Raw genomic sequence first — 57671 nt, 5'->3', positions numbered from 1 at the left:
AAGGAGCGTAAAATTAAATGAGCTTGAAGGAAATGTATGTTTTATAAATGAAGATTTAAAAAATATAGATTATCTAAAGACACTTGATAAGTTTGATGCAGTGACAGTAAATCCACCTTATAAACTAAACAATTCAGGAATTATAAATCCAAATGATAAGCTTGCTATAGCTAGGCATGAAATATTATGTAATTTAGAAGATGTGATTTCAGCAGCAAGAATTTTATTAAAGGATAATGGAAGACTCTTTATGATACATAGACCTGAAAGATTAGCGGATATTTTTATTTTAATGAGAAAATATAAAATAGAACCTAAAAGAGTAAAAATGATTCATCCTAAGGTAGGAAAAGCTCCTAATATTGTATTGATTGAAGGGCAAAGAGATGGGGGAGCCTATTTGAAGTGGGAAGCACCATTGTATGTCTATGATGAAGATGGAAAATATACTAAAGAAATAGATTCAATATATTGGAGGTCATGATATGGAAAATGGAAAGTTGTATTTAGTACCAACTCCTATTGGAAACTTAAAAGATATAACATTGAGGGCTCTAGAAGCTTTAAGAGATGTTGATATTATAGCGGCTGAAGATACAAGACAAACGTTGAAATTATTAAATCATTTTGAGATAAAAAAACCATTAATAAGTTATCACAAATTTAATGAGCAAATAAAAAGTGATAAAATTATAGATTTACTAATGGAAGGTAATAATGTTGCTTTAGTTTCAGATGCTGGAACACCCGGAATATCAGATCCAGGAAGTGTTATTGTTGGACGTTGCATAGAAAAAAAGATAAATTTCGAAGTACTTCCAGGAGCGACAGCTATAACTACGGCATTAGTTTATTCTGGATTAGACACAACTAAATTTTTATTCAGGGGTTTCTTACCAAGAGAAAATAAAGAACGTAAGATAGTCACAAATGACTTATTGCAAAGTCAGGAAACTATTATCTTTTACGAAGCACCGCATAGACTGATAGATACGCTTGAATTCTTATTAGATACATTTGGAGATAGAAAAATTGCAGCATGCAGAGAATTAACTAAGATTTATCAACAAATACACAGGGGAACTTTAAAAGAAGTAATTCAGTATTTTCAGGAGAATAAACCAAGAGGAGAATTTGTTCTTGTTCTAGAAGGAAAAAGACTTGAAGAGATAAAGGAAGAGCAAAGGGAAGAGTGGATTCATTTATCTATTGAAGAGCATATAGTTAAATATATTAATGGTGGTGCGAGTAAGAAAGAGGCAATAAAGCTTGTAGCCAAGGAAAGAGAATTACCTAAAAGTGAAGTATATAAATTCTCAACTAATATATAATTAAGTTAAGAAAATAGACTATCTCAAATTAACTCTTGAGATAGTCTATTATTTATTGATTATATAATTAATTATATAATAGGAAATTAGAATATATCAAATACTATCTGTTTGTTTTAATTTCGTCTAAACATTTAGTACAGATATTCTTGCCTTTATAGTTAATTACGTCTCTTGCATCTCCACAGAAGATACAAGCTGGTTCGTATTTCTTTAAGATTATTTGCTCTCCGTCTACATAAATTTCTAATGCATCTTTTTCAGCAATATCTAATGTTCTTCTAAGTTCTATAGGAATAACTATTCTTCCTAATTCATCTACTCTTCTAACTACACCTGTTGATTTCATAAAAAATTCCTCCTAATTCCATGATTCGACATTCTACTATGATATATTACCAAGTATGTAATATAAAGTCAATGTATATTTTTAAATATTTATAAGAAATTACAAATTTCAACTTTAATAAACATCTTATATAAAATATACTACCATATTTTAGAAAAGTCAAGAGGGTTTATTTGTAAAATTATCATATTAATCCAAATTAATAAATTTGAGGAATCTAGATGTACCAATGGTTAGAGAAATGTATATGAATTATATTCATGATTATATAATAGTGAATTTACAAATAAAGTAATATAAGGCATATGTCCGCTTTTTTTGTAGAAATGCAAATACTATAAATAATAATGTCGATTGATTACATAAATTAGATATTTTTTATCAATACTATATTTAAAAAAAATTAGATATGTCGTATAATACTATTATTATACTAAGAGTATAAACTAGTAGAAAAATTTTTATATTACAATGTTTATAATAACTTGTAACAAGTTCATGATTACTATATAATATATAATATAGATTGAGAAAGAATAGGTGCATGATAATGGCAGGAAAATTTGATTCAGATTATATAAAAGAATTGGCTAAAGAAATGTCTAAAAGTACTTCCGTTTCATATGAAGATATTCCTAAATATGATTTGTTTTTATCCCAAGTAATCGATTATTTAAACGATAAGTTTGTTGATGAGAAGTTTACTAACAATATAGTTCAAAATTATACTAAAAGCGAAGTTATAACTAAGCCGGAAGATGGCAAAAAAAGAGGATATACAAAAATGCATTTAGTACAATTAGTACTGCTTAGCCATATGAGGCCCTTATTAACGACGGAAGAAATAAAGAAAGTTTTTCGGCTTGCATTTAATGAAATCAATGACAGAAGCGATGATATACTGTCATGGGAAGAGACATATAAAACTTTCACACAAATACAAAAGGAAAGTTTAGATAACTATTTAGATACGTTTATATCAAATGATGATAAATTAGAAGAGATAATAAAGAATTTTGAATTGAAAGATAATGATAAGGAAAGAATTAAAATTTTCCTATTAGTTCTTTCTTTAATAGCAGAAGCAAGTGTTATTAAAAAGTTAGTTCAAAAAATAGTTAAAGAGTATGAAGAAGAATAAATTATATGAGATAAAATATTTACAATAGCAATAAACTAAAAAACACTTACTTAATTAGAACTTGAATTTTGTTAGGCTAATTAAGTAAGTGTTTTATGACTATGTTTATGATTTAATATGGAAAATGTGATTTTAACTATAGTGAGGAATTAATTTATGGATAAAATTCTTATACGAGAGTCTGTGAGAAATTTAGTAGAATTTTGCTTGAAAAAAGGTGATATAGATAATAGGTTTTCTGGAAGTGCTAGGGCAGTAGAGGGAGTAAGAGCACATCAAAAGCTTCAGGAAGATAACGGAAGGATTTATGAGAACTATGAAAAGGAAGTATATTTAACTCATGAGTTTGAGACGAATAAAAGCTTGATCTATATTGAAGGAAGAGCAGATGGAATTATAACGGAAAGAGATAAAGTTATAATTGAAGAAATAAAATCAACTTATAAGAATTTTGCATACATTGATGATTTGAATGAGGTACATTGGGCTCAGGCAAAGGTGTATGCTTTTATTTATGGAAATCAAAATAATCTTGAAGAAATTTATGTGCGATTATCCTACATGCAGTTAGAAACGAATGAGGTTAAGAGTTTTGAAAAAAGATTTACTATAGGAGAATTAGAAGAATTTATATCTGATTTATTAAGAGAATATGAGAGATTTAGTGTTTTAATATTTAAATGGAAAAACATTAGAGATGAAACTATAAAAGTACTAAATTTTCCTTTTGAAAAATACAGAGAAGGTCAAAGGAAACTTATTAATGTTTCATATCAAACTATAAAAGAGGGGGAAATATTATTTGTTCAGGCACCGACAGGCATAGGAAAAACTATATCAACCATATTCCCAGCTGTAAAGGCTATAAGCGAAGGAATTGGAGAAAAAATTATATATTTGACGGCAAAGACGATAAATAGGGAAGTTGCAGAAGAAACTTTTGAAAGATTGCGTCAAGAAGGATTGAAATTTAGGACTATCACAATTACGGCAAAAGAGAAAACATGTATTAATGATGATTTTGATTGCAATCCAGAGAAGTGCATATATGCCAAAGACTATTATGGTAAAGTAAAAAAAGTAATTACAAATGTTATCGAAAGGGAAGAAAGAATTTCCACGGAAATATTGAAGGAATATGCCGAAAAATATCAAGTATGCCCATTTGAGCTATCTTTAGATATAAGTACTTATTGTGATGGAATTATAGGTGATTATAATTACATCTTTGATCCAAGAGTATCTTTGAGTAGAGTTCTAGAAAGCAAAGGAAATATAGTTTTGGTGGATGAAGCACATAATTTAATTGATAGGTCAAGAAATATGTATTCCGCATCCTTATATAAAAGTCAAATTCTAAATTGCAAAAAGATAACTAAGGGTAAACTAAATAAACTACATTCCTTATTGGGAAAGATTAATGATTATTTCATTGATTTAAGAAATGAATGCGACCATAGAGAAGTGAAATCATTTTATGAAGAGGAACATCCTAAGGAATTGAGTAAGTATTTGCAGTTATACTTAAAAGAAAGTGAAGAAGTGCTAGTAAGAGGAAATAGATTTGATGGTTATGAAGATATATTGAAATTATATTTTGATATAAATGCTTTTACTTCTACGACACAGCTCTATGATGAAAATTATAGGACTTGTATAGAAAAGGATTCTCAAGAAATCAAGTTGACTTTATATTGTGTAAATCCAGCTAAGAATTTAAGAGAATACTTAGGAAAATGCTACTCGGTAATATTTTTTTCTGCAACTATATCACCAATAAAATACTATGTAAATATGCTGGGCGGAGATGATAATACATATAGGTTAAAGCTTCCATCTCCTTTCAATAAAGAAAACTTAAAAGTTCATATTAGTCCTATTAATATTAGATATTCATATAGAAAAAGGACCTTATCATCAGTGAAAGATAAAATTTGTGGCTTTATAAAGCAGCAAATTGGAAACTACATGATTTTTTCACCATCATATGCATATATGGAAGAGTTATATAGCCATATGGAGGAGCCGAAGCTAGAAGAATTTAATCTTATGAAACAGAAACCTAATATGACGGAGGAAGAAAAAAGTGAATTTTTAAGAAGATTTAAGAATAGCAATAATTTATTAATGTTTTGTGTGCTTGGAGGGATGTTTTCAGAAGGAATAGATTTGCCTGGTGATCAGTTAATTGGAAGCATAATAATTGGAGTAGGATATCCTATGGTAGATATGACAAATGAAGTTATAAAGGATTTTTATAAAGAAGATGGTTATGACTATGCGTATGTATTTCCAGGAATAAATAAAATTCAGCAGGCTGTAGGAAGAGTTATAAGAACTGAGACGGACAAAGGAAGAGTTCTGCTTATTGATGATAGATATATAAATAATAAATATAGTGTTCTTTTACCAAATGAGTGGTATCCTATAAATAAATATTAAATTACCTATAGTTTTATGAAATAAGCTACTAGATTGTATTGTGCATTGTGAATTAAAAATAAGTATGTTAAAATATTCATGGTAGTTTTATGAAATAGTATATCTACATATAATTTTAGTATTTACACTACAATTTAAAAAATATTTAGTTATTGATATCGTCAGCCAGAAGTTTGAATCGGAGATATATTGGTGATGATTAATAACATATTAAAGTAGAATTAAGGAGCGAGGATAATGAATATTCCATTAATTGATTTAAAAGCTCAATATAAGTCTATTGCTGAAGATTTAGATAGAGTAACTAAAGAAGTGCTTTCTTCTGCGAATTATATTATGGGCAAGAATGTAATTGAATTTGAGAGAGAATTTGCAGAATATATAGGAGTTAAACATGCGATATCAGTGGCGAATGGAACTGATGCATTGGTTATTGCATTAAAATCTTTAGGAATAGGGAATGGAGATGAAGTAATAACTTCGACATTTACTTATTTTGCTTCAGCTGAAGCTATTTCAGCAGTAGGTGCAACGCCTGTTTTTGTTGATGTTGAAAAAGAAACATTTAATATAGATCCAACTAAAATAGAAGAAAAAATTACAAATAAAACAAAGGCTATTATACCAGTTCATATATTTGGACAATGTGCTAAGATGGATGAAATAAATGAAATAGCTAAGAAGCACAATTTAAAGATCGTAGAGGATGCTGCTCAAGCATCAGGTTCTAAATATAAAGGAAAGATGGCGGGAACTTTAGGTGATGCAGCATGTTTCTCATTCTTCCCAACTAAGAATCTTTCGTGTGCTGGCGATGGCGGCATGATAGTGACAAATGATGATAATATAGCAACAATAGCAAAAGCTTTAAGAACACATGGAAGTGGAGAAACTGGACAAAAAGCTTATAATTTGCTAAATAATATAAATGATGAGATAGAGACGTCTAAAGATGGTGACGATACTGTATATAATGCTTTAAAATACTATAATTATTTAATCGGGTTCAACTCTAGGTTAGATGCTATTCAAGCAGCAATTCTAAGAGTAAAATTACCACATTTAGATGATTGGAATAGTAGAAGAAGAGAAGTAGCAAAAATATATAATGAAAAATTAAAAGATTCTAATGTAGTTGTACCTACTGTTGATGAAGAAAATGAAACTATATATCATCAATATGTGTTACAATGCGAAAATAGAGAAGATATGATAAATAAACTTAAAGAAAATGGCATAGCAACTGGAGTTTATTATCCAGTCCCACTACATTTACAAAAAGTATATAAAGATCTAGGATATAAAGAAGGGGATATGCCGGTTGCAGAATATTTATCACATAGAACATTTGCAATACCAGTTTATCCAGAATTAACAGAAAACGAAATAAATTATATAGTTGAAAATATAAAGGCATAATATTAATATTGTAATATGCAAATTCCTATATATTTTGAACTTGAAGTTTACTTAAGGAAAATATTGATAAGTGCGAGGATTAATTATGGATAAGAATTATTTTGTACATGAATCAAGTTACATTGATAACGACGTAGTGATAGGTGACGGAACGAAGATTTGGCACTTCTCTCATATAATGAGTAATTCTGTAATTGGAGAAAAGTGTAATATAGGTCAAAACGTTGTAATATCGCCTGGTGTAAAAATTGGAGATGGGGTAAAGATACAAAATAATGTGTCTGTATATACAGGAGTTATTTGCGAAGATTATGTATTCTTAGGACCGTCTTGTGTGTTTACTAATGTAGTAAATCCAAGAAGCTTTATTGAAAGAAAAAGCGAGTATAAAGAAACTATAATTGGAAAAGGGGCTTCTATAGGTGCTAATGTAACAATTGTATGCGGTCATAATATAGGGAAATATGCATTAGTAGGTGCTGGAGCAGTAGTTACTAAACACATACCTGATTATGCCTTAGTAGTGGGCAATCCGGCAAGTATAATAGGATATGTATGTGAATGTGGAGAAAAATTAAACTTTAAAGATGAGCATGCAACTTGTAAAGCTTGTGGGAAAAAATATAGCAAAGATAAAGAAAAAGTAGAATGTATAGATTAGAAAAACAGATTTTTATTTATTAACATTTCATTGTATAATTTGTTAATAAAACTTTTTAGTAAATTATGTTCTGTGGATAAAATTTTAGGCCGTAAATTACAGGAGGTATAAGATGTCATTATTAAAACAACAATTATTAGATAAAATAAATAATAAAACTGCAAAAGTTGGTGTGGTTGGTCTTGGATATGTTGGATTACCATTAGCTGTGGAAAAGGCTAATGCTGGTTATCAAACTATTGGATTTGATGTTCAAGATCAAAAGGTAAATATGGTTAATGAAGGAAAGAACTATATTGGGGATGTAGTGGATGAAAATTTAAAGAAGATAGTAGAAGAAAATACTTTAAGAGCTACTACTGACTTTAGTTTTGTTAAAGATGTAGACACTATTTGTATTTGCGTGCCTACTCCATTAGATTTATATAAGCAACCAGATTTATCATATGTTGTAGAGTCAACAAAAAGTGTTGCACAATATCTACATAAAGGTATGCTTGTTATTCTTGAAAGTACTACATATCCAGGAACAACAGAAGAAGTTCTTAAGCCAATACTAGAAGAAAGTGGACTTAAATGTGGAGAAGACTTTTTCTTAGCCTTTTCACCAGAAAGAGTTGATCCAGGTAATAAGGACTTTAATACTAAAAATACTCCTAAAGTTGTTGGCGGTTGTACACCTGATTGCACAGAAGTTGCAGCAGCATTATATAGAAACATATTAGAGGGAGATATCCATACTGTATCATCTCCAGCCGTAGCTGAAATGGAAAAAATATTGGAAAATACATTTAGAAATATAAATATTGGATTAGCTAATGAAATGGCTATTTTATGTAATAGAATGGGAATAGATGTATGGGAAGTTATAGATGCAGCTAAGACCAAGCCATATGGATTTATGCCATTTTATCCAGGTCCAGGCTTAGGTGGACATTGTATTCCTCTTGATCCATTTTACTTAGAGTGGAAAGCAAAAGAATATGATTATCATACAAGATTAATAGAAACTTCAGGAGAAATAAATGATTCTATGCCTGAATTTGTATTAGATAATGTAATGAAGATTTTGAACAAGAATAAAAAGGCATTAAATGGTGCGAAAGTTCTTTTATTAGGAGTTGCATATAAGAATGATATCGATGATTATAGAGAATCTCCAGCATTCAAGGTAATAGAACTATTAGAAAAGAATGGTGCTGACTTAATGGTAAATGATCCGTATTGTCCAATTTCTAAATATAAGGGTAAGGTTTATAATTCTGTTGATTGGAAAGAGGTTATAAACGAGTCTGATATAGTAATTATAACTACAAATCATAGTTGTTACGATTACGAATCAATTGTGTCTAGAGCTAAAGTTGTTTATGATACTAGAAATGCAACCAAAAATGTTGTTAATAATAGAGAGAAGATTTATAAATTATAAGTTTTTCACGGTGTATATAAGCTGATTCTATGTAAGAATGGTATATTGATTCTAATGAGTTACTATTAGTTAGAATATACTGTTTATAAAAAGAGCGCCTCCATAATTTTATGGAGGTGCTCTTTTATTTACATTTATTAATGGTACATATAATTTGTGAAAAGCGAATAAAATAAGTACTGCATAAAATAAATAGATTTTTAATTAATATAAATAGAAATTGGTGATTAAATGAAATATATAAAATTAAGTAGCAAAGTTAATTTAATTATACATCTTATAGTAAAAATTAAGAGGGACGATGTGTTTGCACTAGCATCTCAGTTAGCATATTATTTAATATTATCATTTTTCCCATTTATGTTATTTTTGATGACTTTGGCTGGATTTAGCAGCATAAGCTCTAAACAAATACTGGGACAATTAAATGTTATGCTTCCTAGGAGTGTATTGGAATTAACTCAGTCAACTGTTATAGAGATATTTGACAATCAATATACTGGATTGTTAGGAATATCTATATTGTTAACGCTATGGACAGCGTCATCTGCATTTAAGGCCATAATAAAAAGCATAAATAAGGCGTACAACTTTAAAGAAGAAAGGTCATTTATTAAACTTTCAATTATTTCTATGTTAGGAATATTAGCATTAGCTGTAACTATAATTCTAGCTTTAACAGCGTTAGTATTTGGAAATGTAATAGGCGATTATATTAAAAGTATCAATCCATTTTATGAAATAATATTGATTATTTGGAATATATTCAGATATACTTTTATATTAGCGATAATGATATCTATATTTATTTGCGTTTATAAATTTGCTCCTGCTAAAAAGTTGGTATGGAAAGAGGTAATCGCAGGGTCTATATTTAGCACAGTGGGCTGGGTGTTAGTGTCCTTTGTTTTTTCATTTTATATCGATAATTTTAATAATTATTCTAGGTTTTATGGAAGTCTTGGTGCAGTATTTATACTTATGACATGGTTATTTTTAATATCAATAATATTCATCTTAGGAGTAGAGATAAATTTTGTTACATCTGAGTTAAGAGGTAGAAATCGAATGATTAGAAACAGGTAGACAATGATATTAAATTTTATTATAAAGTTTAATTTTTTATTGAATAGAAATTACCGAAGTGGGTATAACTTTAGAAGAAAAATATTCAGGAGGTAAAAGATGAATAAGATAATATTATTAGGAAGATTAGTTAAAGACCCTGAACTTAGGCACACTGAAAATGGAGAAAAAATTTATACCAAGTTCACAATTGCTGTGCAACGAAATTTTAGATTACCTGATGGAATTAGAGAAGCAGATTTTATACCTATAAAAGTTTGGGGAAAAAAAGCTGAAGTTATAGTAAAATATATGAAAAAGGGAAGCCTTATTACTTTAAGCGGTAGATTAAGAACTGGTAGTTATGAGGATAAGGAGGGAAATAGAAAGTATATAGCAGAGGTTATAGCAGAAGATTTTAAATTTCTTGAGAATAAGAAAAGTCAAACTGAGGCGTTGTAAAAATATTAGCCTAGTTGATTTTAATAATATAAGCTATATGGATAGATAAGTATATAACTATAAATATACTTATTTATAGAAGAGGTTATCTAATTGTTAGATATTATCAATGCGTTTAGATAACCTTTGTGATAACATAAAAAGTATATTTTTACTTACAAATAAAAGTATACTTAAAATAAATATTCTTTTAATAAAATGCTTGATTATAAAAAACGCTGATGATATTAGTTTAATTTAATAGAACTAAAAATGAATACTAAAGTCATTAAAGTAAGATAAGTAGTATTTATATAGAAATGAAAAAAATGTTTTTTATATTGTAACAATAAATGAAAAATATTTGTAGAAAAAGTGTTGTATTTATGTGAATATGTGTTATAATAATATTGTAAACGATATCTATTATATATTTTTCAATTATGGTGAAACAAAAAAAGAGATTATGAGGTAAAAAAAGAGCTATTGGCTCTTTTTTTATTTCTTTATGATAATTAATAAGATTTTAATTGTAAATAAAAACCATATTGAGTTTTTAAAAAATATATACAGTGCATTATTCGTCTGATTTCGACAAAAGACTTTTTTTATATGAAAATTTAAAGAATGTATATGTTGTAAAAAATAAAGGAAGAAGTTTTATTGTCAATAAAAAAAATATAAATCTTGAAAAAGAGGACATGCTTTGACAATTTATTGATACATTATGTGATACTATAGGTTTGTAAACAAGGAATTACTATCTTGAGGGAGTTGAAAGGGTTATGAATTTGGTTGAGGAATATACATCAATTAATAGTGATGCTGATGTAGAGTATAGATATGCATATAGGCTTATAAAAAAGGATTATAAGGGGATAACTGCATATGGAATTGAAGTTGAAAGAAAAGATTATATTGGTTTAAAAAATGTAAATTTAGAGAGAGAAAAGATAGATATAATATCAATTCATAGATACAAAGTAAAACAATTACTTATGAAATTGTTTAATAATCAGGTATCACCACTTCACTTAATTGATATTATAGGGACGTATGTGGATGAGCATGCTTATGAGTTTGATATTGGTATGGGAGAGAAAGTTATAAATTAATATTAAGGTATAGAAATAATTAAATATTTACGCTAGTATATGGTAAGAGATTACTAAGAAAGGCGATAAATCATGATTATTGGAATTGGAACAGATATAATAGAGATAAGTAGAATAGAGCGTGCGATACAAAGAACAAATACTTTTATTGAAAGATCATTTACTTGTAATGAGATTGCATATTTCAAATTAAAAGGATTTAAGGGGAATGTAGTAGCAGGAAATTTTGCTGCTAAGGAAGCGATTAGTAAAGCAATAGGAACTGGATTTAGAGGATTTGGATTAAAAGATATTGAAATATTGAGAAATGAGTTGGGAAAGCCAATAGTGAATTTAAGTGATAAAATATATAACCTATTGGAGATAAAAGAATTTAATATGCATGTTAGTATTTCACATAGTAATGAAAATGCTATAGCTTATGCAGTTATGGAGGCAATATAATGTTAGAAATTTTTTCGGCTAAACAATGTAGAGAAATTGATAGAGAATGCATTGATTATATTGGAATTCCTAGTATCGTATTGATGGAAAATGCTGCGATAAGTTTATTTGGGGAGATTTCAGATAAAAGTGAATCGTTTTTAATATTATGTGGAAAAGGTAATAATGGGGGGGACGCCCTTGCATTAGCTAGACATTTGATATTAGAGGGGAAAAAGGTAAGGGTTTATATTCTAAGTAAAGACGAAAATTACAGTCAAGATTTTAAAATTAACTTTGGGATATTAGAAAAAATAATTGAAAAGAGTGACATATTATTTATAAAGTCAGAGAACGATATAGATGAAAACGTAATACGTGATATTAAAGACTATGACCTATTAATAGATGGGATTTTTGGTGTCGGCCTTAACAAAGATTTAGTGGGAATGTTTAAAAGTATTATAGAATGTATAAATTTATATGCAAAATTTGTGGTGGCGATTGATACGCCATCGGGTTTAGACTGTGACTTAGGTATTGAGAGAGGAATCGCGGTTCATGCTAATATAACTTATACATTTGAGTTCATCAAACAGGGCTTTTTAGATTATAAAGCTATTGATTGTGTCGGAAAAATTAAAATATTAAAAATAGGTATTCCAGAGTATATAAAAAAGAAAAACTCTAATAATTTTTATATGCTAGAAAAAAAGGAATATAATAAGATGCTTTTAAAAAGGCAGGTTTATGGTCATAAGGGAGATTACGGTAGAGCAGTAGTTGTAGCTGGAAGAATCGGATTTACTGGAGCCGCCTTTATAACTACGGAATGTACGGTTAGAGCGGGTGCGGGATTGACTACACTAGCATGCAGCAGTGAGGTGCAAAAGATACTATCAAGCAGATTAACAGAAGCTATGACATTAGACTATGAAGATAATGATAACTTTATAGAACTTATAAAAAGAGCAAGTTCTATTGCCTTTGGTCCTGGAATTGGGGTTGGAGAAAGAGAAAAAAGCTTGTTGGAAAAGATAATAAGTAACAGTAAATGTCCTATTGTGATTGATGCGGACGGGATATCTATTATAGGGGAAAATAAGTACTTGCTAAATAATTTAAAGGGTAGGGCAATTATTACTCCACATCCAGGTGAAATGGCACGGTTTCTAGGAATGAGTATTGAAGATGTGGAGGCTAATAGAGTCAGCATAGCAAAATCAGTTGCTATGCAGTATGGAATAATTGTTTTATTAAAAGGGTATAATACCGTGATTTCGAACGGAAAAGAAGTTTATATAAATCCTACTGGCAACAGTAAGATGGCATCAGGAGGCATGGGAGATGCATTGACCGGAATAGTAAATGCATTTCTGTCACAAGGAGCTAGCATAAATCAGGCTGCTCTTTTAAGTGCATATATTCATGGGAATATAGCTGATAAATTAAGCAAACAAGTTTACATAGTAAATGCAAGAGATATTATAACCGAATTACCTAAAGAAATTAACAGTATTATTGATTAATTAAGAATAAAGTCACTAAGATTTTCATAAATAGTAATATGTAGTAATAAATCTTAGGAGGCCTTATGGATTTTAGAAAAGTATTGTTCAATAAAAAAATAATTATAGGTATTTTGGTGCTTATTCCAATACTTATGATTTTGTTAGTTATTTTATGTAGAGACGTAATTACCCCTTCAAATGAAGATATAATTAGTGAACTGAAAGACACAAAGTATTATAGTAGTAAAGTTGATTATCTGTTTAAGAATTCTAAGTCTGAATTCGAGGAAAATACAATGCAATACTATAGTTTTGATAAGGGGTCAAGAATAGAATTCGGAAATGACTATAACAGAGTTAAGGTTTATAACGGTTCAGAGATAAAAGTTGAGGGTGACGAAGATAAAGCGGGATATACACTTGATAAGGATATAGACGTAATTTATCCTTTGGCATTCATAGAAAATATACTATCTAATAAGCAAGCTGATGAAATAAAAGAGGTTAAAGCAGATTGGGGACCAGGAGTATATTTACAAATAGATATAGAATTTAACAGCAAGAATAAGCATTTAAATAAAGCTGAATTCTATGTAGATAAGGATAAGAAGGTTCCAGTATTATTAAAGATTTTAGATGATGATAATAAAGAGAGAGTAATAGTAAAGTATAGTGATTTTAAAAAAGAAAAAACATTAAGTGATGATTTATTTTGATTTGAATAAATTTATTAATTAGAAATCAAGCCAACATTAATATTAAAAAACGATATACTAAATCTAAATATAAATTAAAGTACATATTAGAAATTTTGTAGAGAAAACATTTAATAAGAATTATCTAGAGAATGGTAAAGAAGTAATACAAATCCTTTGACAAATTGACATAATTTGCAATATAATCATAGTTATAAGAACTTTTTACTGCTATGGAGGCGAAAAGATGTCAATAATTAATCTAAATAACATGAAAAATAAAAAAATAGTTAACTCAGGGAATAATAAAATTAAAAAAAATAGTGGAATTATGGAGAAATCGTTAATACAATATATTAACGAGGGATTTTCAGCTGATTTTGAAAAACTAATGAAAAATGGTTATCAAGAAATGGCTGAAATAAACTTGGAATATTCTAAATTAGGTTTTGAATATATGTTAGATGATGTTAATGAGTATGAGGCATGGATTTGCGGAGTGTGATTATTTAGAATGGCAAACATTGTGGTAAAAAGAGGGGAAATTTTCTATGCGGATTTAAGTCCAGTTATAGGATCCGAACAGGGTGGGATAAGACCTGTTATTATAATACAAAATGATATTGGAAATAGATATAGTCCTACTGTTATTGTAGCTGCAATAACATCTCAAATAAATAAGGCTAAGCTTCCTATTCATGTTGAAATTTCATCAGAAGAGTATGGATTAAATAGAGATTCTGTTGTCTTATTGGAACAGATAAGAACATTAGATAAGAGAAGACTTAAAGAAAAAATTGGACATATGACTGAAGCAGACATGAAAAAGGTTGATAAAGCATTAGCGGTTAGCTTGAATTTAAGCTAAAGAGAAAACAAAAGGGTTTTATATCTATTAATATTAGGAGTGGTATAGATGATTTTTTTATTTGTACTACTCTTTTTGTGCGTGAGAATACTCTATATTATATGAATATGCTTAAAAGTATATCACATTAATGAATGAGGTATACAAAATATATTTTGTATGCTAGAATAAATATGTTAAAATAAAACATAATATAAATGAGTAAATTAATAATAGGGGGTTGTATAATGAATAATGAATACAAACTTGAAGAAATCTCAAAGTTAATGAGAAAAGATATAGTTTCTATGCTTACAGAATCATCATCAGGTCATCCAGGAGGTTCTTTGTCAATAGCTGATATTATGTCTGTATTATTCTTTAAAGAAATGAACATAGATGTATCTAACGCAAAAGATCCAAATAGAGACAGATTTGTTTTATCAAAAGGCCATGCGGCACCAGCGTTATATAGTGCTTTAGCTAGAAAGGGATATTTTGAAGTAGAAGAGTTAAAGAGCCTAAGAAAAACAGGTTCAAGATTACAAGGACATCCTAATATGAATGATTTACCAGGAATTGATATGTCTACGGGCTCGCTAGGGCAAGGAATTTCTGCGGCAGTTGGAATGGCATTAGCAGGAAAGCTTGATAAGAAGGATTATAGAGTATACGCAATTTTAGGAGACGGAGAGCTTGAAGAAGGCCAAGTTTGGGAAGCATCAATGTCTGCAGCTCATTACAAATTAGATAATTTAACTGCATTTATAGATAATAATGGACTACAAATAGATGGAAACATAGAAGATGTTATGAATCCTGGTCCTATAGATAAAAAATTTGAAGCTTTTGGATGGAACGTTTTGACTATAAATGGTCATGATTATGATGAAATCATAAATGCTATCGCAAAAGCAAAGGAAGTTAAAGGAAAACCAACTGCAATTATATGCAACACAGTAAAAGGTAAGGGTGTTTCATTTATGGAAAATCAAGCAGGATGGCATGGAACTGCTCCAAATAAAGAACAATGTGAGCAAGCATTAAAGGAAATTGGAGGGGAAAACTAATGGGAAATAAAGTAGCAACTAGAAAGCTTATGGTAAAGCGTTAGTAAAACTTTCAAATTTAAATAAAGATGTTGTAGTACTAGATGCTGATTTATCAAAATCAACTAAAACAGCTGATTTTAAAGCTGTTTCACCAGAAAGATTTATAAATATGGGAATAGCAGAATCAAACATGATGGGAGTTGCAGCAGGGCTTTCAACTTGTGGGAAAATTCCGTTTGCTAGTACTTTCGCAATGTTTGCAGCGGGAAGAGCTTTTGAACAGATAAGAAATTCTATATGTTATCCAAAGTTGAATGTTAAAATTTGTGCAACCCATGCAGGATTAACAGTTGGAGAAGATGGAGCGACTCATCAATCTATCGAAGATATATCTCTAATGAGAAGTATTCCCAATATGACTGTAATTAATCCGGCAGATGATATAGAAACTGAAGCAGCAATATTAGCCATAGCAGAATACAATGGACCTTGCTATGTTAGATTAGGAAGGTTAGCTGTTAGTACTGTAAATAACATAGATAATTATAAGTTTGAAATTGGAAAAGGTGTGACATTAGCACAAGGTAACGATGTTACTATAGTTGCAACAGGACTAATGGTTGAATTAGCGTTAGAAGCTAAAAAAGAGTTGGCTAAAGATGGAATTGATGCTAGAATAATAAATATACATACAATAAAACCAATTGATAAAGAACTATTAGCTACTGCAGCGAGAGAAACAGGAGCAATAGTTACAGCAGAAGAACATAGTATAATTGGTGGTTTAGGTTCAGCAGTCGCTGAAGTTTTAACAGAAGAATGTCCAGTACCAGTATTAAAAGTTGGGATAAAAGATACTTTTGGTGAAAGTGGTAAGCCAAACGAACTATTAAAAGCGTATGGATTAACAGTAGAAGCCATAGTAGAGCATAGTAAGAAAGCTATTTCATTAAAGAAATAATCAACCCAGAATAATAGAATATAACATACCGAAAATGCAAGATACAAAGCTTATGAAATAGCTGAGGATCTTGCATTTTCTATTTTTGAATAATCAAAAATAAACAAGGAAAACTATGAGAGAAATTCTAATATAAATAAAAATTAAAAGGGGAAGATGACAATGAAAAAATCAAAATTTAGAGAATATTTAATAATAACATTTGGGATAATTCTGGTTGCGCTTTCTATTGAGTACTTTTACGCTCCAAACAATATTGCAGCAGGTGGAGTAACAGGAATAGCAATAATTATTAATGCGGTCATACCATCTTTTTCAATAGGTGTAGTGAGCTTTATTTTAAATGGATTGTTATTTATAGTTGCACTTATATTCATTGATGGAAAATTTGGTGTGAAGACGATTTATGCTAGTTTAGGATTATCAGTTATAATATGGGCAATTGAGAGGTTCTTAAAGCCAGTGGCAATCACAAATGACTTAATGATGGCAACTATTTTTGGAACATTAATTTCAGCATTCGGAATGGCTATCATATTTAATGAAAATGCATCAACAGGAGGAACAGATATATTAGCAAAAATGTTAAATATATTTTTTCATTTAGATATAGGAAAATCTTTATTGGTAGTAGATTTTGTAATAACCTTAGCAAGTGCGTTTGTATTTGGAGTGGATGTTGCGTTGTATTCTATGCTAAGTATAATACTACTTGGTTTAATAGTTGATAGAGTTATAGAAGGATTTAATGCTTGTAAAAGTATATTTATTATTAGTAAAAGTAATTATGAGATAAGTAGATATATAATAGATACATTAGATAGAGGCTGTACATTTATAAATGGAGTAGGGGCATTCACAGAGAAGGAAACTAATATACTTTATGCCGTTTTAAGTAGGAATCAATTCATAAAATTGAAGAAGTTTATAAAAGATGTAGATCCTGATGCATTTATAACAGTGGGGGAAGTTCATGAAGTATTAGGTGAAGGATTTAATGATATAAAACAACATTAATTACCAACAAATGGCTCCAAATTTAATAAAATTGTATAACATTAGAAAGTATTCTTATGTTATAATTAATTTTGTAGGTTTTGCAATTAATTTGCGGAATATACAATAAAGAAGGAGTGTTTGAGTATGATCGAGTTTAGAGGAGTATCTAAAATTTACAATAATAATGTAAAAGCCTTGTCAGATATTAATGTTGAGATAGAAGCAGGAGAATTTGTATTTTTAGTAGGCCCAAGTGGATCTGGGAAATCTACTTTTATAAAAATGCTTTTGAAGGAAATTGAACCAACCAACGGAAAAATATTAATAGGAGATAAAGATTTATCATCTATTACTAGGCAGCAAATACCTTATTACAGAAGAAAGATAGGAATGGTATTCCAAGATTTTAGATTGATACCAACTCTTAACGTATATGAAAATGTTGCATTTGCTATGAGAGTAGTAGAAGCATCTCAAAAAGATATAAGAAGAAGAGTTCCAATGGTATTATCGTTAGTTGGATTATCTCATAAATATAAAATGTTTCCTAATGAATTATCGGGAGGAGAACAGCAGAGAGTTTCTTTAGCACGGGCACTAGTTAATAATCCATCTGTTTTGATTGCTGATGAACCTACTGGTAACTTAGATCCAGATACAGCTAGAGAAATAATGTCATTACTTGAGGATATAAACAAGTCTGGAACTACAGTTCTTATGGCTACACACGCAAAGGAAATTGTTGACTATATGAAAAAAAGAGTTATAGCTATTGAAAAAGGAGAAATCGTTAGAGACGAGAAAAGAGGTAAGTACGAAGATGAAAATTAATACTATTGCACATTTTATTAAGGATGCATTTACAAGCTTAAAAAGAAATAAGACTATTAGTATTGCTTCAGTAATTACTGTTCTTATAACTTTCTTTGTTTTGGGAATATTCGTATTAGTTGCTAATAATATAAACAAAGGAATAAATACTGTTCAGAATAAAGTAGAACTAAAGATATTTCTTAAGGATGATATAAAACTTATTGACCAAAGGGAGATAGAAATAAAATTACGAGAAATTGAAGGCGTTAAAGATGTAATTTACCAATCAAAAGAAGAAGAGTATAAGAATTTTCAAAGTACTACGAATGAAAATGAAGGATTACTAAAAGGATATACATTGCAAAATAATCCTTTTTCAGCATCATTTACAGTAAAATTAGAATCTCCAGAATATGCGTCAGCCGTAAGTGAAGGAATAAAAGACTTCGAAGGTGTTGAGACTATAGGTGATCAACAAGAATTAGTAGACAAGATTGTAGGGATAGTAAATGGTGTAAAAGTAGTTGGTTTTGGGTTATTTATAATATTAGTAGGTGTTTCAATATTCTTAATAATGAATACTACAAAACTAACTGTATATTCAAGAAGAAGAGAAGTTGGAATTATGAAATTTGTAGGGGCTACTGATTGGTTCATTAGATGGCCATTTGTAATAGAGGGAATGGTAATAGGGTTTATTGGAGCAACATTAGCATGTGGAGCTTTATTTGCAGCATATAATGGACTAGTTAGGTGGATTGCTTCGCAATTGGTATTTGTAAGCCTTGTACCAGCAACGTTTATATTCTCAACTCTATTATGGCAATTTATGCTTGGTGGTATTATAGTTGGTGGAATTGCTAGTATAATTTCATTAAGGAAATTTTTAGTGGTATAATTTTTGCAAATAAGTGTAAATATAATAAAAATAGGAATAAAGAAAAATAGTATTTTATACTATGAAATCTTGAGAAAAACTTTACAATATAATCCACTTTAATCTATAAAGATATATATTGGGATTATATGTATGATGCATATGAAAGGGAGTCTTTATAGGTGAAGGAATCAAGAAAATACATATTTGCAAATAGAAGGCAAAATAGAAAAATAATTTTAATACCAACAGTAATCTTTATAGTATTTCTTATATGTGTATCCTTTTTAGGAGGAAATTATATTGCTACTAAAGGGATATTTCTAGTAAGAACATCGCCAGAAGTCAAGAGTACAGCTTCTCAGATAAATGATAAGAGTAAATATTCAGCACTTTTTACAGTTAGAGATAAATTAATTGAAAAGTTTGATGGTGAAATTGATGACAATGCTCTTTTAGAAGGAGCGATCAAGGGAATGACTAATTCCTTAAATGATCAATATACTGTATTTATGAATCAAAGCGAATTTGATGATTTAATGAAACAAAGTAGTGGAAGTATGACAGGAATAGGTGTTACTGTAACGTTAAAAGATAAACAGGTAACAATTTTAGATACTGTTAAAGGAGCACCTGCTGATAGGGCTGGACTACAGGAAAATGATATAATAGAGAAGATAAATGATATCGATGTGTCTGGTGACGATTTAAAAAAAGCAACGTCTATGATTGCAGAGGCAAATAATTCAGAGTTAAAACTGACTATTAAGAGAGCAGATACTAATGAATTTGATGTTAATGTAACACCTGAAAAAGTAAAGATTGAATCAGTAAAAGGGAATATGCTAGATTCTTCAATAGGGTATATTCGTATAAAAACTTTCATGAATGAAAATACGGCAGAAGATTTCAAAAACACAATTGATGAATTGAAATCTCAAGGGATGAAAGGCTTGATAGTAGATCTGAGAGAAAATCCTGGTGGGCTATTAACAGAAGCAGTAGGCGTTGCATCACAGTTTATTCCGAAAGGAAAGATAATAACTTACACAATTGATAAATATGAAAACAGAAATGATTCATTATCAATTGGTGGAGATGCTGAAGGCATGCCATTGGTTTTACTAGTTAATGAAAATAGCGCTAGTGCATCAGAAGTTGTTACAGGTGCTTTAAGAGATTATGGCGCAGCAACAATTGTTGGAAAAACTACTTTTGGGAAAGGTATAGTTCAGCAAACAGTTAAATTTGATGATAATATTGGTGGACTTAAAGTAACTATTTCTAAATATTATACTCCAAATGGAGAGAATATTCATAAAAAAGGGATAGCCCCAGATTTTGATGTTACAACACCTGTTGGTATTGATGAAAAGAGCTATGATAAAAATGCTGATGAGCAGCTAAAGACAGCGGTTGAAAAAATAGGAGAAAAGATTAAATAGGGAGGGATTAAATGGGTTTATTTATATATACGCTACGGAGCGTATCAGGTGCTATAGTAACCCCTCCATTAGTATTCTTATTAATACTCTTAATAATGGTACTACATTCAAAGAACAAAAAAGTAGTAACTATGCAAAAAATAATTTTAGGAGGTAGTGTAAATTCATCTATTGAACTTACACTATCTCAACTTGTTTTAGGAATTATAGGTGGAATTATAGGAAGCATAATACTTACAAGTTTAGGTGTAGTTTTTAGTGAAAATTCTGGAATATCGTATTTGTTTGTTATATCAATATTATTAATGCTTATAAGACCAAGGTTAATATGCTTTTCTTATTCGGGAGCAATTCTAGGTGGTATAGTAATTATAATTAAATTGATTAATATATTCATTCCTTATAGTTTAGGAGTTTTTGATCTAAATATATTTTATTTAGCAATTCTTATAGGAGTATTCCATGTTATTGAAGGGATATTAGTAATTGTCGATGGAGATAGAGGAGCTGTACCTGTATTTACAAATAGAGATAATAAAATTTTAGGTGGATATGCATTAAAAAGATATTGGGCATTGCCAATAGCAATAATTATTGCTATGAATGGGAATAATTCGATGTTGAGTTATATGACAGAATCTATATCTAATCCAGATTGGTGGCCATTAATTAAACTACCATATGGACTCGCATTAATAGCTGGAAGTATTATTTCTATAGTTCCTTTTTATATGGTATTAGGTTATTCATCAATTACATTTACAAAAAGTAAAAGAGAAAAAGCTATATCTTCAGGAGTACACATACTAGCTTATGGAATTCTTCTGACAATTTCGGCTCAGATTGCTAGGTTTGGAATTATTGGTGAAGTATTTGTTGTGATTTTTATGCCAGCAGCTCATGAGTTAATGCTTAAGCTTCAGGCAGATCGAGAGAAAAAGCAAGTGGCTAAATTTGTTAGCGATGAAGAAGGTCTGGTAGTTTTAGAAATGTCAGCAGATTCTAGGATGCGGGAATTTGGAGTTGATATTCAAAGTAAAATTTTATCAGTGAATGGTAAAAAGATTAATTCCGAAGCGGAAGTGTATTCTATTTTAAAGAAAAACTTATATAATGCAGTTTTAAAGATAAAGGATTCTCATGGAATGGTAAAAGATATTCAATTTAGGCATAATAAAAATACTAGGCTTGGAATTTTAGTAGTACCTAGAAATGTAAGCAAGGAAGATATTGTGCCAGTCGATGGAGGAAATTTTAAAAATGTTCTGAATTCATTAAAGGGGTCTGAAAATAAAGTTGAATATAAAATAGAAAAAGAGAATGATGGAAAACATGATAAGGATGTTAAGAATAAAGATAATAAAATGTAATTAGAAGGTGGCTTGGCCACTTTTTTCTTTAGCTAATAATAATATTTTTATTTGAGCGATATTTAAAATGAATTTTATCTTTTTTAATAAATAATTTTAATTACAACTGATTTAAATAAAGTAAACATCTAATAATTATAATATTTTAGATATATGGAGAGTATTAAAGGCATGAGTAAGCATTTAAAATAAATAGGATAATTTATTGACTTAATACTTAAGGAAAAGTAAAATAGACATATAATACGAATGTCTGTTCGGATCGGAGGTAATATAATGGGAGAATTTAAAATACAATCGAGATTTAAACCTACGGGGGATCAACCACAAGCAATCGATAAATTAGTCAATTCCATAAAAAGCAATAATAGAGCTCAAACTTTGCTTGGAGTAACAGGCTCAGGAAAAACATTTACTATGGCAAATGTTATAGAAAAATTACAAAGACCTACTATAATATTAGCTCATAATAAAACTTTAGCAGCGCAATTATGTTCGGAATTTAAGGAGTTCTTTCCTGATAATATAGTAGAATACTTTGTATCTTATTATGACTATTATCAACCAGAAGCATATGTGCCTCAAACAGATACCTTTATAGAAAAAGATGCATCAATTAATGATGAAATAGATAAATTAAGGCATTCAGCTACTTCAGCTCTTTTTGAAAGAAGGGATGTAATAATTGTCGCATCTGTTTCCTGCATATACGGTCTAGGTAATCCAGATGAATATAAAAAGTTGACTATAAGTCTTAGAACTGGAATGGAGAAAGAGAGAGATGAGGTTATAAAGAAACTCATAGAAATTCAATATGAAAGAAATGATATAGATTTTTCAAGAGGAACTTTTAGAGTTAGAGGAGATTCTTTAGATATAATTCCCGCTTCGTATTCAAATAAAGGGATTAGAATTGAATTTTTTGGGGATGAAATTGATAGAATAAGAGAATTTGATGTATTAACAGGAAGTATCCTAGGAGAAAGAAATCATGTAGCCATAACTCCAGCATCCCACTTTGCAACATCTAGAGAGACTGTTGATAAAGCAATTGGCATAATTGAAGGAGAATTAGAGGAGAGGCTTAGAGAGCTTAATGCTCAGGATAAACTTTTAGAAGCTCAAAGATTAAGGCAAAGAACTAACTTTGATATTGAGATGATAAAAGAAATGGGATATTGTAGTGGGATTGAGAATTATTCTAGAATATTAGATGGTAGAGCTTCAGGAACACCGCCTAAAACATTAATAGATTATTTTCCGGAAGATTTTCTTATGTTTATAGATGAGAGCCACGTAACATTACCTCAGGTTAGAGCAATGTATGCAGGAGATAGATCGAGAAAAAATACATTGGTAGACTATGGGTTTAGATTACCTTGTGCATATGATAATAGACCGCTAAAATTTGAGGAATTTGAAAAGAAAATTAATCAAGTAGTGTTTGTAAGTGCTACTCCATCGGCTTATGAAATAGATAATTCTGAAGAAATCGCTGAACAAATCATAAGACCTACAGGATTGTTAGATCCAGAAATCATTATAAGACCTATTAAAGGACAAATTGATGATTTATATGGAGAGATTAATAAAACGATAGAGTGTGGATTTAGAATATTAATAACTACATTAACCAAGCGTATGGCAGAAGATTTAACTAAATATTTAATAGAACTTGGTGTTAAAACAACTTATATGCATTCAGATATTGATACAATAGAAAGAATGAAAATAATAAGAGATTTGAGGCTTGGCGAGTATGATGTACTTGTAGGAATAAATCTTTTAAGAGAAGGATTAGATATACCGGAGGTAGCTTTAGTTGCAATTTTAGACGCCGATAAAGAAGGATTTTTAAGATCAGAAACATCATTAATACAAACAATAGGAAGAGCGGCTAGAAATTCAGAAAGCAAGGTTATAATGTATGCTGACAATATAACAAAGTCTATGGATAAAGCAATGAAGGAAACGGAAAGAAGAAGAGCTATACAAAAAGATTATAATGAAAGACATGGAATGGTACCAACAACAATAATTAAAGATGTAAGAGATATTATAGAAGCAACAAAGGTTTCAGAAGAAGTCGAAGAATATAAAGCTGCGGATAAGAAAAAACTTACTAAGAAAGAAAAAGATAAGTTAATTAAAGATCTTACAGAAGAAATGCTTTTAGCGGCAAAAAATCTTCAATTCGAAAGAGCAGCTGAGCTTAGAGATATTATTAATGAAATTAAAGATGGAAAGTAATGGGTAATAATCAATATATGATATATTGCATAAAACTATAAATTATGTATTGTCCATTAAGTAGGAGGTTAGTTTAATGAACGATAAGATAGTAATAAAAGGTGCGAAAGTTAATAATTTAAAGAATGTAAGTTTAGAAATACCGAGAGATAAATTAGTTGTACTTACAGGATTATCAGGCTCAGGTAAGTCATCATTGGCATTTGATACATTATATGCTGAAGGGCAAAGAAGATATGTGGAATCTTTATCTTCTTATGCACGGCAATTTTTAGGACAAATGGATAAACCGAATGTAGAATATATAGAAGGATTATCACCGGCAATATCAATAGATCAAAAGACTACAAGTAAAAATCCAAGATCAACAGTTGGAACAATAACTGAAATATATGATTATTTGAGATTATTATATGCAAGAGTAGGAATTCCTCACTGTCCAAAGTGCGGTAAAGAAATTACTAAACAATCTGTTGATCAGATTGTTGATAAAATTATGGGTTATGGAGATAGATCTAAACTTCAAGTATTATCACCTGTAGTTAAAGGGAGAAAAGGAACTCATGAAAAGATATTAGAACATATAAAGAAGAGCGGCTTTGTTAGAGCAAGGATTGATGGGGAAATTTATGACTTAACTGAAGAGGAAGTAAAGTTAGATAAAAATAAAAAGCATAATATTGAAGCTGTTATTGATAGAATTGTTATAAAGGAAGGGATTGAAGGTAGACTTACAGAATCTGTAGAAGCGTCTTTAAAGATGGGCGAAGGATTAGTCATAATTAGCGTTATTGGAGGAGAAGAAACTTTATTTAGCGAAAATTTTGCTTGCCCAGATTGTGGAATAAGTATTGATGAGCTATCGCCTAGATTATTTTCATTTAATGCTCCATATGGAAAGTGCGATCATTGTGATGGGCTTGGAAGTCTTATGGAGATAGACGAAAAGCTTGTTATACCTAATAGAGAGCTAAGTGTTATGGAAGGAGCTATAGCAAGCTGGGGAAGTGGAAGACTAAAAGAAGATTCTTGGACATATGCAATACTTCAAGCTCTAACTAAAGAGTATGGATTAGATTTAAGCAAGCCTATAAAAGATTTGGATAAAGAACATGTTGATTTATTGTTGTATGGAACAGGTGGAAAAAAACTTAAAATTGAATATGTGAAAGATGGAGTTAAAGCTATTTATAGTTATGCATTTGAGGGGGAAATTAATGCATTAAGCAGAAGGTATAGAGAGAGTAATTCAGATCTTATAAAGGGTGAAATAGAGCAATACATGAGCAATGATTCATGCCCAAAATGTAAAGGCGCTAGATTGAAAAAAGAAGTGCTAGCAGTTACTGTTGGTGGAAAAAATATATATGAATTTACAAGTATGTCAATAAAAGAAGAACTTGAGTTTATAAATGGAGTGGAATTTTCAGAAAAAAATAAACTTATAAGTGAGCAGATTATAAAAGAAATTAAAAATAGATTGCAGTTTTTGCTAGATGTTGGTTTAGATTACTTAAGTTTATCAAGAAATTCTGGAACCTTATCAGGTGGGGAATCACAAAGAATAAGGCTTGCAACACAAATTGGTTCAGCACTTATGGGAGTTCTATATATATTAGATGAACCAAGTATTGGATTGCATCAAAGGGATAATGATAGGCTAATACATACTTTGAAAAATCTAAGAGATGTTGGAAATACAGTAGTAGTTGTAGAACACGATGAAGATACTATGAAGGAAGCAGATTATATTGTTGATATTGGACCGGGTGCAGGAGAGCACGGAGGAGAAGTAGTTGTTGCTGGAACACTTGATGAAGTTAAGGCATGTGAAAAATCAATAACAGGTCAATATTTAACTGGAAGAAAATCAATTCAAATTCCGGCAGCGAGAAGGAAAGGTAATGGACAAAAAATAAAAATTGTAGGCGCTAAAGAAAATAATTTAAAAAATATAAATGTTTCAATTCCTCTTGGTACTTTAACTATGGTCACAGGAGTTTCTGGGTCCGGAAAAAGTACTCTGGTAAATGAAATACTTTATAAAGGGTTAAATAGATTAGTAAATAAGAGCAAAAATCCAGTAGGAAACCATAAAGAAATAGTTGGTTATGAAAATATTGATAAAATAATAGATATAAATCAAAGTCCGATTGGAAGAACACCTCGTTCTAATCCGGCAACTTATACAGGCACATTTGATATAATTAGAGAGTTATTTTCACAAACTACGGAAGCTAAAATGAGGGGTTATAAGCAAGGTAGATTTAGTTTTAATGTTAAAGGTGGAAGATGTGAAGCTTGTTCTGGAGATGGAATAATAAAAATAGAAATGCAATTTCTATCGGATGTTTATGTTCCATGTGAGGTGTGTAAAGGAAAGAGGTATAATAGAGAAACTTTAGAAGTAAAGTATAAAGGGAAAAATATAGATGATGTATTAAAAATGACAGTTGAAGAAGCGTTGAAGTTCTTTGAAAATATACCTAGAATTGAGAATAAGTTGAGGACATTAAATGATGTAGGACTTGGATATATTAGATTAGGTCAGCCTTCAACTCAATTATCAGGAGGAGAAGCTCAAAGAATTAAGTTAGCATATGAATTATCAAAGAGAAGCACAGGAAAAACTCTATATATATTGGATGAGCCAACAACAGGATTACACGTAGATGATGTTAGTAGATTAATAGAAATACTTCAAAGTTTAGTTGCAACAGGAAATACTGTAGTAGTAATTGAGCATAATTTAGATATGATAAAATGTGCAGATTATTTGATTGATTTAGGTCCAGAAGGCGGAGATAAGGGTGGAACCATTATAAAATGTGGAACTCCAGAAGAATTATGTAAGGTTCAAGAATCTTATACAGGTAAATATTTGAAAGATGTGCTTAAATAAAACTTATGAATATTAATGAATAGGTACTCATATTTAGAACTATATAATATTAAAACCTATAATTGGTAGTTATAATGCTCAATTGGCAATATATATATATATATAATATAAAATTAAAAATAATAAAGTTTTTATGAAGAAATTATATTGAAAATTGACAATTGGGGCATTATAGGACAGAATATGATAAGTAGATATTAAAATAATATAGATGATATAATAATATATATTAATTAAGTGGCACTTTTGCATGCCATACTTACTTTTTTATTGTATAATCATTAATGAGGTAAATGTAAGTTATAACTTATAAATTTCTGAAAGTTATTTTACATATATAAAAGTTATTTTACATATATAATGGATACAGGAATGAATATTGAGGTGAAAATATGAGTTTTTCGAGAATAATTGCTGGTTTTTTTGGAATTGTTTTTATTATTATACTGTATGTAATAATATACTATGCGCTAAAGATAATGTATAGGGATGTTAAAAACGGAGGGAAGAAAAGAAGGCCTACTGCAGCAAAAGGAAGTTATGGCTTAGAAATTATAGATTCTGGAAGTAGCAAAGATTTAAAAGATGGATCTATTATTCCTATCAGATCGGATTTGACAATAGGAAGAAAAGATGATAATTCTATTGTATTATGTGATCAACATGTTTCTGGAAGTCATGCAAGAATTATCATAAGGAATAGTAGCTTATTTATAGAAGATTTAAATAGCACAAATGGTACCTACTTAAACAAGAATAAGATAAGTGGCAAAGCAAAACTGTCTAATAAAGATGAGATAAGAATTGGTACGGCAATTTTTAAGATTTTAATTTAAAATATTCGAATAAAGAGAATATTAAAAGAATTTTTTATTGAAAAAATTAGGCTCAGCGGGGAAGTATTGTAAAGCTATATTTTCCGCTGGGCTTTACAAAAGTATTTTAGAAATCTAAATATCAAAGGAATAGCACGGTGGGGTGATATGGATTGAAGATAAAAAGAGATGAAATAAAGCTATTACTGTTAACTTATTTGTTATGTATAGCGCTTTTTACAAATTTAGCAATATTGAAAGATGACATGGATAAAGGCGCTATATACATGGGGTTGATAGTATGTGGCTTAATAACTGCTACCCAAATATTAATACGGAAGTTTTATCCCCATGGGGATAAATTTTTGATTACATTTGCATGTATATTGTCAGTAATAGGTATAGCTGTACTATATAGATTGGATACTGATATTGCTATTAAACAGTTAATGTATTTTGCAGCTGGAATAGTTGTATTTATTGCTCTAGTAGTGATAATTCCAGATATAAGAGATTTTGTTAAGTACAAGAAGGTATATCTGATAGCAACTCTGCTTATAATGCCTCTAGCATTGTTCGCGCATCAAGAAGTTTATGGTGCAACTAACTGGATTAGAATTGGTGGATTTAGTATTCAACCATCGGAATTTGGTAAGATAACATTTGCCATATACTTAGCGGCAGCTTTACATGATTATGAAGACAAAAATAATATAATAGAAGATTTCAAACAACTTTGGCAACCTGCACTGGTTGTTGTATACTCATTAGGATGTTTAGTTGGGCAAAAGGATTTAGGATCTGCGTTAATATTTTTTGGTATTTCATTAACAATGTTGTATGTTGCAACTGGAAAGAAAAAGTATGTGGTAATAACATTTATATTATTTGTGTTGGGATCTATTTTTGCATATAAACTGTTTCCGCACGTACAGCAAAGAGTATTAATATGGAGGGATCCGTGGAAGTATAAAGATACTACGGGATATCAGATAGTTCAAGGATTATATTCGATTTCTTCTGGTGGAATGTTTGGAAGTGGACTTGGCCAAGGATACCCAGGATTTATGCCAGTAAATACATCAGACTTAATTTTTGCAGTAATTTGTGAGGAATTGGGAATGGTATTTGGACTTGGAATTATGATAATATATTTCTTGTTTTTCTATAGAGGAATGAGGGCTTCATTTAGAATCAAAGATAGATTTTCACAACTTAATGCCATAGGCCTCAGTGCTATGATAGCATGTCAGGTTCTAGTTATAATAGGAGGGGTGTTTGCAGTAATACCTTTGACAGGGATTACATTGCCTCTTATTAGTGCTGGAGGTTCCTCAATAATAACTATGTTTTTTGCACTAGCAATACTTCAAAAGATATCGGAGGAGGGCTAAAAATTGAAAAATGTTTCTAATAGTATAAAACAGGTAATGGTAGTTTTTTTATTTTGCTTTGTAGCTCTTATCTCGTATATTGCATATTTTCAAGTTTTTTCGGCTCCTACTATAGCTGAAAGTGAAGGTAATCAAAGGCTTTGGGCAAGAAGAAATGAAGTTTTGAGGGGAACCATATATGATAGAAATAAAAATCCGCTTACAACAAGTGCAAGGGTAGATGCGCTAACACAAAAAAGAACTTATGTTAACGGAGATTTATATGTTCACGCACTAGGATATGTAGATCCAAGATATGGATTGACAGGATTAGAGGCAAATTATGATAGTGAGTTAACCACATACAACAAGCTTACTAACAATATTTTAAATCTAACTAAAGATTTTAGCATAGATAAGTTAAAATCAATGTTTAAGAATAGAAAAGAAGATGAGGTCAAAGTTGGGAATGGTGTTATAACTACATTAGATCCAACACTTCAAAAAATAGCATATGATGCACTTGGAAGTAATAAGGGTGCAGTGGTAGCCTTAAATCCAAAAACAGGAGAAGTATTAGCTATGGTTTCTAAGCCAACGTACAATCCAAATGATTTGGAAGGCTCAATGAAAGCTTCTAATGAAGATAGTCCGTTTATAAATAGAGCAGTATCAGGAAAATACCCGCCAGGATCAACATTTAAAACAGTAACTCTTAGCAGCGCATTAGAAAATATGCCTGGGGTTACAAATAGAACTTTTAATGATACAGGTAAAATAGTATTTAACGATAAACAGTCATTGAGCAATGATAATGGAGAAGTTAATGGTGAAATAGATTTAAAGGATGCCTATAGATTATCAAGTAATTTTGTATTTGGTACATTGGCAATGGAGCTAGGAAATGATAAGTTAAAAGCTACTGCGGAGAAGTTTGGTTTTAATAATACAGTAGAATCTGATGGATTTAAAATAGATCAGAGTCAATTTCCAAAGTTATCTAAAGCGGAAATTGGTAGCATAGCTCAATCTGGAATTGGCCAAAGTAGTATTTTAGCTACGCCTATGGAGATGGCTTTGGTTGCAAGTACAGTGGCTGATGATGGTAAGATGATGGAGCCAAGACTCGTTAGCCAAGTGGTGGATAAGGATGGTAATGTAGTTAAGACAGTGGAACCAAAGGTGAATAAACAAGTTATAAGTTCAGCTAATGCTGCAATTATAAAAGACTATATGAAAAATTTAGTTGATTCAAGAATCGACTCTACTTGGAGTTATTTTCAAGGAACTGATGCAGCAGGTAAGACTGGTACAGCTGATTATAATCTTGCTAATGGAGAAAGCGCTAAACCTCATTCATGGTTTATTGGGCTTGCACCAGCGAGCAATCCTAAGATTGCAGTTGCTGTAATAGTTGAAAATGGAGGATACGGAGCGAGTGCGGCAGCACCGATAGCAGGAAAATTAATTAGGCAAGCGGTTATTGGAAATTAAAATTAAATATGGTAGATAAAAAGTGAATAGTTATTGGAGAACCGTTGAAATTTCTTAAAAGTACTGAATTGGAAATAATAAAAGGATTTTCCTTATAAACTCTTCACTTTTTTGTATTTGAATTTAAAGGAAGGAGTGTTGGAATGTTTGATTTTAAAGCCCAATTAAAAATTCTACCAAATGAACCAGGGGTTTATTTAATGAAAAACTCACTTGGAGAGATTATCTATGTGGGAAAAGCAAAAATATTGAAAAATAGAGTGCGCCAATACTTTCAAAATTCTAAAAATCATTCGGAAAAAGTAAAGGCAATGGTTAAAAATATTGCTGAGTTTGAATACATAGTGACAGATTCTGAAATGGAAGCTCTAATATTAGAATGCAATCTAATAAAAAAGTATAGCCCTAAATATAATATTTCACTAAAGGATGATAAATTTTATCCATTCATAAAAGTGACTACTAATGAGGATTTTCCTAGAGTTTTTATAACAAGAAATTATGCCAAGGATGGAAATAAGTATTTTGGGCCTTATCCAAATGCAGGAGATGTACATGAAACAATAAATTTGATTAGAAAAATTTTTCCATTAAGAACTTGTAAAAAATCTATTATAGAAGGCGAAAAGCCGACAAGAGCATGTTTAAATTATCATATAAAAAAATGTAATGCACCCTGTGAAGGGCGTATTTCTAAAACTGAATACAAAAAAATGATAGATGAAATAATGGAAGTTTTAAGTGGGAAGGATAGGAGCCTTCTAAATAAGTTAAAAGAAGAAATGCAAAGTGCATCAGGAAATTTAGAATTTGAGAAAGCTGCATCATTAAGAGATAAAATGATTGCTATAGAAAATATAGCAGAAAAACAAAAGGTGTTTAAATCTCAAGAGAATGATGAAGATTTTATTAATATCTATAAAGATGAGAAAGATTGCTGTATTCAAGTATTCTTTTTAAGGGATGGAAAAATAACTGGAAGAGAACATTTTATGATTGAAAATAGTTCCCATGAGGAAGATACAACAATAATTTCACAATTTATAATTTCATTTTATGGAGGAACACCAAAAGTTCCAAAGAATATATACATTCCGGAAAGTGATGAAATTGAAGCTTTGGAAGAATTTTTAAGTATAAAGCGTGGCTCAAGGGTCTTCGTTAAGGTGCCAATAAAAGGCGAGAAAAAAGAAATGTTGGAGCTAGTTAAAAATAATGCGAAAGTCACTTTAGATCAATTTAAGGATAAGATTTTGAGAGATAAAGAGATTAATATGATTTCGCTAAAGGAAATTCAAGAATTATTAGAACTTGATAGTATACCACTTAGAATTGAAGCTTACGATATATCCAACATACAAGGGGTAGATTCCGTTGGGTCAATGATTGTATTTGAGAATGGTAAAGCTAAGAATAGCGATTATAGAAGATTTCGTATAAAAACTGTAAAAAGTGCTAATGATTATGATAGTATGAGAGAAATTTTAGACCGAAGATTCACTCATGGATTAAAAGAGATCGAAGAGATTCAAAATAAAGAAATTAAATTTTCTAGTGGAAAGTTTTCGAATTTTCCAGATTTAATTATGATGGATGGTGGAAAAGGTCAGGTTAATATAGCTCTTGAAGTATTAGAGAAATTAGGAATAGATATACCTGTATGTGGATTGGTTAAAGATGATTATCATGCAACTAGAGGGATTATTTATAATAATAATGAATTAATAATAAATAGAAATTCTAATTTGATGCAAATGATAAGAAGAATTCAGGATGAAGTTCATAGATTCGCAATAACTTACCACAGAAGTTTAAGAGATAAGAGAACGCTTCATTCAATATTAGATGATATACCTAATATTGGGCAGAAGAGAAGAATGTCTCTTTTAATGAAATTTGGAAGTATCGATAATATTAAAAAAGCTAAATTAGACGAACTTCTTGAGACAGAATCAATTGATACGAAAGCAGCTAATAGTGTATTAGAGTATTTTAGAAATACAAAATAAAAGAAATCAGGTTGGGGTATCTCAACCTAATTTTTAGCCTTAGATTATTGTACCAATGATGTATAATTAAAATACATTATGTTATTTTTTGAATATATATTAAAAACATGAACAAAATAAATAAATTATGCTATAATAGTACGGAATAAAAATTTACTTGTCTTAGATTAATATTTAAATTATTCTATATCATGTAAACAAAAAGCAGATTAATATAAATGTTTGAGGAGTTTTGGCATGAAGCACTATGGAGAATATAAGAATTTGTTCAGCAAATTATACGAAGAGTCACAAATTCAATTAGATGCGAAAATGAGTGAACATATATACTTTAAAGTTGGAGGACCAGTAGACATACTTTTAACTCCAAACAGTATACAACAGGTAAAAGAAACTATTACTATTTGTAAAGAAAATAATATACCATTTTATGTAATAGGAAATGGGTCTAATATCTTAGTTAAAGATGGTGGTATTAGAGGTGTTGTTATAAAGTTATGCGAGCTCAATAAAATAGAATGTATAGGTAACAAGATTATTGCAGAATGTGGAGCATTACTTAAAGACGTTTCGAAGGCAGCTACAGAAGGATCACTAGCAGGATTTCAATTTGCTTGTGGTATTCCGGGTAGCGTAGGTGGAGCTGTATTCATGAATGCAGGAGCTTATGACGGAGAAATTTCATTTGTTATTGAAAGTGCAGAAGTACTTGATGACAATCAAGAAATTAGAATAATTCCTAAATCAGAGTTGAATTTAGGATATAGGCAGTCTGTAGTTATGCAAAAGGGATATATAGTATTACGCGCAACTTTTAATTTAGTTAATGGCGATAAAGAAAAGATTCAAGCTAGAGTTGATGAATTAACTAAAAGAAGAGAAGAAAGACAGCCGTTAGAGTATCCTTCAGCAGGTAGTACATTTAAAAGACCAGAAGGCTATTTCGCAGGAAAATTAATTGAGGATGCAGGATTAAAGGGATTTGCTATCGGCGGAGCGTGTGTTTCGGAGAAGCATGCTGGATTTGTTATTAATTGTAAGAACGGAACAGCTAAGGATGTATTAGATGTAATATATCATGTTAGGGATGAAGTGAAAAAACAATTTGGAGTAGATTTATATCCTGAAGTTAGAATTTGGGGTGAAGATTAAGCATTTTAGTGACTATATTAGTTTTGAAAATATAAATAAAAATAGAAGTTGAAGATGTTAAATATATCTGTAAATAAACACTAAATTATATAAAACTCAAGAGTTTAGAGACTTTTGGGTTTTTTATGATTTAATTATAATAGTGTGATATAATTTTGATGTTAAGGTAAATTAGAAGTAATAGTTGTGCCTAGAAGACGTCTTTGGCAAAAGGGAGTGTGTAGTATGAGATTTGTTATTGTTACAGGATTATCAGGAGCAGGAAAGACACAAGCAACAAGAACATTGGAGGATTTAGGATATTTTTGTGTTGATAACCTTCCACCAAAGTTAATCTCTAAGTTTGCAGAAGTATGCACGCAAAGTGGCGGAAATATTGAAAAAGTAGCATTAGTTATAGATATTAGAGGCGGAATTTTCTTTGAAGATTTTTTTGAAGCCCTAAATTACTTAAAGAAAAATGAATTTAAATACGAGATATTATTTCTAGAAGCAACTGATGAAGTGCTTATTAAGAGATTTAAGGAGACAAGGAGAAGCCATCCATTATCTCCAGATGGAAGAGTTTTGACTGGGATTACTCAGGAGAGAGAGAAATTAAGAGAAGTTAAAAATATAGCTGATATTATCATTGATACATCTAAATACGAAATAAGGCATTTAAGAGAAAAAATAAACAAGAATTATGGAGATCATACTTATCCTGAAAAGCAATTATCAATTACTGTATTAAGCTTTGGGTTTAAATATGGAATACCAGTGGATTCAGATTTGGTTTTTGATGTTAGATTTATACCAAATCCATTTTATATACCTGAATTAAAGCAGTATTCTGGTAATGATGAACCAGTTAAAGATTATGTCTTAAAACAAGAGGAGACTGTGAATTTTATAGAAAAGTTAGTAGATATGTTAAAATATTTAATACCTAATTATATAAAAGAAGGAAAGAGTCAATTAATTATATCTATAGGATGTACAGGTGGAAGACATCGCTCAGTCGCAATAGCAAATGAAGTTTATGAAAGATTAAATAAAGAAAACTATAATTCTAAAATAGAGCATAGAGATGTAGCTGAAGATCTTCATAAAGGAGAAAAGAAGCTATGAGGATAAAAGATTGGCTTAAGGCTGGAATTAAAGTGAAACGATGGCTAGCGTTTGGTATTTTCGGAATATTATTAATATCATTTGGATTTACAGAACTAGTTAACTATAGGGTTTACAATTTATATTACCAGGTTTTTTATGTGTTTTTAAATATTACAGGAATATTTGTTTTATATATATCAATTACTGAAACGATGAAATCAATAATTGCTTTAGTAAATAGAGGCTATATCAAAGTTTCTCTAGATAGCAGAAAAATTGAAAGTCTAATATATGAAAAAAGATTATTAGTAAAGGGTCCTAAGATAGTTGTAATTGGTGGAGGAACTGGTTTATCTACAATGCTTCGAGGGTTGAAGTACTATACATCAAATATAACTGCAATAGTTACGGTTGGAGATGATGGGGGCGGATCTGGAGATTTAAGAGAAGATTTAGGAATGTTGCCTCCTGGAGACATAAGAAACTGTATTTTGGCATTAGCTGATACGGAGCCAATAATGGAGGATTTACTTCAGTATAGATTTGCTGATGGAAGATTAAAGAATCAAAGCTTTGGAAATTTATTCTTGGCAGCTATGGCTGGAATATCTGACAATTTTGAGGAAGCAGTTCAGAAAATGAGTTCTGTATTAGCTGTAACAGGTAAAGTTATACCTGTTACTTTGGATAATATGCAATTAGTTGCAAAACTACAAAATGGTAATATAGTAAAAGGTGAATCGCAAATTCCAGAAGAAGCTATTGAACAAAAATCTAGAATAGAAGAATTAAAAATAGTTCCTGAGAATGCAAAAGCTCTTCCAGAGGCATTAGAGGCTATAAAGGAAGCAGATGCTATAGTAATGGGACCAGGTAGCTTATATACAAGTATAACTTCTAATTTGCTTGTTAAAGATATTGCAAAAGAAGTTAGGAAGAGTAGTGCTATCAAAATATACATTTCAAATATAATGACTCAACCTGGAGAGACTACAGGTTTTAAAGTGTCAGACCACTTAAAGGTTTTATTCAAATATGGTGGGAAAGATATTGTTGATTATGTAATTGCTAATACAGGAGAAATAACAGAGGAATTAAAAGAAAAATACCAAAAAGATGATGCGGAGCTTGTTAAATTAGATAGAGAAGACATTAATAGTCTAGGTGTAAAAATAGTTGGGGACGATTTAGTGAAAGTAAAAAATGGATTGATAAAGCACGATTCAGATAAGTTGGCAGAAATATTAGTAGATACAATAATGGAAAAGAAACTTTTATATGATAAGAAAAAGATAATTGAATATATGTATTTATCGCAACGTATTAAGGAAAGAGTCAGAGAAGAAAAAGGAAAAGTAATTGATTAATTATAAACTATAAGAAAATTTATAGATAAGGAAGGAAACAGAATGTCATTTTCATCTAAAGTTAAAGGAGAGATATGCAGATATATAGATATTTCGAAAGAAGAGGCGTTAGCAGAAATATCGGCTATTATGAAGGTTAGTGGTACATTAGCTTTTAGTGGAAGTGGACTTAGTTTTAAAATGACCACAGAAAACCCAGCTAGTGCTAGATTGATTTTTACACTTTTAAAGGATCACTTTAATATACATTCAAAGTTAATGGTGAAAAAGAGTAACTCCTTAAAGAAGAATAATATCTATATGGTAGTAATTTCTGAAGAAATGGGTGTTAGGGGACTATTAAGCGATACAGGAATACTTAAAGAAATTGATGGAATAATGAGCTTAGATTATAGAATAGAGGAGTATATTTTTAAAGACGAAGATATAAAAAGAGCATATATAAGAGGCGCATTTATCGGCGGAGGAAGCATAAGTAATCCAGAAAAAACTTATCATCTAGAATTTGTAACTCATAGTGAAGAATATGCAAAAGATTTATCGAATTTAATCAATACTTTCAGTTTAAATTCCAAGGTTATACAGAGAAAAAATAGTTTCATAGTATATATCAAAGAAGGAGAACAAATAGTAGATTTGCTTAATGTAATAGGAGCTCATTCATCGCTTTTAGAGATTGAAAATATAAGAATAATGAAGGAAATGAGAAATAATGTAAATAGACTTGTGAATTGTGAGACAGCGAATCTTTCTAAAACTGTAAATGCAGCTGTAAGGCAGGTTGAAAGCATAAAACTTATCCAATCACAGATTGGGCTGCAAAGATTGCCAGATAATTTAAGAGAAATTGCAGAGCTTAGATTGAATTATCCAGATGAATCTCTGAAGGAATTAGGAGAAATGCTAGATCCTCCAGTAGGAAAATCGGGAATAAATCATAGATTAAGAAAGATAGAAAAGATAGCAGAGGAATTACGAACAAGCAAATAATAAAATTAAAGGGAGAGGATATTATGTTTACACATATTGTATTATTTAAATTGAAAGAGCCAACAACAGAAAATTTGAAATTTGTAGAAAAGACTTTATTATCTATGAATGGAATGATCAAGGAATTAAAGCAGCTAGAAGTAGGGGTAGATGTAATAAAAAGTGATAGAAGTTATGATGTTGGAATTATAACAAGATTTGATAACAAGGAAGATTATTTATCTTATGACGTGAACGAATTTCATGTTGAAAAAGTTAAAAAGGTTATAGGGCCATATATGGAAGGCAGTAAAACTTTAGATTTCTAAATAACATATGGTTTAGGATTTATAGTTTAGTTAGAAAAATTCTAAAGAAACTGTAAATTTTAAACTATAAATTAACTGTTAATTTAAAGAGGAGGTGAGGATAATGGAAGAAAAACAATTTTGTCATTTACATTTGCATACAGAATATAGTTTACTTGATGGATCAGGAAAAATAGGAAAGCTCATGAAGAAGGCAAAAGAATTAGGCATGAAGAGTATTGCTATTACTGATCATGGAGTTTTATATGGGCTTGTAGATTTCTATAAGGCAGCAAAAGAAAATGATATAAAACCTATTTTAGGATGTGAAGTTTATGTCGTACCAAAGTCTAGACATATAAAGCAGCCAGACAAAGAGAATTCAACTTATCATTTGGTTTTATTAGTAAAGAATCAAATTGGATATGAAAATCTAATGAAAATAGTATCAGTTGCATCTATTGAAGGATTTTATTATAAGCCCAGAATAGATTATGAATATTTAAGAAAACATAGTGAAGGATTAATTGCTTTGAGTGCATGTTTAGGTGGTGAAGTACAATCTTACCATCTTAAAGGCAATTATGAAAAAGCAAAAGAGACAGCCTTAACATACAAAGAAATTTTTAATGGTGACTTTTATATTGAGTTACAAAATCATGGAATGGAAGAACAAAAGAGAGTAAATGAAGAAAATATAAAGTTATCTAATGAAACTGGTATACCACTAGTTGCTACTAATGATGTTCACTACATAAGCAAGGAAGATTCTAGATCACATGACGTACTAATGTGTATACAAACAGCTAAAACCATTGATGATCCTCATAGAAGAAGATATCCTTCAGATCAGTTTTATTTAAAATCAGCAGATGAAATGTGGGATATGTTTTCCTATATTCCTGAGGCTTTGGAGAATACCATTAAGATAGCCAATGAGTGTAGCTATGAATATAAGTTTCACGAATCTAAGCTTCCAAAATTTCCACTAGAAGAAGGTCAAGATCCTTATGAATATCTTAGAGATACTTGCTATAAAGGTCTGATAGATAGATATAGTGTATTTGAAAATCTTAGAAATCAGAGTTTGGACTATAGTAAAATTGAAGAAGTAGTAGCAAATTATGAAGAAGCTAAAGAATATGTTGATAGATTAGAATATGAGCTTCAAGTAATAAAGCAAATGGGATATATTGACTACTTTTTAATTGTATGGGATTTTGTTAGATTTTCCTATGAAAGTGGAATACCTACAGGGCCAGGTAGAGGATCCGCAGCAGGTTCAATAGTTGCATATACGTTAGGAATTACAAAAATAGATCCGATTAAGTATAGTTTAATCTTTGAACGTTTCTTAAATCCAGAGAGAGTATCCATGCCAGATATAGATAGTGATTTTTGTTATGAAAGAAGACAAGAAGTCATTGATTATGTAGTTGAGAAGTACGGAGCAAGTAATGTTTCGCAGATAATAACGTTTGGTACAATGGCAGCTAGACTATGTATACGAGATGTTGGAAGAGCTATGAATTATAGTTATGCAGAGGTTGATAGAATAGCTAAGATGATACCAACAATGCTTGGAATAACTATAGAGAAGGCGTTAGACTTAAATCCAGAGCTTAAATTAGCCTATGATACAGATGAAAGAGTAAAGGCGTTAATAGATGTTTCAAAGGATTTAGAGGGACTTCCAAGGCATTCTTCTACTCATGCTGCTGGTGTTGTTATAGCATCAAAGCCATTAGTTGAATATGTTCCATTACAGAAGAATGAAGAAATGATAGTAACCCAATTTGGGATGACAACATTAGAAGAGCTTGGGCTACTTAAGATGGATTTCTTAGGACTTAGAACGTTAACGGTTATGAATGATGCTATTAATATGATTAGAGAAAATAGAAAGATAGATATTGATTTAGATAAAATAGATTTTGAAGACAAAGAAGTATATAAAATGATAGGGGAAGGTAAGACTGCTGGAGTGTTCCAGCTTGAATCGCCAGGAATGACTTCATTCATGAAGGAATTAAAACCTGATTCATTGGAAGATATTATTGCGGGAATATCGCTCTATAGGCCAGGGCCTATGGCTGAAATTCCTAGATACATAGAAGGAAAGAAAAATTCAGAAAAAGTTACGTATTTAACTAAAGAATTAGAGCCTATATTAGGTGTTACGTATGGATGTTTAGTATATCAGGAACAAGTAATGCAGGCTGTTAGAGATTTAGCTGGATACTCCATGGGACGTAGTGATATGGTTAGAAGAGCTATGTCAAAGAAAAAACATAAAGTCATGGAGGAAGAAAGAAAAAATTTCATTCATGGTATTGTTGAAAATGATGAAGTAATAGTACCAGGATGCGTGAGAAATGGAATTTCAGAGGAAATAGCTAATAAAATTTTCGATTCTATGATGGACTTTGCTTCGTATGCATTTAATAAATCCCATGCAGCGGCATATGCAGTTGTTGGATATCAAACAGCATATCTTATGAAGTACTATCCAGTAGAGATGATTGCAGCAATGCTTAATTCAATCATGGGAATCAGTGAAAAGGTAGCATACTATATCGGCATAGCAGAAGAACTTGGAATACAAGTTTTACCACCTAATATAAACGAAAGTTTTTCAAAATTCACTGTTAAAGAGAACAAGATTAGATTTGGATTAGCGGCTATAAAGAATGTTGGAACTAATGTTGTAGCAAGCATAGTGAAAGCAAGAGAAGAAAAGGGTAAATTTGAATCGTTAGTTGATTTTATAAATAAAATGGATCCATCATCAATAAATAAGCGTGCAGTTGAATGTTTAATAAAGGCTGGGGCTCTAGATGATTTTGATGTTTTTAGATCTAAGATGTTAGCTGTTCATGAAAAATTAATTGATAATATATCTAGTGATAAGAGAAGAAATATTGATGGGCAAATAAGCTTATTTGCAAGTGAAGAATTAAAGAATCCAGAAGTAAACTATCCTAATATTAAGGAATTTACTAAGCGTAATTTATTAGCTATGGAAAAGGAGATGACGGGACTTTATATTACTGGGCATCCCCTAGATGACTATGCTCAAAGTCTGAAAATGCAGACAACAAATGAGATTTCTAAAATATTTTTAGTACAGGAAACCTTAGATGATTCTCTAGAGAGCGATATGGGTGAAATTAATATGTTTAACAGGCAGGATGCCTTACAAGATAATGATAGAGTAATCCTTGGAGGAATACTTGCTAGTGTTAATCAGAAGGTAACAAGAAATAATTCTATAATGGCATTCCTAAAACTTGAAGACTTAACTGGAACGATTGAAGTAATAGTGTTCCCTAAAACTTTGGAGAAAGTAAAAGAATTATGCGTAACAGATAGTTTGGTAATAGTTAAAGGAAGATTAAGTTTGAAAGAAGATGAACCACCAAAACTTATTTGTGAAAGTATAGAACCTTTAGAGAAGGTCAATACTTCAAAAGTATATTTAAGAGTCGATGATAAGGTGGCAGCTACTGTCTTAAGTAAAAAATTAAAAGAATTATTGATAAAGGAATATATTGGAGATACGCCTATTTATATATTTGAGAGCAAAGGAAAACAAAAGTTTAGGGTGCCAAGAGATAGATGGATTTCCCTAGATAGTGATGTTATGAATTTATTGAGACAAACTTTAGGAGATGAGAATGTTAAAGTATTAGATTCATAATTAGAAACGAGATGTGATTAAAAATTTAGTAAATATACAAATGAAAAATATTACAAAAATTAATATCACAAAAATTATATTATTTTATATAAATTTATCGATTATTGGTTATAATAGAGAAGACAAATTACGTTCATTGTTTTATAACACTAAAACTATTATAAAAATGCAGTTACTATCCTTGTTATAAATGAAGATAGCTTATATGAAAAAATATGATATTTAGCGGTGTATAGTCATAAATTCAGTAAAATAATTTTCAAATTATTTGTATTGTGAAATTTTTCATAAAATTTAGACATTTATTTTAGAATAATATCAGAAAATGGTTAAATATCATTGATAATTGGTTCAAATTTATGTACAATAATTCTTGATTAATAAATTATGGTTATATTATGTACACAAGGGTCATTTAAGGTCCCTTTGCGGTATTTTAAGGAGGAAATATATATTATGAAAAAGATAGCTGTGTTAACAAGTGGTGGAGATGCACCAGGCATGAATGCTGCAATTAGAGCAGTAGTAAGAACTGCGCTTCATAACGGAATTGAAGTTATGGGAGTACAAAGAGGTTATAGTGGACTTATTAATGGAGAATTATTCAGCATGGATAGAAATTCAGTATCTGATATAATCCAAAGAGGTGGAACAATTTTAAGAACTGCTAGATGTCCTGAATTCAAGAATGAAGAAGTAAGAAAAAAGGCTGCAAAAATATTACAAGCTTATGGTGTTGAAGCTCTAGTAGTTATAGGTGGAGACGGTTCATTTATGGGTGCAAAATTATTATCAAAGCTTGGAATTAAAACAATAGGTTTACCAGGAACAATTGATAATGATTTAGCTTACACAGACTTCACTTTAGGGTTTGATACAGCCTTAAATACCGTTGTAGATGCTATAAATAAAATTAGAGATACTTCAACTTCACATGAAAGAGTTTCAATTGTAGAAGTTATGGGTAGAGACTGCGGAGATTTATCTTTATATGCAGGTATCTGCGGAGGCGCAGAAGCAATTATAATTCCTGAAATGGAATTTGATAAAGATGCACTTTGTAGAACTATATTAGAAGGTAAAAATAAAGGAAAAATGCATAATCTAATAATGCTTGCAGAAGGAATTGGAGGAGCATTTGAACTTGCAAAGTACGTTGAAGAAGTAACTGGAATTGAAACAAGAGCAACAATCTTAGGTCATATTCAAAGAGGAGGAAGTCCTACTGCTACAGATAGAGTTTTAGCTTCAAGAATGGGAGCAAAGGCTATAGAAGTATTATTAAAAGGTGGAACTTCAAGAGTAATAGGAATTAGAGATAATAAAATAATAGACCAAGATATAGATGAAGCTCTTGATATGGAAAGCAAATTTGATAAAGAACTTTATGATATTGCTCAAGTATTATCATAATAATTTAGCTTATAGTTTATTTATATAAATTTTATAAATAAGGTACAATCAAAAAATAATGAATCAACATGCTTGCTTATTTTGCATATTTGTAACATTATTTTATTTTATGTGCCTAATCGAAGAAAGAGGAGTGTTAGTTTAATGAGAAAAACTAAAATGATTTGTACTATTGGCCCTGCAAGTGAAGATATGGAAATATTAGAGAAGGTTGTTCTTTCAGGAATGAATGCTTCAAGACATAACTTTTCACATGGAGACCATGAAGAACACGGTGGAAGAATTAAGAAAGTTAAAGAACTATCAAAGAAGTTAAATAGAGAAATTGCAATAATTCTTGATACAAAAGGACCAGAAATAAGAACTGGTAAATTTGAACCAAAGAAAGTTGAATTAGCTAAGGGTTCTGAATTTACAGTATATGCTGGAGATATGGATGTAGTTGGTGATACTACTAAATGTTCAGTTACATATGCAGGACTAGCAAATGATGTTAAACCAGGAAATACAATTTTAATAGATGATGGTTTAGTAGGATTAACTGTTAAATCTGTTGAAGGTAACGCTATTAAGTGTGAAGTTCAAAACACTGGATTCGTTGGAACTCATAAAGGAGTTAACGTACCAGGAGTATCAATCCAATTACCAGCTCTTACTGAAAAAGATAAATCAGATTTAATCTTCGGTTGTGAAGTTGGAGTTACTATGATAGCTGCTTCATTCATAAGAAAAGCATCTGATGTAAAGACTATCAGAGAAATACTTGATGCAAATGGTGGAGAAAGAATCCTTATCTGTTCAAAGATAGAAAACCAAGAAGGTGTTGATAACTTAGATGAAATCTTAGAAGCTTCAGACCTTATAATGGTAGCTAGAGGAGATCTTGGTGTTGAAATTCCAATAGAACAAGTTCCAGCAGTTCAAAAGATGATCATCAAAAAATGTAAAGCAGCTGGTAAACCAGTTGTAACTGCAACTCAAATGTTAGATTCTATGATGAGAAATCCAAGACCAACAAGAGCAGAAGTTTCAGACGTTGCTAATGCTATCTTAGATGGTACTGATGCAATCATGTTATCAGGAGAAAGTGCTAATGGAGATTATCCAGTAGAAGCTGTAGCTACAATGGCTAAGATTGCTGAAGAAACTGAAAAATCTTTAGAATATAAAGTAGCAGTTTCTCAAGCTAAAACACATATTCCAGCTATAGCAGGAGTTATTTCAAGAGCAGCTAGTAATGCAGCTAATGAATTAGAAGCAGCAGCAGTAATTACTTCAACTCAAACTGGTGCAACTGCTAAGAGAATTTCTCAATGTAGACCAGAATGCCCAATTATAGCTGTTACTCCAGATCCAATAGTTGCTAGACAATTAGCATTCTCATGGGGAGTATATCCAGTAGTTGCTGATAAAATGGAATCTACTGATGAAATGTTAGAAAGATCAGTTGAAATAGCTAAAAATAATGAATTTGTTAAATCAGGAGATATAGTTGTATTAGCAGCTGGAGTTCCTGTAGACCAAGTTGGTGCAACAAATCTTTTAAAGATTAGCGAAGTAAAATAATATTTGAAACATAATTTTTTAATATATATAAAGGGACTTTGGTAGGAATCTTACCAAAGTCCTTTTTTATTCTTTAGGAATTTATATTCAAGTAAAATCTGTGGATAACATAAAAAAGGTTGATTAAATAGTTTTGGTATTTAAAAAAGAATAAAAAAAGAAATCTTATTCGCCTGCATAAAATGTTCTTATATGCAGCAGAGCTGCTATTTCTGATGTGCAGATTTTTCTCACATGCGTTCGAAAAGGCAGATGCGTGAAAAAAATCTACACATATGAAAAGAGTGCGAAGCACAATGCGGAACTTAACCACAGTCGCCTGCGATTTTTTAAAATGGAAGGTTTTAAATAATCGTTAAACATAAAATACTATATACGTGCACTCAAGATAATAAGTATGTAATCAAATTTTAAAGAATATATAAAGTTAACAAAAAATTAACATTTAAAAATATGATATTTAATATATAATGTATATTATTGCTCTAAAAGAGAAATAATAATTTAATGATTATGGAATTAAATGGCAACTGATTCTGTATTAGCACCGCAAGGTGCTCTTTTTTTATTTTAGGAAAATTATATGATTTAATGGCACTAAGAGGTTGATTAAATTGAGATATCATAATTATCATTAATTATTTATTACCTGACAAAACAAATTCTAGCATGAGCAAATTATTTGATTTTTATGGGGAATTATTCAAATGTTAAATCTAAATATAATATTCATTATAAATGAGAATTTAATAGTTTAGGGTTTGTTCTTAATTGTATATAAGAATTTATAAATATCTTAAATAAATGAATAAGATATGATAAAATGTAGAAAGTATTTTTAAATATTAATTTGAAAATTATAGTTAAGAAATGATACTAACAATGAAGGATGTGTACATGTGTTAGAGAGAAATAAAGAGTATATTGTAAAAATAGATTCCTTAGGATATGAAGGTGAGGGTGTTGCAAAGATAGATGGATATCCAATATTTATACCAGGAGCTTTAATAGGGGAAACTGTAAAGACAGAAATAATCAAGAATAAAAAGAATTATTCTTATGGAAAGCTTATAGATATAGTAGAGAAATGTGACGAAAGAATTGTGCCTAAATGTGGGTATTATGAAAAATGCGGCGGTTGTACTCTAATGCATTCTAATTACGATTCACAATTAAAATTTAAATACAATAGAGTTAAAGATTGCATAGAAAGAATTGGTGGATTATCGGGGGATATAGTTAAAAGTACTATAGGGATGAAATTTCCTTACAGATATAGAAATAAAGGAATATATTCAATTGCATTGACAGACAATGAACTTTCAATGGGCTTTTTTAGTGAAAAAACACATGAAGTAGTTGATATGGATAAGTGTCTAATTCAAGATGAAGAAACTGATAAAATCATAAAAATAATAAGAAATTGGATGAAAAAGTATTCTATATTGCCTGCTAGGAAAGATAATTTGTTTTTTAGTGAAGGACTAATTAGAAATGTAATGGTGAGAAAGGGTTTTAAAACTAATGAGATTATGGTAATTTTGATTACTACCGATAAGGAAATTCCTAAGAAAGAAGAACTGATAAAGGATATTAGGTTAGAGGTTAAAAATTTAAAGGGAATAATTCAGAATATAAATACTAAAAATAATAGTTTAGTTCTCGGTGACAAGTGTATAACTTTGTGGGGGCAGGATTATATATCTGATTATATAGGTAAATATAAATTTAATATTTCGCCATTATCTTTCTTTCAAATAAATCCTATTCAAACAGAAGTACTTTATAATAAAGCTTTGGAATATGCAGATTTAAGCGGAAACGAGATTGTTTTTGATGCATATTGCGGTGCTGGTACAATAACATTATTCTTATCTCAGAATGCAAGAAAAGTCTATGGAGTTGAAATAGTAAAACAGGCGATAGATAATGCAGTAGATAATGCAGAAATAAATGGAATAGACAACTCGAAATTTTATGTGGGAAAATCTGAAGAAGTGATTCCAGAGTTAATAAAAAATGGAATCAAACCTGACATAATAGTTGTGGATCCCCCAAGAAAGGGATGTGATATCAATTTGCTAAATGCGATAGGAGAAGCTAAGCCTAAAAGAGTAGTGTATGTATCATGTGATCCTAGCACTTTAGCAAGAGATTTAAAACATTTAGAAGGGTTGGGATTTAAAACAATAGAAGTACAGCCTGTAGACATGTTTCCAAATACAAAGCATGTGGAAGCAGTAGCTAAATTAATTAGAAAATAGCTTGGATTATGTGCAGGCAATTCTATCAATTTGCCACCGCTAATGATTAATCTAATAAGCATTGCTAGATAAGAAAAAAATAAAATAGAAGATAATAGAAAAAAAGAGACTTTATTTTAATAAAATAAGGTTTTTCTTTTTATGGTTTTTAAATAATGGATTAGGATAAAGAACAAGGAAAAATTATGTTTGAATTGGTGACGGAAAAAGGCTGGGGTGAGGAGGGAGGAAAGATTTTTTTTGAAACTAACAAGTCTATTAATAATTATAATATAGATAATGAATATTTTGTTTTAAATCTAAAGTGGTAAATTAATGTATCATAACATTCAAAGAATATAGTCAAAACAATATTTGAGAATAACTAAGCAATTAATGGCGAGTAAATAGACGAATTTAAGTATAGAATTATTTATGAAAGACAATGATACGTATCATTCATAAGAGTAATAAATTATGATAATTTACTATGAAAGGAAGTGAAAAACTGACTTCAAACTTTAAGGTTTAATAAGCTATGAAAGTCGGGAATTGTTATGGAGAATACATGCAATGAAAAGAAACTAAAGGTTGCTATTATAGGATGTGGAGGTATTGCAAACGGAAAGCATTTACCAGCAATAAAAAAGAATCAAAATATAGAAATAGAAGCATTTTGTGATTTGATAGAGGAAAAGGCTATAGAAGCAAAAGCTAAATATGGCAAAGAAGAAAGTAGGATTTATACTGACTACAAACTTCTTTTAGCAAAAGAAAAAGATATTAAGGCCGTTTACGTCTTAACTCCAAATAAATCACACAGTTATATATCTATTGAAGCAATGAAAGCTGATAAGCATGTTATGTGTGAAAAACCAATGGCTAAAACATACGCTGAAGCTAAAGCTATGCTCAAAGTAGCGCAAGAAACTGGCAAAATCCTAACTATAGGTTATCAAAATAGATACAGAGCAGATTCAAAATATTTGAAAGCTGCATGCGAAAATGGTGATTTAGGTGAGATTTATTATGCAAAAGGACATGCAATAAGACGTAGAGCTGTTCCAACTTGGGGAGTATTTTTAAATGAAGATGAACAAGGTGGAGGTCCATTAATCGATATAGGTACTCACGCTCTTGATTTAACACTTTGGATGATGGATAATTATGAACCAGAGTGTGTACTAGGATCTGTATACTACAAGTTAGGGGATCAAACATGTACAGGAAATGCTTGGGGCGATTGGGATAAAGAGATGTTTACAGTAGAGGATTCAGCTTTTGGATTTATTAAGATGAAAAATGGCGCTACAATAAATCTAGAATCAAGCTGGGCACTAAATAGTCTTGATGTTGATGAAGCTAAAACTTCTTTATGTGGTACAAAAGCTGGTGCCGATATGAAAGATGGCTTGAGGATAAATTCTGTTAAGTATAATAAACAATGTATAGAAAAGCCGGCACTAGATGCTACTGGGGTTGCTTTTTATGATGGAGAAGAAGATAATGCTCCTGATATAGAACAAAGTACGTTCTATAATGCAATCATTAATGGTGATGAATTAGTGGTTAGGCCTGAACAAGCTTTAATAGTTACTCAAATATTAGAAGCAATATATGAGTCTGCTAAAACTGGTAAGGCTGTATATTTTAAATAATTAATAATATTATATTTTATGGAGTGAATTTATATGAAATTAGGTGTGTTTAATCCAGTTTTACAAGATAGATCTTTTGAAGATGCTTGTTCTTTTTTGGCAAGTAAAGGTGTACAAACAATTGAAATCGGTTGCGGAGGTTATCCAGGGAAACACCATTGTGACCCAGCAATTTTATTAAAAGATGAAGAAAAGTTTACCGAATTTAAATCTATTTTAGAAAGAAGCTGTTTAGAAATCAGTGGATTTAGTTGTCATGGCAATCCAATTCATCCAAATAAGGAAATAGCAAAAAAATTCGATGATGATTTGACTAATGCAATTTTAATGTGCGAAAAAATGGGAGTAAGAATATTAAACTGTTTCTCTGGCTGTCCTGGTGACAGTGAAACTTCCCAAAAACCCAATTGGGTTACTTGCCCATGGCCAGAGGATTTTATTGAAATATTAGATTATCAATGGAATAAAGTTTTAATTCCTTACTGGAAGGAAAAAGTGAAATTTGCAAAGGCTCATGGTGTAGATAAAATAGCCATTGAAATGCATCCTGGTTTTTGTGTATATAATCCTAAAAGTTTATTAAGATTGCGTGAAGCTGTAGGGCCAGAAATTGGTGCTAATTTTGATCCAAGTCACTTAATTTGGCAAGGAGTTAGTCCAGTGGCAGCAATTAGGGAGCTCGGAAAGCATAATGCTATTTTCCACTTTCATGCAAAGGATACAAAGATAGATGAAATAAATTGTCCAATAAACGGCGTGCTAGATGTAGGCCATTACGGCAAGGAAATTGAACGTTCTTGGATTTTTCGTTCTGTCGGCTATGGACATGATATTGGCTATTGGAAGGACATTGTTTCTGCATTGAGAATGGTTGGATATGATCATGCGTTGAGTATAGAACATGAGGATAGTTTGATGACAACAGAAGAAGGGTTGATAAAAGCAATAAATTGTTTAAAAGATGCAATTATTTTTGAAACTAAAGGTGATATGTTTTGGGCATAATTATAAAAATTTGATAGGGAGAAATAAAACAATGTGTAATGAGATGTTCAATTTAGCAATAGTTGGATTGGGAGGCATGGGAAATTGGCATCGTGAGCTAATTGAAGGAATTGATAATTTGACTGTTTGCGGTACTTATGATATTAAAGAAGATAGACAAGCGTTTGCTAGAGAGCATGGAATAAATCCGTATAATTCTTTTAAAGAGCTTTTAGAAGATGAGAAAGTAGATATCGTTTTATGTGCAACACCAAATGATGTACACAAAGAGATAGTAATCAGTTCATTAAAAGCTGGCAAAAATGTAATTTGTGAAAAGCCAGCAGCAATGTCATCTTTAGAATTTAAGAAGATGGTAGATATAGCAGAAGAAATGGATAAAGTTTTGGTTGTTCATCAAAATAGACGTTGGGATGAGGATTTTTTAACTGTAAAAAAGATATATGATGAAGCTATCTTAGGAAATGTCTTTAGAATAGAGTCTAGAGTACATGGATCTCGTGGCATACCAGGTGATTGGAGACAAGAAGAAGAACATGGTGGTGGAATGCTTTTAGATTGGGGTGTTCACATTATTGACCAGGCATGCATGATGATTAATGAAAGGATAAAATCAGTATATTCTAGATTTACTCATGTTACCAATGAACTTGTGGATGATGGATTTACTGCTGAGTTAGAATTTGAAAGCGGATTAATTTACGTTGTAGAAGTTGGAACAAGTAATTTTATAAATTTACCGCGCTGGTATGTGTTAGGTCAAAATGGCACAGCTGTAATAGATGATTGGAATTTAAGAGGCAAAGTCGTTCGTATTACTGATAGCAGTAAAAATGATGCAATTCCTATTAGAACAGCTGCCGGATTAACAAAAACTATGGCGCCTAGGACAGAGGAAACAATTAAAGAAGAAGCACTTAAAATTGTTAATTCTGATGTTAAGGACTTTTATAGAAATGTTATGGGAGCTATAAGAGGAGAAGAAGAAATTCTTGTAAAGAATACAGAGGTAATGAGGGTTATTAAGCTTATGGAGAGTATTCGTGAATCAGTTATCAAGAAGAAAGTGATAGAGTTATAGAAATTAATCAAGAAGCTTAATTGTAATTATTTTGGAGGAGATATTTATGCATGGGAGTTTTGAAAAAACAGTATTAGAATCTGAATTTCCTTTTAGATTGTTTTTTAATGATGGATATTCTAATACACCACATCACTGGCATGAAGATATAGAAATTATTTATCTTGTGGAAGGTACACTAAAGGCATGTATTAATAGAGATACTTATAATTTAAAACAAGGGGACATACTTATAATTGGTGGTGGAGAAATACATTGTTTTTTTAAAGAAAAGAATTTCAGTAATAGAGCTGTAATACAATTTAGAACTTCCATATATGATAATTTTCTTTCAGGAACAAAAGATGCTAAAATAATAAAACCTATGTGGAATCAATCAATACATTTAACCATGGGGAATGAAATTCATGCACTAATGGAGAGGCACATAAATGAGATTATCAATGAATATAGTAAGGCTGAGGAAGGATATAAGTTAATAATAAAAGCTAGATTATATGATCTGGCAGGTATACTACTTAGATATATACCTAAGCAAGCATATTCATCTGAAGACCTAAGCCGTGAAAAGGAAAGATTAAAGAAAATGGATAGTGTATTTCAATATGTGGATAGTAATTATCAAGAGCATATTGATTTAGATGATATTTCAAAATCTATAGGTTTTAGTAAATATTACTTTACAAAGTTTTTCAAAGAAAATACTGGGGTAACATTTTTAGATTATCTAAATAATTATAGAATTAAAAAAGCAGAGTGGCGTATAATTGAGGAAGATGAAACTATTGCAGAGATAGCCTATAACTGTGGATTTAATAGCATTAAAACTTTTAATAGGCTATTTAAAAATATAGTAGGTTGCACGCCTATGAAATATAGAAGAGATAATAAAAATTAAATATTAAAGTTGAGAGGGAAAGGGTATGGGTGATAGAAAAATTGTAATTAAAAAAGATATAGTAAATGCGCTGCAACAACTTGGTATAAAAAGTGGACAAAATATTATAGTTCATACTTCAATGAAAAGCTTTGGATTTGTTTGTGGAGGCCCACAAATCATAATTGAAGCATTAATGGAGCTAGTTGGAAAAGATGGAACTATAATTATACCTACACAGACATGGAAAAACATGGATCCGGCATATGGTGTACATTGGGAGGAACCAATAGAATGGTGGGATATTATAAGAGATAATTGGCCGGCTTATGATAAGGATATTACTCCAACAAATTCAATGGGAGCAGTAGCAGAAATGTTTAGAAAGTGGCCAGGTGTTTTAAGAAGTGATCATCCTGTAAGGTCTTTTGCTGCATGGGGAAAAAATGCACAATATTTAATAAACAACCATGATTTAAGCGATATTTTTGGTGAAAGTTCTCCAATTGGGAAATTATATGATTTAGATGGATATGTATTACTATTGGGAACTGGATATGATAAAAATACATCTATTCATTTAGCAGATGAAAGAGCTGATTATCCATCAAAGCATATGGAAGAAAACAGTTGTGCAATGATGAAAGATGGCGAGCATAAATGGGTTACGTATTCAACGTTATATGTTGATGGTGAAGATTTTATGGATATAGGAATTGATTTTGAGAAAAAGTATAGAGTTGAAAATACAAAAATAGGGAATGCGGATGTAAGATTCATGAGACAACGAGAAATTGTAGATTTTGCAGTTGAATGGATTGAAAAGAATAGAAAATAATCATATAGAATAATATTATAATGAGCAAATTAAAAAATCACGACAATTAATAATAAAATGTCGTGATTTTCTATATTTACAATAATAGCAGCTAAAGTTTCTTATATATTTAGTTAAATATTATTTCGCGTTCAATAATTATTTAATATCTAAAACAATTTCTCCCGCTTTAACATTACCATTTTTCTTAATGGGTATTACTTTTTCATTTTACAAAAAATAGTGCAAGACTAACTTCGGCTAAGATGAATTTACCCTTTCCGACAAGAAATTAACCTTTCATTTTACCAGATTTTTTTACTATATGTATTGACTTAGAGTTAACTCTAAAATCTATAATTAAATTAGTACATTAGCTTATAAATAATTGGGAGGGACTTAAAATGGAAAAATCGAAAGTATATTTTACTAATATGCAAGCAACAGCTAAGGAAAATTTGCTACAAAAGTTAAAACGTTTAATTAAGAGTGCAGGAATTGATCAAATTGATTTTGAAAAGAAATACGCAGCAATTAAGATCCATTTCGGCGAGCCAGGAAATGTAGCGTTTTTGCGCCCTAATTTTGCTAAAGTTGTGGTAGATACTATTAAGGAATTAGGAGGAAATCCATTTTTAACAGACTGCAATACTCTATATGTAGGAGGCAGAAAGAATGCGTTAGATCATTTAAATTCAGCATATGAAAATGGATATAGTCCGTTTTCAACAGGTTGCCATATATTAATTGGAGATGGTTTAAAAGGAACTGATGAAGCTTTGGTTCCAGTTACTGGTGGGAAATATGTAAAAGAAGCTAAAATAGGTCATGCGATTATGGATGCAGATATATTCATCTCATTAAATCATTTTAAAGGACATGAGTTAACAGGTTTTGGAGGCGCTTTAAAAAATATAGGTATGGGATGCGGTTCGCGCGCAGGAAAAATGGAAATGCATAGTAGTGGAAAACCTAGCGTTTATGAAGATAAATGTGTTGGCTGTGGTATGTGTGCTAAAAACTGTGCACATAGTGCAATAAGTTTAACAGACAAAAAAGCACTCATCAATCATAGCAAATGTGTTGGATGTGGTCGTTGCATAGGAATTTGTCCAATGGATGCGGTTATGCCAGCATCAGATGAATCAAATGATATTTTAAATAAGAAAATAGCTGAATATTCATGGGCAGTATTAAATGGAAGACCAAATTTTCATATCAGCTTGGTAATTGATGTATCACCATATTGTGATTGTCATGCAGAAAATGATGTACCGATAGTTCCAGATGTAGGTATGTTTGCATCCTTTGATCCAGTAGCATTAGATGTAGCCTGTGCAGACGCAGTAAATAAGCAGCCAGTTATGAAAGGTAGCCTTCTTGAAAAGAGCGGTTGTAAGCACAATGATCACTTTACTAATGTTAGTCCAGAAACAGATTGGAAAGTTGCTATTGACTATGCTGTGGAATTAGGCTTAGGCAGTAAGGAATATGAGTTGATAACAATTTAGAGATAAACATATTTCTGAAGTTTTAAAAATTATATGTTTTAATTTTAGTAAGCTACAAATAAAAAAATATAAATTTATACCTGCAGAGATGCAGGTATTTTTGTTTAATAAATTAAAAAATATAAATTAAATCAAATAGAAAAGCGTTATATATTTTGTAATTTAGTTTTTGTAGTGTAATTTTATTAAAAGAGCTAACGTTCTAGAATACTAAATGTAAATTTATAACAGTTATGTATTTAGAGTTTTGAATAATAAGCATTGGATTATTGAATACTAACTTTGTAAATAATTTTAACTGAGATGAATGGAGGCAAGTACAATGTTTAAACACGAAAAACCATTACTTAGAGATGTAAAAGTAGAGAGACCAAATCCACAATATGCTGTGTTAATGCAAGAACAGCTAGGTGGTGCAAATGGTGAGTTAAAGGCAGCACTTCAGTACCTTTCACAAAGTTTTAGGGTAAAAGATCCTGAAATTCATGATTTATTTTTAGATATTGCAGCTGAAGAATTAAGTCATATGGAAATGGTAGCACAAACTATAAATTTACTAAATGGACATGAAGTTGATTATACTAAAACTCCTGGAGGAGAAATTGAAACTCACGTATTGACAGGTCTTGCACCAGGACTTATTAATGCATCAGGACATCCTTGGACTGCAGATTATGTTAATGTTACAGGAGACATTGCAGCAGACTTATTATCTGATATAGCAGCTGAGCAAAGAGCAAAGGTTGTATATGAATATTTATATCGTCAAATTAATGATAAATATGTAAAAGAGACAATAGATTTTCTATTAAACAGAGAGGAAGCTCATAATGCACTCTTTAGAGAGGCATTAAATAAGGTGCAGGATAGAGCATCGAATAAAGATTTTGGTGTAACCAAAGATTCTAGATTATACTTTGACTTATCAACTCCTGGAAGGTATTTTGACAATCCTGAGCCAACACCTCCTAGCTTTAAAAATCCACGTGAAAATAGTAGGAAAACTACTAGGTCTTAGCAAATATGATCCTATGCCGAAATTATGTATTATTAATTTTGCATAGGGTTATTTTATTATATTGAAGTAAATGGATTATATTAAAAAATCCATAAGTTGTATTTTGAAAAATTAATATATATTGCGATTAAGCTTATAAATTATATTAATAACGCAGCTTGTAGCTTACCAGAGACTTAAATGTAAATTTACTATCACAACATATATAGGATAGTAGAGTTTTATAAAAGCGTATTAAATAATAATATTATTAAGTAAATGACATTACATTTTAAAATAAAAGTTATAAATTATATGGACAAGTGCAATAAGTTTGTGGTAGTCTAGAGTTGTAAGTAGTCGTTAATAATAAGGATAGTATTTTGTTGAAAGAATTTTAATAAAGATATAATAGAAAGTTTGTTGGTAGGAGGATAAAGGAATGTATTTTAAAGAAAAGCATGGGTTTCCAGATGATTTTTTATGGGGAAGTGCATCTGCTGCATACCAAGTAGAAGGGGCTGCAGAAGAGGATGGAAAAGGAAGAAGTAATTGGGATGAGTTTGTAAGAATTCCAGGAAAAACATTCAAAGGAACAAATGGTGATGTAGCTGTTGATCATTATCATCGATATAAAGAAGATATTGCATTAATGGCGGAAATGGGATTAAAAACATATAGATTCTCTATATCTTGGCCAAGAATTTATCCAAAAGGAAAAGGTGAAGTTAATGAGAAGGGATTAGAATTTTATGACAATGTAATTGATGAATGTCTAAAATATGGAATAGAGCCAATGGTTACAATATATCATTGGGATTTACCTATAGCTTTACAGGAAGAATATAATGGTTGGGAAAGTAGAAACATAATTGATGATTATGAGAATTATGCTATTACTTTGTTTAAACGCTATAAAGATAAAGTAAAGTATTGGATAACATTAAACGAACAAAACATATTTACAAGTCTTGGATGGGTAATGGCAGTGCATCCACCAGGAAAGAAGAATGATTTAAAGATGTTCTATCAAGTAAATCATCATGCAAATTTAGCTCATGCAAAAGCAGTGCTTGCTTTTAGAAAAATAGTGCCAGATGGTAAGATAGGGGCAAGCTTTGCGTTTTCACCTAGCTATGCAATAGACTGCAATCCAGTAAATAATATAGCAAAAGCAGATTATGATGATTTACAATCATTTTGGTGGATGGATGTTTATGCATACGGAAGATATCCAAAAGCTGCATTAAAATATCTACAAGGTCAAGGGGTAGCACCTGTATTTGAAGATGGGGATGCGGAACTTATGAAGGCAGCAGCTCAAGTAGATTTTATGGGAGTTAATTACTACCAAACAGCGGTTGTTGAGTATAACCCAATTGATGGCGTTGGAATGGCTGAAATGAATACAACAGGAAAAAAAGGATCAGCACAAGTTAGTGGAACTCCTGGATTATTTAAAAATCCTCCAAACCCATATTTAAAAACTACAGACTGGGATTGGACAATAGATCCTATGGGGATAAGAATGTGCTGTAGAACTATTACAAGTAGATATGATTTACCAATAGTTATTTCTGAAAATGGATTAGGTGCATTTGACAAAAAGACTGAGGATAATAAAATTCATGATGACTATCGTATAGCGTACTTGAAGGCGCATATAGAAGAATTAAAAGAAGCTATTAATGAGGGATCAGAAGTGATTGCATATTGTACATGGTCTATAACAGATTTATTAAGCTGGTTGAATGGCTATCAAAAAAGATATGGTTTCATTTACGTAGATCGTGAAGAAGAAGAAGGCGCTTCAATGAATCGTTATAAGAAGGATAGCTATTATTGGTATGAAAATGTCATAAGGACAAATGGAGAAGAATTATAAAATAGGTAAGTTTATAGATAAGCTTAAAGGAGTTGTTGATTTTATCAATAACTCCTTTAAACTTATCTATTTTGGTTTATAAATTAATGTTAAAAAGAATTAGCTGATTAATAACTTTATATAAGATTATAAATACCAAATTTTTTAAATGGAATACAAAAATAGAAAGGAATTAGCAAGATTGTGTAGAATTTAATAACTATATTTTATTTCAATAATAATATTATTGAAAAATAAAAGAGATTTGAAAATAAAAAATAAGAAATTTGTTGTTAAAGGGAGGGGATTTATTGAAGAATTTAAAGATTAGAACAAAGTTAATGTTGATGGTAATAATACCATTAATTGCGGTTATATTCTTGTCTATAGAAGGAATACTAAAAATCACAAATACTTATGGTACATTAACAGATATGTATTATGAAAAATTATATAAGGTAAATAGCCTCATACTAAATGCAGATAGAGATATGTATCAGGCTCTTGTTGCTCAGAATAATTTAAGTGATACGAACATAAGTGAACCTGATAAGAATAAGAATATGAAAGATTTAAAAGATAACATAGGTCAGGCAAAAGATAGAACAAGCAATGCTATAAATGTGTTAATTCCAATTAAGGCATCTTTGCAAGATATTAAACATAATGAAAGCAACAAAAATGTGTTTGAACTTTATGATGAATTTCAAAGCAATTATCAAGGCTGGTTAGATAGTTTTGATGTAGATACAGGAGAGGTAAAAAATAAGGAACAGTTTAATAAAAAGTTTGCTGAATCTAGGGAGGATATAAATCAGATAA

47 protein-coding genes and 1 pseudogene (2 of these 48 cut by a window edge) are annotated in these 57671 nt (G+C 30.4%); 47 read left to right on the top strand and 1 reads right to left on the bottom strand.

From position 1 onward, the window contains the following. Together AXY43_RS12745 and rsmI are read left to right on the top strand one after the other, a co-directional pair. Positions 1-484 carry the 3' portion of a tRNA1(Val) (adenine(37)-N6)-methyltransferase gene (locus AXY43_RS12745; protein WP_017212246.1) on the top strand. 266 nt of this gene lie to the left of the window's left edge, so only the last 484 of its 750 coding nucleotides appear in the window; the start codon falls outside the window, past its left edge; it ends in the stop codon at positions 482-484. Between the two features lies 1 nt (position 485). Continuing rightward, a complete protein-coding gene (gene rsmI, locus AXY43_RS12740; RefSeq protein ID WP_077867687.1) occupies positions 486-1331 on the top strand; it encodes a 16S rRNA (cytidine(1402)-2'-O)-methyltransferase in 846 nt (281 codons plus the stop codon). Positions 1332-1434: 103 nt separating this feature from the next. Here rsmI and AXY43_RS12735 read toward each other — a convergent pair whose 3' ends face one another. Further along, complete coding sequence (locus AXY43_RS12735; protein WP_012061035.1) at positions 1435-1680, bottom strand: AbrB/MazE/SpoVT family DNA-binding domain-containing protein; 246 nt, start codon at positions 1678-1680, stop codon at positions 1435-1437. Between the two features lie 550 nt (positions 1681-2230). Here AXY43_RS12735 and AXY43_RS12730 point away from each other — a divergent pair. The 45 genes and pseudogenes from AXY43_RS12730 to AXY43_RS12515 all read left to right on the top strand — a co-directional run. Further along, on the top strand, positions 2231-2821 hold the full coding sequence (locus AXY43_RS12730) for a DUF1836 domain-containing protein (protein ID WP_017212244.1): 591 nt from the start codon (positions 2231-2233) through the stop codon (positions 2819-2821). A 156-nt stretch (positions 2822-2977) separates the two neighbouring features. Then, entirely contained in the window at positions 2978-5263 is a 2286-nt protein-coding gene (locus AXY43_RS12725) for an ATP-dependent DNA helicase (protein WP_077867689.1), read from the top strand. 237 nt (positions 5264-5500) lie between these two features. Beyond that, a complete protein-coding gene (locus AXY43_RS12720) occupies positions 5501-6682 on the top strand; it encodes a DegT/DnrJ/EryC1/StrS family aminotransferase (protein ID WP_039773083.1) in 1182 nt (393 codons plus the stop codon). Positions 6683-6767: 85 nt separating this feature from the next. Continuing rightward, positions 6768-7343, top strand: a complete 576-nt coding sequence (locus AXY43_RS12715) for an acyltransferase (RefSeq protein ID WP_012061031.1) — start codon at positions 6768-6770, stop codon at positions 7341-7343. 112 nt (positions 7344-7455) lie between these two features. Next, a complete protein-coding gene (locus AXY43_RS12710) occupies positions 7456-8772 on the top strand; it encodes a nucleotide sugar dehydrogenase (protein WP_039773081.1) in 1317 nt (438 codons plus the stop codon). A 231-nt stretch (positions 8773-9003) separates the two neighbouring features. After that, on the top strand, positions 9004-9858 hold the full coding sequence (locus AXY43_RS12705; RefSeq protein ID WP_023975324.1) for a YihY/virulence factor BrkB family protein: 855 nt from the start codon (positions 9004-9006) through the stop codon (positions 9856-9858). Positions 9859-9957: 99 nt separating this feature from the next. Next, the gene (locus AXY43_RS12700) at positions 9958-10299 is read left to right on the top strand and encodes a single-stranded DNA-binding protein (protein WP_012061028.1); all 342 of its coding nucleotides are present in this window, start codon (positions 9958-9960) and stop codon (positions 10297-10299) included. Positions 10300-11063: 764 nt separating this feature from the next. After that, the gene (locus tag AXY43_RS12695; RefSeq protein WP_017212238.1) at positions 11064-11393 is read left to right on the top strand and encodes a DUF6514 family protein; all 330 of its coding nucleotides are present in this window, start codon (positions 11064-11066) and stop codon (positions 11391-11393) included. A gap of 72 nt (positions 11394-11465) precedes the next feature. Then, positions 11466-11837, top strand: coding sequence for a holo-ACP synthase (gene acpS / locus AXY43_RS12690; protein ID WP_012061026.1), 372 nt, complete (start codon positions 11466-11468; stop codon positions 11835-11837). Beyond that, positions 11837-13345 carry a bifunctional ADP-dependent NAD(P)H-hydrate dehydratase/NAD(P)H-hydrate epimerase gene (locus AXY43_RS12685; protein ID WP_039773078.1) on the top strand — a complete coding sequence of 503 codons (1509 nt, stop codon included), beginning with the start codon at positions 11837-11839 and terminating at the stop codon, positions 13343-13345. The genes acpS and AXY43_RS12685 overlap by 1 nt, the downstream gene beginning before the upstream one ends. Positions 13346-13410: 65 nt before the next feature. Beyond that, complete coding sequence (locus tag AXY43_RS12680; protein ID WP_023975322.1) at positions 13411-14043, top strand: germination lipoprotein GerS-related protein; 633 nt, start codon at positions 13411-13413, stop codon at positions 14041-14043. A 226-nt stretch (positions 14044-14269) separates the two neighbouring features. Beyond that, positions 14270-14527 carry a hypothetical protein gene (locus AXY43_RS12675; protein ID WP_012061023.1) on the top strand — a complete coding sequence of 86 codons (258 nt, stop codon included), beginning with the start codon at positions 14270-14272 and terminating at the stop codon, positions 14525-14527. A 9-nt stretch (positions 14528-14536) separates the two neighbouring features. Then, positions 14537-14890 carry a type II toxin-antitoxin system PemK/MazF family toxin gene (locus AXY43_RS12670; RefSeq protein WP_009172938.1) on the top strand — a complete coding sequence of 118 codons (354 nt, stop codon included), beginning with the start codon at positions 14537-14539 and terminating at the stop codon, positions 14888-14890. Between the two features lie 227 nt (positions 14891-15117). Beyond that, positions 15118-15939: a transketolase gene (locus AXY43_RS12665; protein ID WP_012061022.1), complete on the top strand. Its 822-nt coding sequence runs from the start codon at positions 15118-15120 to the stop codon at positions 15937-15939. Then, positions 15939-16882 (top strand): annotated as a pseudogene (locus AXY43_RS12660) (transketolase family protein). The gene AXY43_RS12665 and the pseudogene AXY43_RS12660 overlap by 1 nt, the downstream one beginning before the upstream one ends. A gap of 162 nt (positions 16883-17044) precedes the next feature. Beyond that, a complete protein-coding gene (locus tag AXY43_RS12655; protein WP_012061020.1) occupies positions 17045-17899 on the top strand; it encodes a YitT family protein in 855 nt (284 codons plus the stop codon). A gap of 126 nt (positions 17900-18025) precedes the next feature. Then, positions 18026-18712 carry a cell division ATP-binding protein FtsE gene (gene ftsE, locus AXY43_RS12650; protein WP_012061019.1) on the top strand — a complete coding sequence of 229 codons (687 nt, stop codon included), beginning with the start codon at positions 18026-18028 and terminating at the stop codon, positions 18710-18712. After that, the gene (ftsX, locus tag AXY43_RS12645) at positions 18702-19592 is read left to right on the top strand and encodes a permease-like cell division protein FtsX (protein WP_012061018.1); all 891 of its coding nucleotides are present in this window, start codon (positions 18702-18704) and stop codon (positions 19590-19592) included. Before ftsE ends, ftsX begins: the two co-directional genes overlap by 11 nt. A 161-nt stretch (positions 19593-19753) precedes the next feature. Next, positions 19754-21016, top strand: a complete 1263-nt coding sequence (locus tag AXY43_RS12640) for a S41 family peptidase (RefSeq protein ID WP_012061017.1) — start codon at positions 19754-19756, stop codon at positions 21014-21016. 11 nt (positions 21017-21027) lie between these two features. Further along, positions 21028-22386, top strand: a complete 1359-nt coding sequence (locus AXY43_RS12635; protein ID WP_039773072.1) for a hypothetical protein — start codon at positions 21028-21030, stop codon at positions 22384-22386. 276 nt (positions 22387-22662) lie between these two features. Beyond that, a complete protein-coding gene (gene uvrB / locus AXY43_RS12630) occupies positions 22663-24636 on the top strand; it encodes an excinuclease ABC subunit UvrB (protein WP_017212231.1) in 1974 nt (657 codons plus the stop codon). A gap of 76 nt (positions 24637-24712) precedes the next feature. Continuing rightward, the gene (gene uvrA / locus AXY43_RS12625; RefSeq protein ID WP_039773070.1) at positions 24713-27538 is read left to right on the top strand and encodes an excinuclease ABC subunit UvrA; all 2826 of its coding nucleotides are present in this window, start codon (positions 24713-24715) and stop codon (positions 27536-27538) included. A 392-nt stretch (positions 27539-27930) separates the two neighbouring features. Beyond that, entirely contained in the window at positions 27931-28374 is a 444-nt protein-coding gene (locus AXY43_RS12620) for an FHA domain-containing protein (RefSeq protein ID WP_012061013.1), read from the top strand. A 152-nt stretch (positions 28375-28526) separates the two neighbouring features. Next, a complete protein-coding gene (locus AXY43_RS12615; RefSeq protein WP_012061012.1) occupies positions 28527-29747 on the top strand; it encodes an FtsW/RodA/SpoVE family cell cycle protein in 1221 nt (406 codons plus the stop codon). A 3-nt stretch (positions 29748-29750) separates the two neighbouring features. Then, positions 29751-31220, top strand: coding sequence for a peptidoglycan D,D-transpeptidase FtsI family protein (locus AXY43_RS12610; protein ID WP_012061011.1), 1470 nt, complete (start codon positions 29751-29753; stop codon positions 31218-31220). 143 nt (positions 31221-31363) lie between these two features. Further along, positions 31364-33229: an excinuclease ABC subunit UvrC gene (gene uvrC, locus AXY43_RS12605; protein WP_105411635.1), complete on the top strand. Its 1866-nt coding sequence runs from the start codon at positions 31364-31366 to the stop codon at positions 33227-33229. Positions 33230-33466: 237 nt separating this feature from the next. After that, entirely contained in the window at positions 33467-34381 is a 915-nt protein-coding gene (murB, locus tag AXY43_RS12600) for a UDP-N-acetylmuramate dehydrogenase (protein ID WP_012061009.1), read from the top strand. Positions 34382-34606: 225 nt separating this feature from the next. Next, complete coding sequence (gene rapZ / locus AXY43_RS12595; protein WP_017212228.1) at positions 34607-35491, top strand: RNase adapter RapZ; 885 nt, start codon at positions 34607-34609, stop codon at positions 35489-35491. Further along, positions 35488-36840 carry a gluconeogenesis factor YvcK family protein gene (locus tag AXY43_RS12590; RefSeq protein ID WP_105411634.1) on the top strand — a complete coding sequence of 451 codons (1353 nt, stop codon included), beginning with the start codon at positions 35488-35490 and terminating at the stop codon, positions 36838-36840. Before rapZ ends, AXY43_RS12590 begins: the two co-directional genes overlap by 4 nt. Before the next feature lie 42 nt (positions 36841-36882). After that, positions 36883-37830 carry a DNA-binding protein WhiA gene (gene whiA, locus AXY43_RS12585; RefSeq protein ID WP_017212227.1) on the top strand — a complete coding sequence of 316 codons (948 nt, stop codon included), beginning with the start codon at positions 36883-36885 and terminating at the stop codon, positions 37828-37830. Positions 37831-37853: 23 nt separating this feature from the next. Further along, positions 37854-38138, top strand: a complete 285-nt coding sequence (locus tag AXY43_RS12580; protein ID WP_012061005.1) for a Dabb family protein — start codon at positions 37854-37856, stop codon at positions 38136-38138. A gap of 103 nt (positions 38139-38241) precedes the next feature. Next, on the top strand, positions 38242-41817 hold the full coding sequence (locus AXY43_RS12575) for a DNA polymerase III subunit alpha (RefSeq protein WP_039773067.1): 3576 nt from the start codon (positions 38242-38244) through the stop codon (positions 41815-41817). Positions 41818-42273: 456 nt separating this feature from the next. Continuing rightward, on the top strand, positions 42274-43230 hold the full coding sequence (gene pfkA / locus AXY43_RS12570) for a 6-phosphofructokinase (RefSeq protein ID WP_012061003.1): 957 nt from the start codon (positions 42274-42276) through the stop codon (positions 43228-43230). 144 nt (positions 43231-43374) lie between these two features. Then, positions 43375-44796: a pyruvate kinase gene (pyk, locus tag AXY43_RS12565; protein ID WP_017212224.1), complete on the top strand. Its 1422-nt coding sequence runs from the start codon at positions 43375-43377 to the stop codon at positions 44794-44796. Positions 44797-45695: 899 nt separating this feature from the next. Next, the gene (rlmD, locus tag AXY43_RS12560) at positions 45696-47060 is read left to right on the top strand and encodes a 23S rRNA (uracil(1939)-C(5))-methyltransferase RlmD (RefSeq protein WP_105411633.1); all 1365 of its coding nucleotides are present in this window, start codon (positions 45696-45698) and stop codon (positions 47058-47060) included. Positions 47061-47245: 185 nt separating this feature from the next. After that, complete coding sequence (locus AXY43_RS28465; protein WP_023975988.1) at positions 47246-47371, top strand: hypothetical protein; 126 nt, start codon at positions 47246-47248, stop codon at positions 47369-47371. A 225-nt stretch (positions 47372-47596) separates the two neighbouring features. Then, entirely contained in the window at positions 47597-48697 is a 1101-nt protein-coding gene (locus AXY43_RS12555) for a Gfo/Idh/MocA family protein (protein ID WP_105411632.1), read from the top strand. 33 nt (positions 48698-48730) lie between these two features. Further along, positions 48731-49702 carry a sugar phosphate isomerase/epimerase family protein gene (locus tag AXY43_RS12550; protein WP_077867695.1) on the top strand — a complete coding sequence of 324 codons (972 nt, stop codon included), beginning with the start codon at positions 48731-48733 and terminating at the stop codon, positions 49700-49702. Between the two features lie 31 nt (positions 49703-49733). Continuing rightward, complete coding sequence (locus AXY43_RS12545; RefSeq protein WP_105411631.1) at positions 49734-50783, top strand: Gfo/Idh/MocA family protein; 1050 nt, start codon at positions 49734-49736, stop codon at positions 50781-50783. A gap of 46 nt (positions 50784-50829) precedes the next feature. Beyond that, a complete protein-coding gene (locus tag AXY43_RS12540) occupies positions 50830-51681 on the top strand; it encodes an AraC family transcriptional regulator (RefSeq protein ID WP_023975984.1) in 852 nt (283 codons plus the stop codon). Positions 51682-51706: 25 nt separating this feature from the next. Further along, positions 51707-52498, top strand: a complete 792-nt coding sequence (locus tag AXY43_RS12535) for an aminoglycoside N(3)-acetyltransferase (protein WP_105411630.1) — start codon at positions 51707-51709, stop codon at positions 52496-52498. A 383-nt stretch (positions 52499-52881) separates the two neighbouring features. Continuing rightward, positions 52882-53988, top strand: coding sequence for a DUF362 domain-containing protein (locus AXY43_RS12530; protein WP_012060987.1), 1107 nt, complete (start codon positions 52882-52884; stop codon positions 53986-53988). A 322-nt stretch (positions 53989-54310) separates the two neighbouring features. Next, complete coding sequence (locus tag AXY43_RS12525) at positions 54311-55006, top strand: manganese catalase family protein (RefSeq protein ID WP_105411629.1); 696 nt, start codon at positions 54311-54313, stop codon at positions 55004-55006. Positions 55007-55427: 421 nt separating this feature from the next. After that, entirely contained in the window at positions 55428-56870 is a 1443-nt protein-coding gene (locus AXY43_RS12520; protein WP_023975981.1) for a glycoside hydrolase family 1 protein, read from the top strand. A gap of 290 nt (positions 56871-57160) precedes the next feature. Beyond that, positions 57161-57671, top strand: partial view of a methyl-accepting chemotaxis protein gene (locus AXY43_RS12515; protein WP_105411628.1) — the 5' portion only. Its footprint extends 1214 nt past the window's final position; only the first 511 of its 1725 coding nucleotides appear in the window; its start codon is at positions 57161-57163; the stop codon falls past the right edge of the window.

The sequence above is a fragment of the Clostridium sp. MF28 genome (genome assembly GCF_002969175.1).
Taxonomy (GTDB): domain Bacteria; phylum Bacillota; class Clostridia; order Clostridiales; family Clostridiaceae; genus Clostridium; species Clostridium beijerinckii.
Note: the sequence above shows the minus strand (reverse complement) of the source record. Positions and strands in the feature narration are given on the sequence as shown.

Excerpts from the sequence above, each read along its gene's own strand:
- rsmI (WP_077867687.1), top strand. The coding sequence starts at position 486 with ATGGAAAATGGAAAGTTGTATTTAGTACCAACTCCTATTGGAAACTTA.
- AXY43_RS12735 (WP_012061035.1), bottom strand. The coding sequence starts at position 1,680 with ATGAAATCAACAGGTGTAGTTAGAAGAGTAGATGAATTAGGAAGAATA.
- AXY43_RS12730 (WP_017212244.1), top strand. The coding sequence starts at position 2,231 with ATGGCAGGAAAATTTGATTCAGATTATATAAAAGAATTGGCTAAAGAA.
- AXY43_RS12725 (WP_077867689.1), top strand. The coding sequence starts at position 2,978 with ATGGATAAAATTCTTATACGAGAGTCTGTGAGAAATTTAGTAGAATTT.
- AXY43_RS12720 (WP_039773083.1), top strand. The coding sequence starts at position 5,501 with ATGAATATTCCATTAATTGATTTAAAAGCTCAATATAAGTCTATTGCT.
- AXY43_RS12715 (WP_012061031.1), top strand. The coding sequence starts at position 6,768 with ATGGATAAGAATTATTTTGTACATGAATCAAGTTACATTGATAACGAC.
- AXY43_RS12710 (WP_039773081.1), top strand. The coding sequence starts at position 7,456 with ATGTCATTATTAAAACAACAATTATTAGATAAAATAAATAATAAAACT.
- AXY43_RS12705 (WP_023975324.1), top strand. The coding sequence starts at position 9,004 with ATGAAATATATAAAATTAAGTAGCAAAGTTAATTTAATTATACATCTT.
- AXY43_RS12700 (WP_012061028.1), top strand. The coding sequence starts at position 9,958 with ATGAATAAGATAATATTATTAGGAAGATTAGTTAAAGACCCTGAACTT.
- AXY43_RS12695 (WP_017212238.1), top strand. The coding sequence starts at position 11,064 with ATGAATTTGGTTGAGGAATATACATCAATTAATAGTGATGCTGATGTA.
- acpS (WP_012061026.1), top strand. The coding sequence starts at position 11,466 with ATGATTATTGGAATTGGAACAGATATAATAGAGATAAGTAGAATAGAG.
- AXY43_RS12685 (WP_039773078.1), top strand. The coding sequence starts at position 11,837 with ATGTTAGAAATTTTTTCGGCTAAACAATGTAGAGAAATTGATAGAGAA.
- AXY43_RS12680 (WP_023975322.1), top strand. The coding sequence starts at position 13,411 with ATGGATTTTAGAAAAGTATTGTTCAATAAAAAAATAATTATAGGTATT.
- AXY43_RS12675 (WP_012061023.1), top strand. The coding sequence starts at position 14,270 with ATGTCAATAATTAATCTAAATAACATGAAAAATAAAAAAATAGTTAAC.
- AXY43_RS12670 (WP_009172938.1), top strand. The coding sequence starts at position 14,537 with ATGGCAAACATTGTGGTAAAAAGAGGGGAAATTTTCTATGCGGATTTA.
- AXY43_RS12665 (WP_012061022.1), top strand. The coding sequence starts at position 15,118 with ATGAATAATGAATACAAACTTGAAGAAATCTCAAAGTTAATGAGAAAA.
- AXY43_RS12655 (WP_012061020.1), top strand. The coding sequence starts at position 17,045 with ATGAAAAAATCAAAATTTAGAGAATATTTAATAATAACATTTGGGATA.
- ftsE (WP_012061019.1), top strand. The coding sequence starts at position 18,026 with ATGATCGAGTTTAGAGGAGTATCTAAAATTTACAATAATAATGTAAAA.
- ftsX (WP_012061018.1), top strand. The coding sequence starts at position 18,702 with ATGAAAATTAATACTATTGCACATTTTATTAAGGATGCATTTACAAGC.
- AXY43_RS12635 (WP_039773072.1), top strand. The coding sequence starts at position 21,028 with ATGGGTTTATTTATATATACGCTACGGAGCGTATCAGGTGCTATAGTA.
- uvrB (WP_017212231.1), top strand. The coding sequence starts at position 22,663 with ATGGGAGAATTTAAAATACAATCGAGATTTAAACCTACGGGGGATCAA.
- uvrA (WP_039773070.1), top strand. The coding sequence starts at position 24,713 with ATGAACGATAAGATAGTAATAAAAGGTGCGAAAGTTAATAATTTAAAG.
- AXY43_RS12620 (WP_012061013.1), top strand. The coding sequence starts at position 27,931 with ATGAGTTTTTCGAGAATAATTGCTGGTTTTTTTGGAATTGTTTTTATT.
- uvrC (WP_105411635.1), top strand. The coding sequence starts at position 31,364 with ATGTTTGATTTTAAAGCCCAATTAAAAATTCTACCAAATGAACCAGGG.
- murB (WP_012061009.1), top strand. The coding sequence starts at position 33,467 with ATGAAGCACTATGGAGAATATAAGAATTTGTTCAGCAAATTATACGAA.
- rapZ (WP_017212228.1), top strand. The coding sequence starts at position 34,607 with ATGAGATTTGTTATTGTTACAGGATTATCAGGAGCAGGAAAGACACAA.
- AXY43_RS12590 (WP_105411634.1), top strand. The coding sequence starts at position 35,488 with ATGAGGATAAAAGATTGGCTTAAGGCTGGAATTAAAGTGAAACGATGG.
- whiA (WP_017212227.1), top strand. The coding sequence starts at position 36,883 with ATGTCATTTTCATCTAAAGTTAAAGGAGAGATATGCAGATATATAGAT.
- AXY43_RS12580 (WP_012061005.1), top strand. The coding sequence starts at position 37,854 with ATGTTTACACATATTGTATTATTTAAATTGAAAGAGCCAACAACAGAA.
- AXY43_RS12575 (WP_039773067.1), top strand. The coding sequence starts at position 38,242 with ATGGAAGAAAAACAATTTTGTCATTTACATTTGCATACAGAATATAGT.
- pfkA (WP_012061003.1), top strand. The coding sequence starts at position 42,274 with ATGAAAAAGATAGCTGTGTTAACAAGTGGTGGAGATGCACCAGGCATG.
- pyk (WP_017212224.1), top strand. The coding sequence starts at position 43,375 with ATGAGAAAAACTAAAATGATTTGTACTATTGGCCCTGCAAGTGAAGAT.
- AXY43_RS28465 (WP_023975988.1), top strand. The coding sequence starts at position 47,246 with ATGTTTGAATTGGTGACGGAAAAAGGCTGGGGTGAGGAGGGAGGAAAG.
- AXY43_RS12555 (WP_105411632.1), top strand. The coding sequence starts at position 47,597 with ATGGAGAATACATGCAATGAAAAGAAACTAAAGGTTGCTATTATAGGA.
- AXY43_RS12550 (WP_077867695.1), top strand. The coding sequence starts at position 48,731 with ATGAAATTAGGTGTGTTTAATCCAGTTTTACAAGATAGATCTTTTGAA.
- AXY43_RS12545 (WP_105411631.1), top strand. The coding sequence starts at position 49,734 with ATGTGTAATGAGATGTTCAATTTAGCAATAGTTGGATTGGGAGGCATG.
- AXY43_RS12540 (WP_023975984.1), top strand. The coding sequence starts at position 50,830 with ATGCATGGGAGTTTTGAAAAAACAGTATTAGAATCTGAATTTCCTTTT.
- AXY43_RS12535 (WP_105411630.1), top strand. The coding sequence starts at position 51,707 with ATGGGTGATAGAAAAATTGTAATTAAAAAAGATATAGTAAATGCGCTG.
- AXY43_RS12530 (WP_012060987.1), top strand. The coding sequence starts at position 52,882 with ATGGAAAAATCGAAAGTATATTTTACTAATATGCAAGCAACAGCTAAG.
- AXY43_RS12525 (WP_105411629.1), top strand. The coding sequence starts at position 54,311 with ATGTTTAAACACGAAAAACCATTACTTAGAGATGTAAAAGTAGAGAGA.
- AXY43_RS12520 (WP_023975981.1), top strand. The coding sequence starts at position 55,428 with ATGTATTTTAAAGAAAAGCATGGGTTTCCAGATGATTTTTTATGGGGA.